Raw genomic sequence first — 57671 nt, 5'->3', positions numbered from 1 at the left:
ATTCAATTTTTCCAGTTGCCAGAAAAATCTGTTTTTCCTGATTAGGTTTTATTAAATAGCCTAAGTCGGTCAAGCGCTTGAAAACCTGTTTAATTTGTCCATCCAGTGACGTGCTGGTCGAGCCAAACAAACGATAGCGGGATATTTTTTCCAGCTGTTCTGCATAGGCTGGTGTATCTTCGATCGTGCTTTGTAACTCGTTTAATCGAATTGCACTGCCCTGCGTCACAGGTACGTCGTTGCCCGCCGCCTGTTGCACCAAAAGCAACCATTCGACCAGCGGCAATAAGTTGCTGGAAATTTCCTGAAATTGGTTTCCCAACACTTTGCGCTCAGCGTCAGCCAACGTCTGATAGGCGGCAAAAAACACGTCGCCGTCAGCGGCGGTGGCCAATGTCCGGTTAAGCACATTTAACTGACTCTCTATTTTGTCGCTGTTTGGAGTAGACTTCAGGTAGCGCCAGGCGTCCTCATCAGTGATTTGACAAATAAACGACCCGGACAATAATAATTCTAATACTCTTCCCTGTTCGGTGATCATGCTTCCACCTCCTGCTGACGCTTCTTAATCAATTCGCTAATGGCGCTAACTCGAGGCTGCACTACCTGTAACTGACGGGTTGCTTTATCGATCAAATAACGGTTGGCGAATAATGATAATACTTCGGATTCAGGGTTAGGGAATGCGCCGACCACAGAGATATTATTTTTCTGACAGGCATCGAAAATTTTCTTCACGTTATTTTGATGCAATGTGCCTAATTCATCTATCGGCCAGTGGATAATAGCATCAGCCTTACCTCTTAACAGCCGTGTAAAGGCGAGCAGGAACTTACATAAAATCAGGTAAGCCATCCCATGACTGGACGACTCATTTAACTGCCGATCGGTGCGGATAATTAAATCGGAATTACCTTCTTTTATGTGTAATTCAATATCCAGCAGGTTACTTATGCCTCCGGAAAGTGCTGCTCGACCTAAAATGTCTAACACCCTGCGCATGCTCATGGCGTAATCATCGTCAGGTAGCGCTACGCTCCCTGAGGCAATCCATTCTTCATACAAATGGTTGAACTGGGTCAGTTCTGGCCAGAACTCTAATTCTGAGATGCGAGATCGGATCTTAACCGCAGAATTTGATACCCCATCTAAGAACAATTCTTCATCAACTTCTTTACTGATGCGTTTACTCTGACTGACGATACGGGTGTCAATATCTTTTAACACATCGTAAAACGAGGTTAAATCTGCACCGAATATGCGTCCCTGCTCACGTAATCCCTGGAGTTTTTGCGGCACAATAACGTTTAGTAACTGCGCGAGATGACTAACTAATCGGCGATGGTCCACGCTTTTATGACCCTGCGGCGTCATTACTGCGCATTCTTCCCGCGAGCGCTCCCACGTATCCGATAGTCCCGTTCCCGCTTGCGCTGCGATCAACTGGTCAAAATGTTCAACGTGCGCTTTGATGTCATCGAGTAATCGCTGGCGTTCCTGTAACAGTGATTGCCCTTCTGATATTCGTTGACCAATCTGGCTTGATGTGTTGCCTGATTCATTCGCCAGTTCTTGCTCAGGCAGACTCATTTTGCTTAATTGTCTGGTGATTTGTTGAACATCGTGTTCGTTTTCTTTGGCAGTTTTTAATTGATGTTCAAGCTCAGTCTGCTTATCTTTAAGCTGCTGACGGGTCGTCTTGTACTCTGCGCCTCTTTGTTCCAGCTCTCGTAGTGCCTGCGCCGCTTCTTTTTTGGCCTTTGCCAGACCTTTTTGCCACACCACTTTGTGTCCGGTGAAAACCGTTTTGTACCAGTGCTCAAACTCACTCACCTTATGACGATTACGTTCGGTAACGTCTATATCATGCTTAATCTGCTTGAGCTGTTTTTGCAGTGTCCCTATTTCATCCACGTCTACGCCACGGTTTGCCAACTCGTCCGCCAGCCACTGCTCGCACTTAAGCTTATCTGCTTTCGCCGCTTCTTTTGAACGCACTATATGCTGTTCAATCTGCCGGATCGTATCTTGCGTATCCGCGATTAACTGTTGCCAATGAAACTGCTGTTCTGTTTCCGCTTCACGCTGCTGGTCCTTAATTTCGTTAACCGCTTCATTATGTTGTGCAATACAAGCTTTTTGTGTTGTTTCGTTGGCAGCAAGACGTTTTTTACCCTCTTGTTTGCGCTCTGCTAATGCCTGCACGTATTCCTGATGAACCTGATCGCGATCAGCTTGCGCACGCTTGCGGTTAGCTTCGCTGGTGCGGGTTTCACTCTCGCATTTACTTAGGGCGAGTTCCTTGTTGCGAACATTTTCACTGGCGGTAGAAAGCTGAGTTTCGGCTTCATTCTGCTCAGCCAGCTTTTCGGCTAATTGGTTTTGTGCTGCCGATAGTTTTGCCTGCAACGCTTGTTCACTTTCAGCGTATTCGGGTGTGTCTACCGAAGTTAAATCTAAGCCGACACCAAATATACCCTCGTGACTATCGAGCAGTTGCGGCTTTAAATCATTCCGGGATAGCAGTTGGGGGTGAATCACCTTCCCTAAACTCTGCTCCCAGCCTGATTTTTCGTGGCGTAAAAACTCCAGTAAACTGTTATTTCCCGGATACAGAAGCGCTTCAACCTTATTCACCTGGGTTTGCTGTTGTTGAAACGCAACGCGGGCCTTTTCCAGTGTACCGTTTGCCGCCTCGCGCGCTTTCACAGCCGCCTGGTATTCAGATTGGGCGCGACGTTGGGTCTCACGACTACCATCTTCACGCACACTCGCTTCTTTAATGGCTGCATCCAGCAAATCCAGCTGACTTTGTTCAAATTCACTAAAACCTGCATTTTTGAGACCGGCAGAAATTTCTGCCTGTGTGACTTTAAGGTCGTTCAAACGGCTCTGGTGTGCTGCTGCTTCGACTTGCAGTTGCTGCTGATATTCCTCTCTAATACTTTGCAATTGCGCCTGTTGCTCAGCTTTTTGCTGATCCAATTTATCTCGTGCCGCTTCACGCTCTTCACTAAACGCTTCAAGTTCGCTAGCGTGTTTCTCATTAAGTTCTACCAGGCGTTTGTTGAATGCAGACTGCACATCCTGGTGCTTTTCGGTCAACAACTGGTACCGACTGTTAAGCGTCTCTCTTTCACTGAGCCACTGAGGCAGTTTACTGACGTTTTGCTTTAGTGTGTCAATATCCTGCTCTTGCCAGGCCTCGAACTCTTGTTCAACTGAGTCCAGATCTTTTTCATATTTACTGGCATCCGCTTTTGCACTGGAAAGCAATTGGTTCAACGTATCTCGCTGCGTACCCCACTCAGTTTCAATAGTTTTTAAACTATGTAACGTATCTTCAAGCTGTTGCTCGCTTTGTTGGATATGGCTGGCAAGATAAGACAAATCGAAATTGAATTGCTGCTTTAACTGTGCCAGGCGTTTTTCACTGTGTAGTAGAGCATGGTCAGCCTGCTCTAGCTTGGCGAACTCTGGACGAATGGCGTCGAATTCTTTTATCAGATGACACTCACGGATCCAGTCTTCGACCCGATTACGGCTGAGGTTGGAACTAGGGGGCTGAACGCCGTCTTCTTCCAAAATAGCAGCAATCATGGCTTTGATCGTTTCCATTTTGCCTTCTTTTGAATGCACTGCTTTAGCCAGTTTCTCAATGTGACGAAGGTGCACGCCGGATTCAGCCAGACTAAAAATGCTCGCGTAGCCTAGCAGTTCGCGGCTGTTAGCTACCGAATTCAGCGTTGCTCGGTCATTTTGCAGTATGGCTCGGTAATCTCGAGTATTGAGCAGATTGGTAACCAGAACATTATTGCGCTTCAAATTTCTGGCAAGTTCGTTCATGCCGATAGAGGCGTGCTCACCCGATTGGTTTTTATACAGGTAGTCAGTTAATTCAAAAGGTTTACTAATATATCGATAATTGACGCCCGAGCCTGATGAAGCCAAAACCGCCTGACATAAATCCCCCTGACTACGCTCAAATTCATAAATTATGTAACTTGATTGGCGTGGCAAATACCACTTTTCAAAACTATCCCGGGTAGCAGGGACAACCCGGCTCGGGTATTCCCCATAAAACACTGGGACAAGACGTTGCAGGGTTGTTTTGCCTGATGCGTTGGTACCGCAGATATTGGTATGTCCATCAAGCTTAAGTTCCACCACTCCAGGTAAGTGGGTGTCGATTAATATAATACGTTTTAAACCGGCCATAGCGTTCCTGATTTATTGATCGCTGATCTGTTGATTCATCTGGCGTTTTCCAAATTCGCAATGTGTGAAGCGCGAAATTTAAGTGAACTGAAAAAGCAAAATACTATTAAGAAAAGTTGCGCTTCTGGCAGTGCGTTCTCTGCTATTTAATAACCATCACGCTTTGCCGATGAACTCAATTTTATTTTTTGGAAGCGCAGTTTAGTATGAATTGATGCGTTTGCACAGGTTCAAATAGTGATATTAAAGGGCAGCTCTAATGAAGTTAACTGCCGCCATCTACAACGCCTGGCGCAAGATGTGCATTTTCAATCTGTTGTAGCACATCAAGATTTGCTAATGCGAGTTGACACCCCTGTCCGCGTATTCGATATTTTGCTGAACAGTCCACTTGCCAGTAGCGTAGCAAGTACGCGGCCAGTGCTGCGCGAATGGTCACTACCTTTTTACCGTTTTGCATAGCGTAATCCATATAAATTGCTTCTGGCCGCGCAATTTCAGGATGCGGAGCGAGTTCCAAACTGACCAGTTGTTGCCATCCTGAATCGCTGATAACCGATTCTCTTTCCATAATATCGCGTTTGGCAGGTTGAATTGATTTGAAGCGAGTGCAAACAAAGTCTCTGAAGGTACCGTGTTCACAGTCAAACGCCCGTACGTGCCAGCGATGACCATTATTAACGATGGCATGGGGCACCATAGTGCGTGATTTTGCACCTGAAGCCACACTGACATAATTAACGTCAATTGGGTATCGATTGATGATGGCCCGCATTAACTGGCCAATTATTGCCGAGTCAGGATGAATGAGTTGCATCGCATGTAAACATTGTTCGCTTGCCCTAAATTGTGAACTTAAGCCATTTCCAAAGCCACGACTCAGGCTGGTTAAAATGACATCAGGATCATGGGGAAAAAGCGGTTTGAAGGCCTCACATCGCAAATAGCGTTTGGATGGGTGGTTCAAGATCAAGTTTTCGGGAGCAAGTTCACGATACAACGTAAAATCGCGTGTGCATGCCGCGAGCCCAGTAGCAAACTGACTAATTAAATCTTGTCGACTTATCGCGCCAAAATATTGCAAGCTAAAATCAATAAACGCTAAACGTTCTCGTTGTGAGTGGCTTAATTCCTGTAATTTATCATGTGTGGTCATGGCATCTTTGTCCCATTTAATTCCTCAGTCATTGTGGTGTCATCATATTGATGATGTCAATTAACTTCGAAAATTGTCGTGTTCAGTTAAATTCGGACAAGTGTATTGGCCCACCACGACAAATTCGCCGGAAAGCCGTCATAAAAGCGACATTTTTTTGACACGCCTACTCTTCCTTGCGTGAATTGATGTGCGTTTCAAAGGGATTTTGCCTACAAACAAGCACTTAATGGGCGTTCTTAATTTAAACCAGTTTTTTTACACTTTTTTCTCAAGGAATTTTTTCCTTCGACGATACAGTATCTGAGCAAGGCAGGGTGACAGAAACACGACAAACAGTGTGCTTACCCTCTTACTTTTTACTTTAAAAGTTTTATCCCAGTAGTACTGGTTGTTAAGTTTAGGAGAGAGTCCATGAGTATGTTTGTTAACACTAACGTTTCAGCATTAAACGCCCAACGTCAAATGTTCGATACCAACAATGCGTTAAACACGTCATTTGAGCGTTTGTCATCAGGTTTCCGCATCAACAGCGCTGCTGACGATGCAGCAGGTCTGCAAATTTCTGACCGTATGACGACCCAGGTACAAGGTCTGAACATGGCCGTGCGTAATGCCAACGACGCGATTTCATTGTCACAAACGGCCGAAGGTGCGTTAGACGAAACCACCAATACATTACAGCGTATCCGTCAGCTTGCGATTCAGTCGCAAAATGGTATTAACTCCGATGCTGACCGTGGCGCACTGCAAAAAGAAGTGGCAGCTTTAAAGACAGAAATGTCACGAATTGCGTCTGATACGCAGTTCAACGGCGTAAACATCTTAAATGGCAGCTATTCAGCTGACTTTCAGGTGGGCGCAAATAGCGGCCAGACCATCAAGGTAGAGCTAACGCAAACGGGTGGTTTTGGTGCCTCTGGCTTAAACGTTGGCGGTTTGGATATCAGTACTTCAGCCGGTGCGGCTGCCGCATTGACCTCTATTGATGCAGCGATTTCTACCATTGGTGGCGCGCGTGCCGACTTAGGTGCTTTGCAGAACCGTTTCCAGTCCACCATTCGTAACTTGAGCAACGTTGCTGAAAATATCTCAGCGGCCCGTTCACGAATCAAAGATACCGATTTTGCATCGGAAACGGCAGAACTGACCCGTAACCAGATTTTACAGCAAGCCAGTACCACGATTTTGTCACAGGCGAAACAGCGTCCACAGGCAGCCCTGTCCCTGTTAGGTTAATAACTGACAGATAACAAGAACATTAAATAAATATATGTGGGAGCGTGCCAGGAACTAGTGAGCCTGGCGTATCGGAAACTCCCACTCCTTTTTGCTCATTCTCTCCTAACACTGAGCAGTTGCCGGACCTTCCAGTCCGGCTTTTTACATTTTAAGGGGCGTCAGTACAGCACGCACATATTGCGGATTGATGTAAGGCTGATATTTAAACTATCGTACTTGCCAGAATTGCTGAATAGCCAAGTAGTCAGGATGATTAACCACATCTTTCAATGCAGCGTTAATTTTTTTAACCGCTTCCTTTCCCCACGCATTTTTAGTACAACCAATCGCACCAGGTATCGCTCTATTTCCATACTCTTGAGTTGGAATAAATACAAGTTCGTTCTTCCCCTGAGTAAGGGAGAAATATCTTAGCGCTGTAGGATACTCAAGGGTATAGCCCAACCGTCCTAATGAAATTTGGCGCAAGATGCGCGTTGCTGCATCACCTCCGGTAACAGGAAAAAAATGCCTGGACGTGGCCACACTTTCAACAATTTCCTGTAAGGGCGTTGGATATTTGCGCGCTACGGGTTTGCCAAAAAAATATTGGTCATCTTTAATTAATGAACGCAATGCGACTCTGCCTTTTTTAAGCATCCCCGCCGCTTTGAACGCATTTCTATTTTTACGCGTGGTGATCACACCCAAAGGAGGATGTACTACTGTGAGATCGCTATAATAGTACCATGGACTGACATCGCGCTTTATTAGGCACGGGAAGCATATATTAGCATTTTTTTCTATTTCCCTTCGTATCCGCGTATGTGGCATCACCACCGTAGAATGTTGAACTTGCGTGAGCGTTCGGGTGAGTTGATCGACCAAAACGTCACACATGCCAAGACGGTAAAAAGAACCAGAAAGTATATGAAAGGGGGGCGCAGGGCTGACAGCCCACTGAATGGAAAAAGGCGGCGCTTCTAACTCTTCGGCAACAATGTTTAGTGAGGGTAGGAGACATAGAAATAACAGAAATTTAACCAGCTTAACTTTGCTAATTTCAGTCACCCTGCCCTCGAAAAAAAAGCCTACATTTTACCTAAGTCTAATCAAGAGACAGCGGAACCGCAAAATAATAAAATTACCTTGGTGGGAACATCCCCCCTCCCATACCTCCGGGAGGCATCATCCCTTTCATCTGCCGCATCATCTTTTTCATGCCGCCGCCTGACATTTTCTTCATCATCTTCTGCATTTGCATAAACTGTTTGAGCAACCGATTGACATCCTGGATTTGGGTACCAGAACCCGCTGCAATCCGACGTTTACGCGATCCCTTGATCATATCGGGACGAGCTCGTTCAGCGGGAGTCATAGAATTGATAATAGCTTCCATTTGATTGAATTGCTTATCACCCGCCTGCTCTTTAATTTTATCTCCCATCGCACCCATGCCCGGCAGCTTGTCCATTAAGCCCATCATGCCGCCCATATTTTTCATTTGCTCTAATTGCTCTTTAAAATCTTGCAAGTCGAAGCCTTTTCCTTTCTGAACTTTTTTCGCTAATTTCTGCGCTTTTTCCTTATCAACTTTACGTTCAACTTCTTCGATTAGGCTTAATACGTCTCCCATACCCAAAATGCGCGAAGCAATACGCTCAGGATGAAAAGGCTCCAGTGCATCGACTTTCTCCCCCATACCAATAAATTTTATTGGCTTACCGGTTATTTTTCGCACAGAAAGGGCGGCACCACCACGAGCGTCACCGTCAGCCTTGGTCAAAATTACACCGGTCAGAGGCAATGCATCATTAAATGCTTTGGCAGTATTAGCTGCATCCTGACCCGTCATCGCATCGACGACGAATAATGTTTCAATGGGCTTTACGGAGGCATGAAGTGCTTTAATTTCATCCATCATGTCGGTATCGACATGCAAACGTCCTGCTGTATCCACCAGCAGTACGTCATAAAATTGCTTACGTGCAGCAGCAATGGCACCTTCTACGATGTCGACTGGCTTTTGTTCAGTGGTAGAAGGATGGAAAGCTACCCCCACTTCATCAGCCAGGGTTTCCAATTGTTTAATGGCCGCGGGACGATAGATGTCGGCGCTCACCACCATGACTTTTTTCTTTTCTCTTTCAGTAAGATATTTTGCTAACTTACCGACACTGGTGGTTTTACCTGCCCCTTGCAAACCAGCCATGAGGACTACTGCCGGCGGCTGGGTGGCGAGATTGAGCTTTTCGTTTGCCGCGCCCATGACCGCTTCAAGTTCAGACTGAACAATTTTAATGAAGACTTGTCCAGGTTTAAGGCTCTTAGTAACTTCTGTACCTACTGCCCTTTCTTTTACCTGGCCGACAAACTCTTTTACCACGGGTAACGCCACATCGGCTTCAAGCAGCGCCATGCGTACTTCGCGTAGCGTATCTTTAATATTATCTTCGGTAAGGCGCCCTCGGCCACTGACATTGCGTAGCGTTTGACCGAGACGTTCTGATAGATTCTCAAACATAAATCAATATATCTTTTGCTGGTTTGTTGCGCATTATACCGATATTTAACTCAGAATCTCACCCTGAACTGAAATCTTCATAATTGCGAGGCAATGGAGCTAAATTTATCGATCCTGTTGGTGGGCATAGATGAGGGCACATCCCCCTACTATCAAGGTTGTAATTTGTGATAACTTACAGTAACAATATGTCCTGCTGGGTAAGATCTCCAAAAGTCGGAGCATAAAAAACAGCAACAAAGGAGTGACATGACCACACTATTTGCGCTTATCAGTATTGCCTTGTATTTAATGGCGATGTTTGTACTGGTGGGAAGACTTTTTCATAAAAATGGCCCCAATAAAACATTTGCCCTTAGTTTAGCGGCACTGGGAAGTCTCACACATCTTCTGTACCTTGCTGAAGCGATAATGGGCGTACCCGGACAGAATATGAGTATCACCAACGTATTGTCGCTGGTTGCATGGCTTATTACAGTCTCGATGTTAATTAGTATTACGGTACTTCCGAATGTCATGTTATTACCCGGGGTGCTCGGGTTCGCAGCACTGAGTGTGGCTGCGGTGTTATTCATTCCTGCCGAACATATTATGCATATAGAATTACAGCCTGGGCTGCTGGTACATATTTCGCTTTCTCTATTCGCCTACGGCACCTTGGTCATTGCCTTCCTATACGCATTACAAATGTCCTATATCACTCATCGGCTCAAACAAAAAGAGGCCACGTTTATTCATTCTTCCATGCCGCCATTGATGTTAGTTGAAGGCATTTTGTTCAAATTACTTTTGGTAGGAACATGCCTATTAATTGTCGCACAAATTACCGGGTTTATTTTTCTTGAAAATATGTTTAGTAAATTATATGCGCACAAAACAGTCCTATCTCTTGCGGCGACGGCGATTTATATCCTCTTATTAGTGGGTCAGAAAATTTGGGGCTGGCGCGGAAAGCAGGTCATTGGCCTTACTGTACTCGGACTTGCTCTATTGTCTCTGGCGTATTTCGGCAGTCGGCTGGTCAGAGAAATATTACTCTAAAAATAAAATAACTAAAATTTTCCCTTGAAAGCCTTGCACCGAATAACTACAGTTGAATGTCCATTAGGTAAAGGAACCCATTAGTTGGACGCTATATCAACAGGCACCCTCTTTATAATATTGGCAGTGCTACTTTTATTCTCTGCTTTTTTTTCCAGTTCAGAAACAGGCATGATGTCGATAAACCGTTATCGACTCAAGCACTTACAAGGTGAAGGTAACCTTTCAGCGCAACGTGTTCAAAAATTACTCGACCGCCCTGACAGGTTAATTGGGCTTATATTAATTGGCAATAATTTGGTTAATATAGCCGCCTCCTCCGTTGCGACCATTATTGGGATTCGACTTTTTGGTGATGTGGGCATCGCGATCGCCACCTTTGGTCTTACACTAGTGGTGCTCGTGTTTGCAGAAGTTACCCCGAAAACGCTTGCAGCTTTGTATCCTGAAAAAATTGCTTTTCCTGCTTCAATGTTACTTCTTCCGCTTTTAACGCTTCTTTACCCGGTGGTGTACTGTGTGAATGGCATCACCAACGGCATACTCGCCCTGTTGAGAATTAGCCCGTTGGGTAATAGTGATGATTCGTTAAGCCGGGAAGAATTGCGAACGGTGGTGTATGAAGCAGGCACCCTGATCCCTAAAAAACACCAGGATATGCTCGTAAGTATTCTGGACTTGGAGAGCGTGACTGCCGAAGATATCATGGTTCCAAGGGCAGAAATATTTGCCATTGATATCAATGACGACTGGAACAAAATTCAAAAATTGCTAACCGGTTCCCAACATACCCGAATTTTGCTTTATCGCGATAGCGTAGATGATGCTGTAGGCTTTGTGCATGTGAGGGATGCTTTACGTTTGTTGTCGAAGGATCAGTTTACCAAATCCAGTTTGCTGCGCGCGGTGAAGGAAATTTATTACACTCCTGAGTCAACACCACTGCACACACTAATGTTCAAATTTCAGACAGAAAAAGAACGTATCGCACTAGTGGTAGACGAGTATGGCGACATCATGGGATTGGTTACAATGGAAGACATTCTGGAAGAGATTGTAGGTGATTTCACCACCAGTATGGTTCCGGATCACAGTAAAGAGGCACATATCCAGCAAGATGGGAGTGTCCTCGTTGATGGTAGCGTCAACATTCGTGATTTAAACAAGGAAATGGACTGGCAGCTTCCAACTGAAGGTCCCAAAACATTAAATGGATTAATACTGGAATATCTCGAAGAAATCCCTGAGAACAGGGTGAGCTTACGTCTCGCTGGGTATCCGATCGAAATAGTGGATATTAGCGAAAACAAAATTAAGACGGTGAGGATAATCCCAGAGTACTATCTTCCCGCTTCTCATAACTCATCAGAATAGTCATTTATTTATTTTTCGCAGAGCGTTGCGCTAACGCGCGCGCTTTTGTCTCTGCAACTTTACTGGATAGTTTATTGAGTTTATCCATTATATTACGCAACTCTTGGTCATCCTGCAGATCAGCTTCAGCCAGATGACTCTGCAAGGTGCTGCGAAGTAAATCAGGTAATGATCGGGTTGCCATAATGTGTTACTACTCTTAAATACGAAACAACATCGTCAATATACTCAGCTCATTTAGGCGGTATTAGCCTGACAATTAAGTCACTCCCCAATCGAAATTAGAGCGTTTTCCTTTTTGCTCTTACCAGCCGCACTAATTGCACGCGTTTTTACACCGATAAATCTTTACCCCATGGCTTTGCCTTCAGGGATAAAGCAGTGTGTTTTGTCCACTCACTTCATTCTATATGAGTATTCTTACTGCCTGTATCGGATATTTTTTAAACTTCTTAAGAGAAACTTAAAAAAAACTCACTAACGTCACGTTTCGACCTGATTTAGATTAGATTTCAGACGTTTGCCTATAGATTTAAATAGCAAAGCTTTGGTAATGGACTTCCAGTATGCCGCAGCGTTTCTCTAACGAATACCTGACCACTGCAATGGACGCAGTGGCAAATAAACTTGCAGTATGAGCACAGCATAAGCTGTCCACCAAATAACTGACTAATGGCATGTGGCTTACTACAAGAACCGACTTTAATGGAGAACTGGTATTTTGGCTGTCGCGCAATCGCACATCCAAAAAATCATGTGTAAGATCTGCATCACCCTCTGGAACGATATCGTGACAGATCTCCATCGTGGTGGGGCGGATATCTAATGAGAGCATATCGTATGTTTGGCGTGCGCGACGGTACGGACTGACTAACGCTAAGTCTACTTTACCATCGACAGTATACTTTTGTTTCAACCACTTAGCCGCATCCATGGCTTGTGTTCGGCCCTGAGGCGTAAGCTGGCGGGATTTATCATCGATGCGAAGTGATTCAGCTTCGCCATGACGCATGACAAATATTAAAATGTCGTCGTTGCTACTTTGACCTGACATAAGATTATGAATATGATGATAGTTCCTGCTAACGATAGCAGACAGGATTATCATCGCATAGCGTTATCGTTAAATTCATTTCATTTTCGAATACGCTATACACGGATGGGGAGAGTTGTTGCGTACTTCCCAAAGAAATGCAGTTTTTTTATTTGATAAGAGAGCATTTTGACAACACCTCCAGACCAAGATAGATACCACTGTTTCACCCTCCATAATGGGTTGAAGGTGATGGTATACCACCAACCAGAACAGGCTGCCAGTTACATATCCATGGCGATTCGTGGGGGACATTTTTACGACCCCGAAAATTGTCAGGGCTTATCGCATCTGTTAGAGCACATGTTATTCATGGGGAGTGTACATCTCCCCAACCCAAACCAAATTAATGAATACATCGAAAATAATGGCGGGCATATGAACGCCTGGACTGGCACTGAATATGCGAACTTTCATTTCAATTGCCGCAGCGAAGCCTTACCTTCTGTTCTACCCGCTTTTGCGGATATGCTATGTTCACCATTGTTAGCATCTTCGTCTATTGAGACGGAAATCAATACGATAGAATCAGAGTTTCAATTCAAGAAAAAAGATGACTTACGCCGTCTTTATCAGATTCATAAAGAAACCTGTAACCCAGCCCACCCGTTTAGTAAATTTTCAGTAGGTAATGCGGATATTTACAATCAATTTGAAACCGCAGAACTTAAGGAAAAGTTGAGACAGTTTCATCAACGTCATTATTGCGGGAGCAATATGGCGCTGTGTATTGTTTCTCCGGTACCGTCGAATGCGCTTAAAGATCTTGTTACGCAAGCGTTTTCCACATTAAAAGCAGGCGAACCTGTACCAACAGATTGGCCTGCGCTTTACACGGAAGACCAGACAGGCGTGCAAATTAATATCGTGCCCTTGCAAGCCGCTACAAGAATGATTGTGACGTTCGCTTTACCGGGTTTACATAATGAGTACGAAACCAAACCACTGGATTACCTCAGTCATTTATTGGGAGATGAAGGTGAAGGCAGCTTGTTGGCGGTTTTAAAATGTAAGAATTGGGTTATCAGCTTAATCGCTGGAAGCGGAATTGAGGGTGATCATTTCAAGGATTTTAATATCAGTTTTCAGTTAACTCCCTCGGGGCTGGAAAATCGCGACGCCATTATCGCTCATTTATTTGCATATTTAGATTTAATTAAAAAATCTTTACATCATTCATGGCGTTATGACGAGAAAGCAAAACTTAATAAATTAGCCAATGAGTTCGATGATAATCCCAAATTATTAAATGCGGCATGTGATTATGCGCAGGCACTATTATTTTTCCCATTCGAAGCTATACCGCAGTTAAAAATCCTGGCTGATAAATTTGCCCCGAAAAAAGTTGAACATGCTTTGTCATTTTTTCGGGTAGATAATATGCGGGTAAAAGTTATCGACCAAAAACTCGATACAAATAGAACGTGTAATTACTATAATGCGAAGTACAGCGTATCTAAAATATCAGCAGACACCCAACGTCTTTACCAAGAGGAAAAAGGAACCGAGGCATTATCGCTTCCCTCACCTAACCCTTACCTGGGTGACAATTATTCACTTATCAAACTGGAAAGTGAGTTTCTTAAGCCAACTCTCATCACAGCAGAACCGAGCAAAAAAATCTGGTTTGCTCAGGATGAACAGTTTGCCACCCCAAAGGGTGATATTTTTATTTCATTTGACGTTCCAGGCTTTACTGAAAGTGTAGAAAGGGTAGCGGCTAAACGAGTATGGTTAGCAGCAATTACTGACCATCTGCAGGCAAAGTATTATCGTGCTGAAATTGCGGGACTCCACTACAGGGTATACGGTCATCAGGCGGGATTTAGCGTAAACACCCGCGGATTTTCGCAAAATCAAATGAAGTTATGCGAACAGATTTTAGCGACAACATTTAATTTCACCCCCTCGGAAGAATCATTTTTAAGGCTGCAGCACAGCCAGCTTCAATCACTTCACAATTCGTTGATGAACAAACCGACCAACCGTCTTTTTTCGCGGTTAAGTGTACTCATTCAAAAGCACACGTACGCTCCGCTAACTCTGTTCGAAGCGATTCAAAATATTTCCTTCGATAAGATGATACAGTTAAAAGATGCGGCAATGTCTTCGTATCACTTAGAGGGGCTCCTATTCGGCAATTGGGAAAGTGAAGAGGCGAAAGGGTTTGCCCAATCCTTAGACAGCCAGTTTTCTAAGGCCAGCGCACTGCCAATACCCCGAGCTGTAACGCAGCTACCCACAGGTGAATCCCACTACCATAAAGTCGTTTGCGAACACGATGATGCAGCCGTGGTATTGTATTTTCAGGCGCCCAGTGATGGGTTAATTGATACGGCTATGTGCATGATCCTTGAACAAATGCTAGCCGCTCCATTTTTCAACGTATTACGCTCCGAAAAGCAATTGGGTTATGTCGTGGGGACAGGGTATGTGCCCCATAACCAACATCCCGGTTTTGCCTTCTATATTCAAAGTCCAGGCTTCGCTCCTGCGCATTTATTGTCGGAGATACGTGAATTTTTAAAACGTCAGTTTGATGAGATTGATTTTTATCGTACTTACTGGCCTATAATTCAGAAAAACTTATTAAAACAACTGAATGAAAAAGATCTTTCACAGTCGATGAAGGCTCAACGATTATGGCTTGCACTGGGAACAGGTGATCGAACGTTTTCACACAACACACGATTAGCCCAAAAAATTCATTCACTAACGTTTGATGATATTAAACACTATGCTGATGAAGCGGCTAATCGGCAAAAGTTCGGTGAACTGGTGTTATACGCGCCAGGCAAATTTCAGGGGTTGGAGGACGACCTACCTCATATTAAAGATATCGCCGAATTTAAACAAAAAACACGCTATTTTGACAAAGGCAGTCAGTGAACCCCTACCAACTGTTCAACTATTGACCAACCTGGTTTATGGAGGTAAAAAATCCTTGTAGAGCACCCTATATTTGGGCATATTGGTACGCAAGGTTGGAGGGATGCAACCGCTAGCAAACTGAAATTATAAAAATAAGGCCAAAAGCCAAAGGTATGTGGGTGCGCGCGACTTTAAACCGTTTAGTGTTAAGTACAATCTGTCTAGTCAGCCTAGTTGCCACGATGGCGGCTCAGGCGATTTCGATTACTGACCTTCATTTCACCGAACTCACCCGTAAAGATGGGCTGTCGAGTGTGACAATAATGGAAATAGTCGAAGACAAGAACGGTTTTTTGTGGTTTGCTACTACGAACGGTTTAAATCGATTTGATGGTTACTCCATCAAGCAATACCATCCTTCAGATTCCAATCCTAAAAGTATCCCAGCCGGATTAATTAAAAAAATATTTGTTTCTTCTTATGGCGACCTATGGGTTGCAACACAAGAAGGATTGGCTCGATTTAATCCTCTTAGCGATGATTTTATCGTATTTGATAGAGATAACTCAGAGCTAACAGATGGCACCATAACCACTATTGCAGAAGAATTAAATGGCAATATTCTATTTGCAGGCTCCCACTCACTTTACGAATACAACCCCGAATCAAAAAAGCTTAAGCGTCGTAAACTTAATGTCAGATTTCCAGCTAATATTAACCTTATTCGGGATGAACCAAACAGAATTTGGATTGGCACTGAAGATAGCGGCCTTTTCATCTTCGATAAAACAAATAAGGTGTTATACCCTTTATATAAAGTAAATCCATGGAATTTTAACGTCAAAAATCTAGAAATAATAGATCTTAAAATTGTTAATGGTGAGTATTGGGTTGCAACTAGTTCTTCAATAATCATGCTTGGTATTGATGGAACCGAGCTAGGCCGGATTGATCATAGCAAAAGTTCTAGCCTCAAGGAATCAGAGATATTTTCGTTTGAACAGGTGGGTGAAAACATTTGGGTAGGGACGCAAAGAGGTCTCTTGATATATCCAATTTCCGGTGTAGATTCAGTGACACTCACGGCCGAAAACCGTGAAATGACAGGGCTATCCAATCCTATTGCACATTCCATTTATACAGATTCAACAGGATCAACTTGGCTTGGCACATTGGCAGGGTTATTTCGACACAATCCAGTGTCCGGTTTTCAACGATTTTATACCAACAAGAAAGATAATTCTCAAGGAAATACCGTGTGGGGTCTTGCTGAAGATTCTATGGGGCAGGTTTGGTTTGCCACCCAGGAAAATGGAATTGCAAAGTTTAACGATAAGACAGGAGTTTACGAGTATTTTTTGACCGATAAAAAGGAATCATTTTGGGACTTAGTAATCGACAGACACAATCAGTTTTGGGTAGCTACTTCTAATGGAATACACCAGTATAGATTAATTGAAAACGACCTCCACCACGAAAGCACACTACTCCGCGATCATTTTATAAGCACGTTCTATTTTGATGGGGAGCGAATATGGTTGTGGTTGGACGAACAAGGGTTACTCGCAGTTGAAACGAACCCGCTAATAAAACATAAAGATAAAATTAAAAGTTTTCCACTAAAAGATACAAATACCCCAGCGCTTCCAATTTTTTTAGATGAAAACAACCTTTTATGGTTAGTGTCAGGAAAGAACGTTTCATATTTAGATGTTAGAAAAGGAAAAATAGTCCATTACTTGTCAGAAAAGGATGGACTGGAATCACAACCCTTCTCTGTTTACAACTGGGGCGGATATTACTGGGTAACTACCACCTCTAACGGTGTTATTCAGATAGACAAATCGAGTTACAAAATTTTAGCTACGGAAAAAGATAATATTGATGGAGGAGTTATTATCTCTTCAATAGGTAAAGGCAACTCTATCTGGTATGCTAATGCTAGGGGTATAAAACAAATTCTACTGCCGGAACTAGTAACAGGTGAGATAATAAGCCTTGAACAATTAGGTTATAATGCCCTTAACGAAGAAGCTGTATTAAAGACAAGTGACAATCGATTATTTTTTGGAGGAGAGCAAGGTTTAACGCAACTTAGCGAATCTGTTGAAATTTATGATGTCAATTCAGATAGTCCGTCTAAAATCCCTAAGCTTTTAGATGTCAAAATATTTGGTATAGAGGATCAACCACGTGGTGAGAAAATCTTATCAAGCTATCTTTTTCAGAGTGACGTGATAGAAATTCCCTATAATTCGTCCATTACTCTTAATTTTGGACAGATTAATCCTATCTTCCCTTCGCTTATTGAATATCGCTGGCGCCTTTCTGGACTAGAAGAAATATGGCACTCTTCCGCGGCAATGCAAAATAAAATTCGTTTTGCTTCATATATAGGACTCGATTTTGGTAGCTACATATTTGAGGTTCAGGCAAAAGAGCCTGGAAAAAATTGGTCACACTCAAAAACGTTAACAATAGAGGTAGGTCGTCCACCCTGGCTCCATAATGCCGCGTTAGTCTTTTATTTTATCGCTTTTGCTTTTTCGATTATTTATGTTGTAAGACAATATCAAATTCGTAAAACCAATCAGAAAGTTATTCAAGAATCTGAGGAACGATTGAAGTTAACCCTTTGGGGCAGTGGCGACGAACTCTGGGACTGGGACATTTTCCGAGGCCAGGTGCACCGTTCCAACACATGGGGAACGCTAGACTTCCCTCAAGATAATATTCGAGCACACAGCGCATATGACGCCAACATCCACCCCAACGATATTCTACGGGTTCAGGAGGCACTACAAGCCCATTTAGACGATAAAACCGATTATTATGAATTGGCTTACCGGGCGAAAACATTCAAAAACAAGTGGATTTGGATATTGGATCGCGGAAAAGTAGTCAAGCGCGATCACAACAATCAGCCTATGCGGATGACTGGTACCCTGAAAGATATCAATCACCTAAAACAAGCGGAAGAGCAGTTAAACCTGTTTAAACGCTCCATTGAAAATATCTCAGAAGGTGTTTTCATTACTGACACCAATTTTAAATTTATATCGGTTAACGCTGCCTATTGCGAAAATACGGGCGAAACCAGAAATCAGGCGCTAGCCAGCTACATGTATTTTCACCAATATCCAGAAGCATTTACAGAGGAAATTAAGAAAACCTTGAAGGCAAAAGGGAATTGGTTTGGTGAAGTGGAATCAGTACGTGTAAATGGTGAAAGGTACGAAATTGAGCTGAATCTGGATGCGGTCCATGATGAAGATGGCAAGATAAGTCACTTTGTGGGCGTCTTCTCAGACATCACCTCGCGGAAAAGTACTGAAAAAGAATTATTAAAGCTGGCAAACACTGACCCTTTAACCGATCTGCCAAACCGCTCATTTTTCCAAGCTAGCCATCATAACTTAGTGCGACGAACTGAGCCTCATGCCCTGCTCTGTCTAGACATGGATAATTTCAAAAAGATTAACGATTCGTTAGGCCACCAAACGGGCGATATATTAATTAAACAAATTGCTAAAAGGCTACAGCGAATCACTGGTAATGACGCAACCTGTTATCGCCTCGGCGGTGATGAGTTTAGCGTATTGATGGAAGACACTTCCGATATCCATACGATTACTCATTATGCCCAAAGTGTGTTGGATTCACTGGCACGTCCATTCATCATCAATAAGCAGGAATTTGTTTTGGGAGCCAGTATTGGTATTGCCTTCTATCCGGACGATGGCAATACTCCGCAAGAGATCCTGAAAAACGCGGATACAGCCATGTATTTTGCAAAGAACAATGGCGGCAACAGTTACCAGTTTTTCAGTGGTGAAATGAACCAGAATGCAGTGCGGCAGCTACAAATTGAGAACCTAATCCGCCAAGGGATTAAAGATGATTTATTTACCGTGTATTATCAACCTAAAGTGGACATTGCCACGGGTAAACTGGTCAGTATGGAAGCCCTGGTTCGCTTCGAACATCCTCACAAAGGCATTGTTAGTCCTGGCCAATTTATTCCACTGGCAGAACAGACTGGTCAAATTATTGACATAGGCGAGATTGTGTTGCGTAAGGCAATTGCCGACACTAAACGCTGGGTCACGGCAGGCATATTCAGTGGACGGGTGGCCGTCAACATCTCAGCAAAACAGTTTGAATTACCCGATCTGGATGACCGCATTAATCGGGTATTGAATGAAATTGGTCTTTCCCCTCTTCATCTTGAGTGCGAAATTACCGAAGGCACGTTAATGGAAAACCCAGAACAAGGGCTTGAAATGATGGAAAGACTTCGTGAACGAGGTATTCATTTAGCACTTGATGATTTTGGAACAGGATATTCTTCGCTAGCCTATTTAAAGCGTTTCCCATTAAATACACTCAAAATTGACAAGGCATTTATCGATGACATAGCCGAGAGTAGTGTCGACCGGCATATGGCTGCCGCTATTATCAACATTGCGCACAATCTTGGCCTCAAAGTCGTTGCTGAAGGGGTGGAAGAAGAGAAACAACTGACAATCCTTCGCCGTTATGAATGCGAAATGATTCAGGGCTATCTATATAGTAAACCTCTTAATGCAGAACGTTTTGAGAAGCTTCTTCGGGAAAATCAGAAGCTGCACCATCTTATCGGCCAACCATCCGTCTAACTTAACCAAGCTGCCTGTTAATGACTCTTCCCCTCGCACTTAATCGCTAAATCAATGGCGAAAAAACTTACTGATAATATCTGAAATATATTTTGGCACAATTCTGGCTACAGTATGTATAACCGACAAATTAATGTCAGTCGGTGTTTGTATTGTTTAAAATAAAAAATCAGAGGATATTAACATGTTGAAAGCTTACGCCGTAGCATTAGCCATCACTACAAGTGCTCCAGTTGCTAGCAATGATGAGGGGTTACAAAATGCTCCGATTAATATGAAAGAAGTTGCTACAGAAACTCAAGCTCATAAAAATACTACAAAGTTAAGAACAACTACAAAGCCTGGTGATACTAGAAGATAGTTACTTTTTAATTGCCAAAAAAGAGACTAATAGTCTCTTTTTTTATGCCCGCAAATAAAGATTATTAAATCCTGTCGCTTTACGCTCGGCAACATGACGACTGATGGTGAATAGGGGAATAAGAAAAGGGCCGACAAAAAAGCCAGCGATAGCCCATGCTTTTGCTTTCATACCCGATTTGAATGCTTCGACATAGAAAAACAAACTACTTAAGATAGGAATCAGTAAAAGCGCAATCATCACAACCTCTTTACTATAACAGACCAAGATGCTTGACCTGTAAAAACATGCTATATCGCTTAAAGGGTGGGGATTGTACACAAATCATGCAAACAATCTAGTATTTATGAAAGGTTGGCATAAAAAAACCGCGCAGAGCGCGGTTTTTTTACATTTTATCAACAAATTAATAAAACTGTTCGTTATTTTCTGCCATTTTTACTAACACATCAGCTGGACTAAACTTACTGTTTACTGTCTCACTATAATGAGATAGACGATCCACCACGTGTCGGATGCCCAGTGTATCCATATATCTGAACGGGCCTCCTAAGAAAGGGGGGAAGCCGATCCCAAAAATTGCGCCTATATCACCATCACGAGGATTCCTAATTACCCCCTCTTCCAGACACCGAGCGGCTTCATTTAGCATCATCAACACGCAACGCTCTGCGACTTCTTTTTGACTTAATGTGGATGAAGGCGATACGTTTAATAACGTATAAATTGACTCGTCAACCTCTTTCCCAGGTGTCTGACCTTCGTAGGAGTAGAATCCTTTACCATTTTTCTTGCCCTTCCGGCCATCCTCAAGCACTTTATCAAATGCATCAGGTGCCACGAACCGGTCACCGAACGCATCAACCAGGATGGGGATGATCTTGGTACCCACGTCTATGCCAACTTCATCGAGCAATTTTACAGGTCCAACCGGGAAGCCAAACTTAACTAAGGCCTTATCAATATGCTCAATAGGTTCGCCCGCTAAAATTAAATTAGCGGCTTCATTCATATAAGGCGCCAGAATACGATTCACGTAGAAACCTGCGCCGTCCTTAACAACTATAGGGGTTTTGCCTTGTTTGCGGGCAAACTCTACAGTGGTAGATATCGTTAGATCCGATGTCTTTTCGTGCGCGATAACCTCAGCCAACGGCATTTTATCAACAGGGGAGAAATAATGGAGTCCAATTACATTTTCTGGACGCTGCGCTTTTGCGGCAATCTGATTAATTGGAATGGAAGAGGTATTAGAAGCAAAAATAGCTTCGGGTTTGCAGTTTGTTTCAACATCCGCCACCATTTGTTGTTTCAGTCCAACATCCTCAAATACTGCTTCAATTACAATATCTGAATCCTGCATACCGCGGTAATCCAATGTACCAGTCAGCAACGACATTTGCTTTTGCATTTCAGAGGGGCGCATAAACTTGCGTTTCACTTTTTTATTAAGCAAGTCGTAACTGTATTTCATTGCGTGGGCGATACCTTCAGCACGAATATCTTTGATTCGTGCGGGCACTTTGGCTTTGGTGGCGGTGACATAGGCAATCCCACCCCCCATTAATCCGCCACCCAGGATACTGACCTTGTTCACTTTTTGTGGCGAAACGCCCTGAACACCTTGTTCCTTTTTCATTTCGGTGGTAGCAAAGAAAATCTGCCGAAGTTGATACGACTCTGGCGTCATGACGAGTTCGCCAAACGCTTTCGCTTCGGCCGCCAACCCTGCACGCATTCCATTTTTCATCCCTTCTTCAATCACATTGATGATTTTTTCAGGGGCAGGATAATTGCCTTTGGTTTTACCGAGGGTTTGCTGACGTGCCTTTTTAAACATAAAGTCCCGTCCAAAACCCGTTTTTTCGAGCGCTTTATTTAAAAGTCCTTTTTGGGGAGCACTTCGCTCAGGCTTGTTCTTACCCGCAAATTTCATTGCCACATCAAGCAAAACGCTATGGGGCACAACCTCGTCAACGATACCGTATTTTTTCGCTTGTTTAGCTCGTGCTGAGGAACCTGTCAGCATCATCTTCATGGCTTGCTGAATACCGATAAGGCGGGGCAAGCGCTGTGTGCCGCCACTACCTGGTAACAATCCCAACTGTACTTCTGGCAACCCTACCTGGGTAGCATCTGAATCGCTACAAACTCGATAATGACATGCCAAAGCCAGTTCTAAGCCTCCACCAAGTGCAGGGCCGTGAATCGCAGCCACCACAGTGGGTCGGAGGCGCTCGATACGGTCAAACACAGCCTGCCCCCCCTCAGCCAAAGCCTGGGCATCTTCCTGTGTTTCACAGGCTGCCAGCATTGAAATGTCGGCTCCCGCAACAAAAGAGTTCTTTTTACCGCTGGTCAATACCACTCCCTTGATTGATGCATCGCCTTCGATTTCATCGAGGACAGCGTTAATCTCTTCGCCAAATTCTTTCTTCAGCGTATTCATCGACTCGCCTGGTACATCCATTGTCAAGATGGCGATACCATTATCCTGCCGGGTGAGGGTAAAGGCACTCTGCTTGTCAGTTAGTTCACTACTCATGGTTGTTGTTTCCTGCTCGCCCATTATTCTGTCTCCACAATCATTGCTGCGCCTAAACCACCTGCTGCACATGCAGTTACAAGGCCTGTGCCACCGCCTCGGCGAGTTAACTCATTTAACATCTGGGTAATCATCCGCGTCCCCGTTGCGGCAAAAGGGTGACCGTAAGCAATTGAACTGCCCATCACATTGAATTTATCCATATCGATCTCGCCCGTCGCTTTGCTGCGACCTAGTTTGTCCTGAGCAAATTTGTCACTGGCGAACATTTTCACATTCGCTAATGTTTGTGCAGCGAATGCCTCGTGCATTTCGATGAGTGTCAAATCGTTTAATGACATCCCTGCTCTATCGAGTGCGATAGGCGTTGCATAAGAGGGCCCCATCAACATATCTTCCCAGACATCGATGGCAGAAAATGCGTAACTTTTGATAAAGCCAAGTGGCTTATAACCTAAAGCTTTGGCTTTACTTTCTGTCATCATCAGCACCGCTGATGCACCATCAGTTAACGGTGTTGCGTTGGCGGCCGTCACTGAACCATATTTTTTGTCGAATACAGGTCGTAATTTTGCGTACCCTTCCAGGGTGGAATCAAAGCGAACATTGTTATCACGCTCAAACGCGGATTTAAAAGGTTCCGCATAGGCAGTCATCACTTCTTCTTTAAGCTTGCCTTCTTCCCAGCTTTGCGCCGCGAGGGTATGCGAACGATGCGCTAATTTATCTTGCTCTTCACGGCTGATGTTATGGCTTTTTGCCATTTGTTCCGCTGTCTGGCCCATCGACAAGCCTGTCGAATATTCCGCTACGGCTGGCGGCACAGGGAGCAAATCCTTAAAGCCAAGTTTTTTGAATATGTTCCATTTCTGCCCCATCGTTTTAGCTTTTTGCAAATCCACTAGTGCTCTTGCTAGTTTCTTAGACACACCAATGGGTGAAACTGAGGTTGAATCGGCGCCACCAGCTACCCCTACCTCAATATTACCAGCCATCATACTTTCAGCAATATTAACCGTGGACTGGAAACTGGTCGCACATGCGCGAGAAACACTATAGGCATCGGTACGCACGTTCATACCGGTTCCGAGCACAATTTCGCGCGCAATATTCGGCGCTTCAGGCATTTGTACTACCTGACCATACACCACCTGATCGACTAAATCTGGGCCGACTCCATGACGAATTAATAACTCATTCACCACCATCTTGCCTAAATCGACCGCTGGCACACCGTGAAAGTAAGTAGCCATTTTCGCAAATGGCGTCCGTAAGCCTGCTACGATCGCGATTCGATCGCCTGAACGAGTTGTAACGACTTGTTTTGTTGACATATTGCACCTGAATTAATGCCACATTAAGTGGTCTGACCTGTAATAAGCAAGATTTTTACAAACATTGAAGAAAATAGCAAATATCTGCTCAAATGCCCGATTAATTGGTATGAAAGAAATATTCATTATATTTTCTGCTAAAAGGATTGCCTTTTATCTACGGAATTCGACCAGTTCTCGATTTTTGAATTTCCTTATTGTTTATCTCTTATAGAATCAAATTCACTAAAGCCTTGAAGTTAATTTTTCAGGCCTCATATGATTAACCATTAGAAAAACAACTGGATGTGACTTCGCTATGTCAGCAGAGCAGTTTAAGCAATTACATGCTTATTTAGACACGCAAATCATTGGACAAAGTCAGCTAACCCGCAGTTTGCTGATCGCGTTACTGGCAGATGGCCACCTTTTGGTGGAAGGTCCGCCAGGTTTAGCGAAAACCCGTGCGGTTAATGCTCTGGCCAATGGGATGGATGGAGATTTTCATCGTGTTCAGTTTACCCCGGATTTGTTGCCGGCAGACTTAACTGGCACGGATATTTATCGCCCGGAAACGGGTGAGTTTGTATTCCAGCAGGGACCGTTATTTCATAACCTGGTGCTGGCAGACGAAATAAACCGGGCTCCCGCTAAAGTGCAGTCGGCATTACTGGAAGCTATGGCTGAAAGGCAAATAACGGTAGGCAATAAAACCTATCCTTTATCGCCCTTATTTCTGGTGATGGCTACCCAGAACCCTTTAGAGCAAGAAGGGACTTACCCTCTCCCGGAAGCACAACTTGACCGCTTTTTGATGCACGTGGAAATTGAATATCCCGACGCAGAAACCGAACTTAGCATATTACAGTTAACTCGTCAGGAAGAGTTGCATACGCCAACTCCCCCCCCTGCGACATTGTCCCAAGACGCCATTTTTGCAGCGCGAAAAGCATCACTGGCACTGCACATGGCGCCTGAGCTGGAAAAATACATTGTTCAACTGATAATGGCGACACGCACACCAGAAAAATACGACAGCAAAATGGCCGCCTGGATAGAATTTGGCGCAAGCCCACGGGCGACAATCGCCCTGGATCGTTGCGCTAGAGCGCATGCGTGGCTTGCAGGACGCGAATTTGTAGGCCCCGATGATATTCAGGTGGTCATGCATAACGTATTAAGACACCGCATCATTATGTCTTACCAAGCAGAAGCGGAAGGCATTACGGTTAAAGCTGTTCTGGATAATATTCTCAAGCTAGTTCCTGTACCCTGAATCTTCTTATGCAACAGGTAGCATCGTTATTATCCCAATTACACGCTGACGGCATACATTTGAGCGTTGGCGAGTTGTTGCGTTATCAGCAACTTACCCGGCTGGTGGATTTAAGTCCAAGGAGAACGTTGCAAGCCAGGCTTTCCGGGCAATATCTTTCCCGTGATAAGGGACGGGGAATGGAATTTGATGAAGCAAGACACTATTTACCTGGCGATGATATCAGAGCAATAGACTGGCGCGTTACAGCCCGTACTGGTAAAACTCATACCAAAGTCTATCGCGAGGAAAGAGAGCGGCCCGTTTTTTTATGTTGTGATTTTTCTTTTTCAATGCAATTTGGCACCCAATTGATGCTTAAAGCGGTACAAGCCGCTCATTTAGCTTCCTTACTTGCCTGGTCTGCCGTAGCACGTGGAGACAAGGTCGGGGCACTATTATTTGACGATACAGCACATCGTGAATGTAAACCTTTGTCACGCAAACGCGCAGTACTATCAGTTTGTCATGAGTTAATTTCAATGCAAAAAAATGCGCTTGAAAATAAAGTTAACGCGCCTGCAGCAGATACTCTGGAGCAAGCATGCTTACGCGTCAGGCGGTTGGTAAAGCCCGGTAGTTTAATTTACTTTATTTCTGATTTCGCTAACTTAACTGAGATGGCTCAGGCACACTTGATTTCCGCAGCGCGACATTGTGAAATTCATGCGGTGAAGATCTACGACCCCATCGAACTAAGCCTTCCACAAATAAAGGGAAAGCAACTTGTTAAGGTCACAGATGGGATACAAGAACAAAACTGGATGTTAGGTGATAGTCAGGTCAACCAACAATACCAGAGCTGGCGTTCTATCGAAAATGAACGCTTACAAAATTTCTTCAAACAAAGCAAAATTCGCTATCATACCGTGAGCGCGGGGACTGAATTAGATAAACAGCTGCTTCAATTCAGCATGAGGTCGGTGTAATGCAAATGCAAACCTCTTCAGATCCCTTAGCACAACTTCAAGATATCCATGTTCCCGAATCTGTAAGCGCCTGGCCGTTAGCATGGGGATGGTGGGTGCTAATATTACTCGCCCTTGTGGGGATGGCGGTCACGATATATTGGTTATATAAGCGACACCAGTTTTTTCAGGCAAAACGGCAAGCCATTAGAGAAATTCAAGCGCTGCAAGCTAACCAGCCCGACTGGGCACAACAGCAAAACGCTATCTTGAAACGTACTGCCAGTTATTATTACGATACGCAAAATGTGGCAGCCCTGTATGGTCAGCGTTGGCAACAATTCTTGCTTGAATGTTTGGCCCAAAACGCTAAAAAAAGCAAAACAGTGTCAGGACTCAATCAACTTCAACAAGCACTTTATCAACCACAACCGCTCAATGCTGATCATTTTGAAAGTTGTCAGCGAGCGTGTCTTACCTGGCTAAAACGTGCTCGTTTCAGTAAACCGGCCCCTGATATCAAAACGGAGGTCCCCTATGCTTGATTTCGCTTGGTGGTGGGCCTTCTTCATACTGCCCCTACCGCTGCTTATTCGCTGGTTTTTCCCTGCGCAGAATCAAGTCGATATGGCTGCACTTAAAGTTCCCCGCTTGATGCCGCAACATGCTGCGCCGGAAAAGTTAACCCAAAATAATCGGGTTGTGTTCATCATAAACTCTCTCGCGTGGCTAGCGCTGATCATTGCGGCAGCCCAACCCAGATGGCTGGGCGAACCCGTTAGTATCCCCTCTGAAGGCCGCGAACTGATGCTGGCAGTGGATCTATCAGGCAGCATGAAAATCGACGACATGCAAATAAACGGACAACAGGTGAATCGCTTAACCATGATCAAAAGCGTGCTCGATGACTTTATTCAACGCCGTATTGGCGATCGCCTTGGTCTCATATTATTTGCCGATACTGCCTACGTGCAGGCCCCCCTTACTTACGACAGAGAAACCGTATCAACCTTATTGAACGAAGCGGTTATCGGGTTAATAGGAGAACAGACAGCCATTGGTGATGCGATCGGTTTAGCTGTGAAACGTTTTGATCAGAAAGAGGACACCAATCGAGTCATTGTGCTACTAACAGATGGTCAAAATACCGCTGGCAACATTACCCCAGCCCAAGCAAAGGAATTGGCGGTTGCAAGCAATACCACGGTGTATACCATCGGGGTTGGTGCTGATGAGATGCTTATTCAAAATTTCTTTGGCAGTAGACGAGTTAATCCCTCTCAAGATTTGGATGAAGCAATGTTAAGTGACTTGGCCGAATCCACCGGGGGGAAATATTTTCGTGCTCGAGATGCAAATGAACTTAATGAAATCTACGCCATTTTGGATGAACTGGAACCTGTGGAAGGCAATGAGCAAAAAATGCGTCCACTTACGGCTTTGTACTATTATCCGTTAGCCCTCGCCTTATTGTTTAGTACGCTTCCTGCCCTGCTCCTTTTGAGTAGGAATGCCTGGCAGTCACGCCCGGGTGCAGCTGTTAAGATGTCAGAAGGTTAAAACATGGCGATTATCGAGCAATTCCATTTTTTACGTCCTCTCTGGTTTATGACGCTTATCCCCCTTGGCTTACTCTACTGGCTCATTAAACAACATGTCAGTCGAAGATCTGGTTGGCAAAGCATTGTGTCTAACCACCTGTATCGATTTATGGTAATTAACCAGGGTAACGCATTAAGCCGTCCCCCCTTCTGGCTACTAGCATCAGGCTGGATAATCGCCGTAGTAGCACTGGCAGGGCCGACCTGGGAGCGGCTGCCTCAACCGGTATTTCAGGTAAAGGCAGGACATGTGATTGTGATGGATATGTCGCTCTCAATGCGCGCTACCGATTTAACTCCAGACAGGCTGACCCGCGCTAAATATAAAGCAATTGACTTGGTTAATGCGATTGGTGAAGGAGAAATGGGATTAGTCGCGTACGCGGGGGATGCATTTACCATCAGCCCACTTACGACGGATGCAGCCAATTTGACCGCGCTTATTCCCAGCTTGAGACCCGAAATTATGCCTGTCCCGGGAAGCGATCCTTTTCTTGGTATTCAAACTGCGTCTGAATTGCTAGCTAATGCAGGCTATCAACGCGGAAATATTTATTGGTTTACCGATGAAATTGAACTTTCACAGGCAAAAGAATTGCAAGACTATATCGATAAACGCCCCTATGTGATAAATGTGGTAGGAACTGGTACCCCAGCGGGAGCCCCAATTAAACAGATAAGTGGAGAACTACTAAAAGCTGCAGATGGCAGTATAGTGATTGCAAAATTGAATGAGTCACCGCTTCGTTCGATAGCCCATGCCGGCAATGGGGTATACACCACTTTGTCGACCACCGATAGCGACATTAAAAAACTACTTAGCGCGGTTAAAAGACCGCAGAAAAAAATGACTGAAGAAGGTAATACTGCAAGTGATAAGTGGCGCGAGGCAGGCCCATATCTGGTGCTTCTGCTACTTCCCTTGGCAGCTTATGCATTCAGAAGAGGTTTAATTGCTTGCTTTGTCTTAGTATCGGCATTGTCTTCGCCCGACCCTGTTTTCGCGCAGCCACGAAACGCACAGGAACCCGTTAATACCCCTTGGTATTCTTCACCCTTTTCTAATCGCGACCAACGCGGTCTAGAAGCATTTAAGCAGGAGGCCTATGACCAAGCAGCGAGCGAGTTTATCTCTCCTGCATGGAAAGGCGCTGCGCATTACAAAGCAGGAAACTATCAAGCGGCACTTGAGGCCTATTCGCAGCTAAATACAGCCGATGGATTCTATAACCAGGGAAATAGCTTGGCGCGACTAGGGAAACTTGATGAGGCCATTGAAAAGTATGCGCAAGCCCTCGCTCAGCAACCCGATCACGCGGACGCGGCCCACAATAAAGCCCTGCTAGAAGAGCTAAAGCAACAGCAAGAACAACAACAGCAACAACAACAACAACAAAATGAGAATGCTGAAGGTCAGCAAGACCAACCAAATCAGCAAGGTCAACAAAACGCACAAAATCAGCAAAATCAGCAAAATCAGCAGTCTGAGGAAACCAATTCTGCATCATCCTCGCAGCAACAAGATAACGCCGCACAATCATCACAAAGTGACGATCAGCAACAAAGCAAATCTCAGCAAGCGCAGTCACCTCAGCCGCAGGACAATCAGCAACGCCAGGAATCGGAAACAACTCAGCCGCAGTCGGCAGAGTCAGATGGGGAGTCAGACAATCCTGAAGAGATGTCCGACTCAGTTGCCACCGAGTACAGTGATAGCTTAAGTGATGAAGAACTGCAGCGCCTTGAAAATATTAAACGACGTATCCCAGATGATCCCGCTTATCTATTGAAGCGCAAAATGCAACTGGAAGCGCAAAGAAGGCAACGGGATCGCTTGCCAGCTAATCGGAGAGAATGGTAATGAAATGCTTGTACGCAGCACTTTTGTGCTTAATTTTCTCTTTCACTGCTTTTGCTGAAGTGAGTAAAGTGGAAGCCTCAGTAGATAAAAATCCGGTGATGATGGATGAGGCCTTCGTTCTTTCTATTACTGCATATGGAGATGCTAAACGCGAAGCGTTCGACAGTTCTCCATTGTTAAAAGACTTTGTGGTGGGGAGAACCTCGGTTAGTAGCAAAACATCTATTATCAATTTTGACACCACCAGGACAACTACCTGGTCCACTACCCTTTTCCCCCGCGCGAAAGGCACCTTTACGATCCCTTCATTTACCATAGAAGGCAAACAATCCAACCCCATAGATATTGAGGTGGTGGCGGTCAAACAAAATGATAAACAACCCGCCCGAGATTACTATGTCACCACTGAAGTAGACGCCAATTCCGTTTATTTGCAACAGCAAATTCGCTATACAGTTAAGCTGTTCTTTGCTACCAATATCGAACGTGGCAGTCTCGACGCGCCTCAATTAGCCAAAGCGCAAATCAAGCAACTCGGAGAGGACAAGCAGTATACTGACATTATTAACGGGCGTCGCTACCAGATAATAGAACGCACCTTTGCTGTTATTCCACAACAGTCTGGTGACTTTACTATTCGAGGGCCAGTATTTAGTGGGGAAGTGCTTGCGTCAAGCTCAAGTCAACGCTTTGGCTTCTTTAATCGAACGCAGGAAGTTAATCGAATTGGACCTGATATTGATATCTCGGTTAAAGCGAAACCGGAAGGCATTGATTATCATTGGTTGCCCAGCGAGTTTGTCAGACTAGATGAAGAATGGCAGTCTGAAAAGTTTGTGGTCGGTGAGCCCATAACTCGAACTGTAAGCTTAACCGCTATCGGGGTTGTTGAAGAGCAATTACCCGAACTGCCCCAGCTTTATCCCCCCCATTTTAAACGCTACCCTGATCAAGCGGTTACTGCAACGGTAGACAAAAATGAAACATTGATTGCCCAACGCAAGGAGTCTTTGGCTGTGATCCCAACTCAAGCCGGAGATTTTGTATTACCTGAAATAACGGTGCCATGGTTTAATGTGCTAACCGAGAAGACGGAATATGCCACACTTCCAGCTCGCACAATCACCGTCCAACCGGCCTCTGACATCGCATTGGCAAATACCCCCACCGCGACCAGTACCGATACGGTAACAGATCTGAATTCAATACCAGAGCACAGTCCGGCTGCCCGGCCTTTGAGTGACTTCAATTTTCGAATCATGCTGTTTATTAGTGCATTACTGTGTGTGACGCTTTGTGGCTGGGTAGTGACAGGATGGAAGTATCGCCAGCTGAAATCAACACTGGCCCACAAACGGGATGATTCCCTTGTTCAACCATTCCTAGATAGTGAGCATGCATATAAGCAATTGTTAACCCATATCAAATCGGGCCAGCCCTCAACAATTTACAGGTCTTTAATGATATGGATAAACGCAATTGCTCCCGCGCACGTAGAAGTTCCGTCTGACTGGGCTGCAACGCAAGTATTGCAACCCTACATCGATAACCTTTTTGCCAGTAAATATGGTAACGAACACCAGCCGTGGGATAGCAAGGGTTTTGCGAAGCAAGTTGCTACACTACGTAAACAATTTAAAAAGAAGAAGACGACGGATAAAGCCGCCTTACCGGCCCTTTACCCACAATAACGTCGTATACCACCGAAGCGATTGAAAACAACAGTTTAAACTGGAGAGAAAATGAATAAGCACATGTGGAAAATCACACCATTAGCGATACTAATCTCAGGGGTAATAGCCTGTTCGCCTGCACCAGAAACCCAAACAAAAACCAGCACTGCAGAAGCCACCAAGCCTGCTCAAAAATCTGAATCGGAACGTTTAAATGCTTTTTTTGAACGCACATTCCAGGAAGATCTCGATCGCTCTCCACTCTTTCAAAGTTATTTAGGGATTAAGGGTGACCAATACGGTGAATGGGATGATGTAAGCGAAGAGCGTCAGGATGAGCACATTGCTATTGCTAAAAACCGTCTGGAAGAGCTCGATAATTTTGATACCGACCAATTGTCAGAACAGGAAAAGTTAAGCCTTCGTTTGTATCGTCATCAAATAGAAAAACAATTAGAAAATGACCAGTTCCGTCATCACTACTATGTAGTTCATCAATTCAGGGCGGCCCATACCATGGTGCCAAGCTTTTTGATCAACATTCACCGGGTGGCTGATAAATCCGACGCCCAGGCTTACATCAGCCGGCTTGATAAAGTAGACACATTTTTCGATCAAGTCATTGAGCAAATGAAGTTACGTGAAAACAAGAAAGTATTTCCTCCAAAATGGTCTTATGACCAAATGATTCAGGCGTCCGAAAATGTCATTTCAGGTGCCCCATTTGATCCTTCCGCAGAGCCTTCTTCAATTTGGGAAGACTTCCAGAACAAAGTGAACGCGCTGGATATTGAAGAAACAGACAAACAGGCTTTGCTGGAAGAGGGCAAGGCAGCCCTTCTCACTTCTGTACGGCCCGCCTACGAAAAATTCATTTCCGAATTAAAGCATCAGCGTGAATTAACCCCAGAAGGGGACGGTGTTTGGCGTCTACCTGAAGGCGATAAATGGTATGAAAATCGTTTGGCTCATTTTACGTCTACTGATTTGTCCGCCGATGAAGTACATAATATTGGTCTTGAAAACGTGCAGCGAATTCATACGGCCATGAAAGACATCATGCAGCAGGTTGAGTTCGATGGCACGTTGCAAGAGTTCTTTGAATTTATGCGAAATGACGATCAGTTTTACTATGCAAACACTGATGAAGGTCGTCAAAAATACATGGATGAGGCCAAGAAAGCAGTGGATGAAATGCGTAAAGCGATCCCAGAGTACTTTGGTCTAATACCGAAGGCAGATATGATCGTTAAGCGGGTTGAAGCGTTCCGTGAAGAATCAGCAGGAAAGGCCTTTTACCAAAGCCCCGCCCAGGATGGTAGCCGACCAGGTATCTACTATGCGAATCTATATGACATGAAGTCCATGCCAATTTATCAGTTGGAAGCCCTTGCTTATCACGAAGGTATTCCTGGCCACCACATGCAGCGCGCCATTGCCCAAGAGTTAGATAGCGTACCGCAATTCCAGAAGTTCCTTAGTGAAACCGCTTATACCGAAGGTTGGGGACTTTACAGTGAAGAACTAGCAAAAGATATGGGATTTTATAAAGACCCCTACTCCGACTTTGGCCGACTGGCGATGGAACTATGGCGTGCTTGCCGGCTAGTGGTGGATACGGGTATTCACGCTAAACAATGGTCTCGAGAAAAAGCCATTGATTATCTAATTAAAAACACACCGAACCCCGAACTGGATGCAGTCAAGGCGATTGAACGATATATTGCGATGCCAGGCCAGGCCACGGCATATATGATAGGAAAGCTTAAAATCATGGAGTTGCGCCAAAAAGCCATGGATGAATTAGGAGACAAGTTCGATTACAAGGGCTTCCATGACGAAATTCTCAAGGATGGTCCTGTTCCACTTTCAATCCTTGAAGAAAAAATTAATGGCTGGATAAAAAAAGTTAAACAAGCCTAAGCAATGCCTTAGCCCGACTTAATGTCGGGCTTTTTTTTGTCACGTTGAAATAAAAACCCTTCACCTCAGGTCTTATCATGCATGAAGACAAAACAACAACGATATGAAGCGCTGGTTCACGCATTTCATGCAGACATATACCGATATGCTGTATGGCTGGTGAAGGATAAGTCTGTGGCGGAAGATATTGTGCAGGAAACTTTTTTACGCGCATGGAAGTCGTTGGACGCGTTACAAGATGAACACGCTGCCAAGTCGTGGCTTATCACTATTTTAAAACGAGAGAATGCACGACGCTTCGAGCGCAAGCAGCTTCCCATGGTGGAGGTAGATGAAGAATTTTTGTTTGATGAAATTGAACCCACTCAAGTGTCCATGCAGCAACGCGATATTCAACGACTGTTAGCAGGTTTAAGTATTGAATACAGAGAGCCGCTGGTTTTACAGTTAATTTTTGGAATGAGCGGCGATGAAATTGCGCAGCAACTTGATTTGAACAAAAACACCGTGATGACACGTTTGTTCAGAGCAAGAAACCAGATCCGTGAAGCACTTGTCACGCAATCAAACCTTAGAGGGGCCAAAAATGGATGAGTTAGAATTCAGACGTCGTGTCTATGCTGATCCACAGACCACTGACGAAGCGGTTATTGCGGCAGCAAAGGCTGACGCCAGCAAGCAAGCGTTTTGGAACGACGTGAAATCGTTAGACAAAAAGCTCGAAAAAGCTACCCATATAGCGGTACCAACTGATTTAGCACATCGCTTGATATGGCAACAAAGTACTAAGCTGTATACGCGCAAAAAACAAAAAACACGTGGTTTGTTCGCGGTGGCGGCCTCGATTGCCTTGGTGGTGGGAGTGAGTTTCACTTTATGGAGCCAATGGCTAAATGCAGATTTACAATCACAGCTGTTAACCCATGTTGCTCATGTAGAGGAAGAGATTTCGCATGCTCAAAAGCCAGCTGATTTAACGCATATCAATGCAAGACTTGCCAGCTTCGGAGGGTACCTCGAACAGGGTATTGATGAGATAGAAGTCGCTAACTATTGCTATCTTGGCGCAGCGAAGACTCTACATTTGATTTTGAAAACAGCTCAAGGCTCATTGTCTGTCTTCGTGTTACCCGAACACGAAAACCGAGTGCTGCCCGACCAATTTTCCAACGCGCAATTTAAAGGGTCTTTGCTTAACCTGAGTAACCGCAACGTAGTTTTGGTAGGCGGTCAAAACGCAGACTTATCATGGTTAGAAGATAAGATAGAGCAACGCCTTAAGTTTTCCGCGTAAAACTATCCTGATCTCCCCATAGAGACTTGCTTAACTTCCTGTTAGCATTAAAAGAAAAAAGGATAACTCTATGGCAACAGGCACGATTATTTCGTTAGGTCTCTATTTTGCGGCGATGCTTGGCATCGGCCTTTTCGCTTATCGACAAACTGATACGAATGTCGAAGGCTATATGTTAGGCGGACGCCAACTTGGCCCCGCTGTCACTGCTCTTTCCGCAGGCGCGTCTGATATGAGTGGCTGGATGTTAATGGGCCTGCCCGGCGCCATGTATGTATCAGGTTTATCTGCTGGATGGATAGCTGTAGGTCTTACATTAGGGGCGCTAGCCAATTATTTGTTAGTGGCCCCGCGTCTAAGGGTCTATACAGAAGTAGCAAACAACTCCATTACCTTACCCGATTACTTTGAGAATCGATTTGCTGATAATTCACGCATTCTTCGCGTGATCGCCTCAATTGTGATCGTGGTTTTCTTCACCCTTTATACCTCTTCTGGCGTTGTGGCGGGCGGTAAATTATTCGAATCTTCGTTTAATTTAAGTTATGAGATTGGGTTGTATGTCACCGCCGGGGTCGTTGTAGCCTATACGCTCGTGGGCGGATTCATGGCGGTTAGCATGACGGACTTTGTACAAGGTTGCATCATGTTCGTCTCGCTTGTGATGGTCCCTGTGGTTGTCGTGATGGAACTGGGCGGTCTCAGTGGTGCAGTTACCGCTATTGAAAATATCAATCCGGATTTATTAAAACCCTTCGTAGATGCGATAGATGGGGAGCATCTTACGATCATTGGCATTATTTCATTGATGGCATGGGGGCTGGGCTATTTCGGGCAACCCCACATTATTGTTCGGTTTATGGCGATCCGATCTGTTAAAGATATTCCTACTGCTCGAAATATTGGCATGAGTTGGATGATCGTCTCAATTACAGGTGCGCTCATGACAGGATTGTTTGGCTTAGCCTATGTCACCTCTGTGCAACAAACACAAATTGATCCTGAAACAGTATTTATCCACCTTTCGCAAATTCTCTTCCATCCCCTGATTGGGGGCTTTTTGCTAGCGGCGATACTGGCAGCGATAATGAGTACTATTTCCTCCCAGCTATTAGTTACCTCCAGCTCTCTTACCAGCGATTTCTATCAGGCGTTTTTACGTAAAGAGGCATCAGATATGGAATTAGTTATTGCAGGACGAGTATCGGTGGTGGCAGTGGCATTGGTTTCTATTTACCTAGCTTATGATCGCGACTCAACTATTTTAAACTTGGTGAGTAATGCCTGGGCTGGGTTTGGCGCAGCCTTTGGCCCTCTTGTTTTATTTAGCTTATTCCGTCGCGATATGACTCGTAGAGCCGCCCTAGGGGGTATGATAGTCGGGGCAGTTACTGTGCTACTCTGGATCTATCTTCCAGTCGAAATTAACGGTCAGTCACTGAGTAGCTGGATATATGAAATTGTTCCCGGTTTCGTGTTATCGAGCTTGACCATCATTATACTAAGTAAGTTCGGTAAACCCAGAGAAGGGGTCACCGAAACCTTCGATAAATTTCAAGCTGAGCTTAAGTCTCATCTATAAAAAATAGGCCGCGATGTATCGCGGCTTTCTTTTGCGAGGAGTATACTACTCGTGCACTTGTTTGTTTCACCCTGCGTCTAAAGGCATAAAAGTGCTATTTCAAATAGCGAAATCGCATAGCAAAAATGATCTTAAATATGTTAGGGTTCTATATATATAATTCTTTCGTATATAACTTTCTTATTCGGATTCGACAATGACTGCAAATATTCCATCGATTACGCATCTTAAACAACTCGAAGCCGAGAGTATCCATATCTTTCGCGAAGTGGCCGCTGAGTTTGATAACCCAGTTATGCTGTACTCTGTAGGTAAGGACTCTTCGGTACTACTGCATCTTGCACGCAAAGCGTTTGCACCAGGTAAAATTCCATTCCCGTTGTTGCACGTGGATACCACATGGAAATTCCACGAGATGATTGAGTTCCGTGACAGACAAGCGGAGAAATATGGATTTGATCTACTTGTGCATATCAATCAAGAAGGTGTAGATGCAGGGATTGGGCCGTTCACCCATGGTAGTGCAAAGCATACAGACATTATGAAAACCGCTTCATTGAAGCAGGCCCTAAATAAATATCAATTTGATGCCGCCTTTGGGGGCGCGCGCCGTGACGAAGAAAAATCACGCGCGAAAGAACGTGTTTATTCCTTCCGTGATAGTAACCACCGTTGGGATCCAAAAAATCAAAGACCTGAGCTGTGGAATATTTATAACTCGCAGGTCAATAAGGGTGAAAGCATCCGTGTATTCCCCATGTCAAATTGGACCGAGCTGGACATTTGGCAGTATATCTATCTTGAAAATATCGACATTCCTTCACTTTATTTGGCTAAGCCTCGTCCCGTTGTAGAGCGTGATGGAGTATTAATTATGGTCGATGATGACCGTATGCCGTTAAAAGAAGGTGAGCAACCTCAAATGAAATCGGTGCGCTTCCGTACCTTAGGTTGCTACCCGCTGACAGGCGCGGTGGAGTCTACCGCCTCTACCCTACCTGAAGTCATTCAGGAAATGTTATTGACCAAAACTTCAGAACGCCAGGGTCGCGTCATTGACCACGACAGTGCTGGCTCAATGGAGAAGAAGAAAATGGAAGGATACTTCTAATGAAAACCGATATCGTGTGGCATCAGCACGAAGTATCCAAGAAAACGCGAAGTGAAGCACTTCAGCAGACTCCGCGTGTCATTTGGTTAACGGGTTTAAGTGGCTCTGGTAAATCAACGCTGGCGAATCTGCTTGAGAAAAAACTTCACGAGCAAAATAAACATACTTATCTGCTTGATGGCGATAATATCAGACACGGATTGTGCGGAGATTTAGGTTTTGATGACAAAGACCGGGTAGAAAATATACGTCGAATCAGCGAAGTGGCAAAGCTTTTCGTTGATTCTGGCACTATCGTTCTGACCGCATTTATTTCCCCATTCCAGGCTGACCGCGACTTTTGTCGGAATTTGCTGGAAAAGGGTGAATTTGTAGAAGTGTTTGTTGATACACCCTTAGAAGTGTGTGAACAACGTGATCCAAAGGGCCTCTATAAAAAGGCGCGTAGCGGTGATATCAAGCATTTTACTGGCATAGATTCAGCCTACGAGGCCCCCACTTCTGCTGAAGTCCATTTAACTTATAAAGAAGAAAGCGCTGAAGACACGGCTGAGCGCTTGTATTCACTATTGACTGAAAGAGGCTTTGTGTAATGACATTACCCGACCCTCTCGCCCAGCAAATCTTACGCATTGCAAAACTGGCAGGCGATGAAATTATGGGCATTTATGAGAAGGATTTTGACATTTATGAAAAACAGGATACCAGCCCCCTTACGGAAGCTGACTTAGCGGCACATAAATGCATTGTCAAAGAATTAAAAGAACTCTCAGATCTGCCCATTCTCTCAGAAGAGTCGGCAGACATTGAGTGGGAAGAGCGTCAAACCTGGCAGCAATACTGGTTGGTTGACCCGCTTGATGGTACCAAAGAGTTCATCAAGAAAAATGGCGAATTCACGGTTAATATCGCACTGATCGATAATGGCAAACCCACCCTTGGCGTTGTTTATGCGCCTGCCCGTCAAGAAGCTTACGTAGGCATCGTTGGCAAAGGTGCATGGATAGAAAATGATGAAGGCACAAAAACAATTGAAGCTCGTCAACATCAAACTGGTGAAGTGTGGAAAGTAGTAGGCAGCCGATCGCATCAGAGTCCCGAAATCAAGAACCTGTTAGAGCAGCTTGAAGGCGAAACAGAGTTGGTCGCGATGGGAAGTTCGTTAAAGCTTTGCCTGGTAGCCTGCGGTGAAGCGCATCTGTATCCACGACTTGGTCCGACATCCGAGTGGGACACGGGCGCTGCGCATGCGGTGGCCCTTGCAGCCGGTGCTAAGGTTACCGTACTGGATCCCGATAATCCATTGGATCCGAACGCTGAACCTTTAACCTATAACCAGAAATCGTCCGTATTAAACCCCTTTTTCTTAGTGAGCGCATAAGCATGAATAGTGAAAATAGTTTGTTGCAAGAAGACATTCTTGCTTATTTGGAACAACATGAACAAAAAGATCTTCTGCGGTTTTTAACTTGCGGTAGTGTCGATGACGGTAAAAGTACCTTAATTGGTCGCTTGTTACACGATTCAAAAATGATTTACGAAGACCAACTGGCCGCCATTACCAAAGACAGTAAAAAGGTTGGTACTACAGGCGATAAAGTTGATTTGGCGTTGCTCGTTGACGGGCTTCAGTCAGAGCGTGAACAAGGCATCACCATTGATGTGGCGTATCGCTACTTCTCTACTGATAAACGTAAGTTCATCATTGCTGATACACCAGGACACGAGCAGTACACCCGCAACATGGTTACAGGGGCTTCTACCTGTGATCTTGCAATTATTCTAGTTGATGCGCGTGGTGGCGTGAAGACACAAACCAGACGTCACTCATTTCTGGTAAATCTTCTGGGCATTAAGCACGTTATTGTTGCAATTAACAAAATGGACTTAATGGATTACAGCGAAAAAACCTATAATCAAATTCGTGAAGACTACCTGGAATTTGCGAAGAATTTAGATATTCCAGATATTCGTTTTGTTCCGATTTCCGCTCTGGAAGGGGACAATGTCGTTAATAAAAGCGAACACACTCCATGGTTTGAAGGCGAACCATTGATGGCCTTGCTTGAAAGTATCGAAATTGGTGAAGATAACAATCACGAAGATTTCCGTTTCCCAGTCCAGTATGTAAATCGCCCTAATCTGGATTTTCGCGGGTTCGCAGGCACCGTTGTGTCTGGTGAAATTGCTCCGGGTGATGAGGTTATGGCGCTACCGTCGGGTAAAAAATCGAAAGTGAAAGCTATCGTTAACTTTGAGGGTGAACAGGAACGCGCCTATGTTCCCCAGGCAACAACGCTAACGCTTGAGGACGAGATTGATATTTCTCGTGGCGATATGATCGTCAAATCTGACAATCTGCCGTTGTCTGCCACGCAGTTTAAATCTCATCTGGTATGGATGGCTGATGAGCCATTAATGCCTAATAAGCAATACGCTTTTAAATTTGCTACGAAAATGACCTCTGGGGCTGTCTCGCATATTGATTATCAGATTGACGTGAATACCTTAGAGAAAAAAGATGCTATGCATCTTAACCTCAATGAAATAGCAGTTGTTGATGTCAAATTCACGCAAACTGTCGCGTGTGATCCCTATACGAAAAACAGGGCTACCGGTGCGTTTATCGTAATAGACCGCCTCACCAACGGTACGGTGGGTGCAGGTATGATTATTGATGAACTGTCCAAAGATCAACAGCACGCTTCAACTCACTACTCTGAGTTCGAGCTTGAGTTTAATGCGTTAGTTCGTAAACACTTCCCGCATTGGAATGCTATCGATATTAGCAAGTAGTTACCACTAAGGAAGTATACAACTATGGATCTGAGCCAGTTAGTGGTGCTGAGTGTTTTTCTCGGCACCATTCTGGCGCTGATTTTCTCTAACCAGCGCCCTTCAACCATATTTGCCGCAGCCATGCTCGGCTTAGTTCTTGCCCAACAACTCAAATTTGAAGACATTCTTTCTAACCTGACCAACAAAGGGTTAATTACTTTGGTGCTACTGCTATTAGTGAGCAGTGCGATAGATAAGACAGCATTAATTAAGAGGTTAGGACGTAAACTTATTACGCAAAGCTTTGGGGCATCCTACTGGCGTTTATTTGGCCTAACTTTTTTCTCGTCTGCTCTGCTGAATAACACCGCCATTGTAGCCAGCTTGATTGGCCCAGTTAAACAGAACCAATACCACCCTGCTTCTCGCTTCTTAATACCACTCTCTTATGCCGCTATTTTGGGCGGGACGGTGACGTTAATAGGAACCTCTACCAATCTCATCGTAGATAGTTTTTTACAGGAACATGGACATCCGGGTTTTGCCTTTTGGGATTTCACACTATATGGATTAATAGGAGGTTTAAGCTGTGGTGTGTTAATGTTTTTTCTTACACCACTTTTGCCCAACATCGAAAATAAACAACGGAACTTTAGAGAGTACTTTTTAGAAGCTGAAGTTGAGCCACATTCAGAGTTGGTGGGTAAATCTGTTGAACAAAATCATCTCCGCAATTTGCCTGAATTGTTTCTTGCCGAAATCATCCGTGATGGAAAACTCATTTCCCCCGTTACACCTGATCTGCTTATCCAGGAAGGAGATAAGCTCATTTTTTCTGGAAATGTCCAAAAAATTGATAATTTAAGCCATATCAGAGGCTTGACCACATTTGCTGAGGCCGATGGCATTATGCGCGATAACCTCACGGAAGTGTTAGTCGCAAATCGTGCCCAAATTGTTGGGCAAACGATCAAAGCTTTAGGTTTTAGGGCCTTATTTGACGCAGCGGTTGTCGCTATTCGACGGGATGGCGAACAACTTTCAGGGAAACTGGGCGACATAAAACTAAAAGCTGGTGACTTTTTACTTTTGGCGACGGGGCCAGACTTTCATTCACGTCATAATTTGACCAAAAATTTCTTTGTTTTAAGCAATCAGAAAATTGCTCGCCCATTAAATTTAAATCAGGAAGTGATTGCGCTCGGCGGCTTTTTGATCACAGTAGGTTTGTCTGCGATTAATCTGGTTCCACTGGGTATTGGGTTAATGTTTTTCGCCGCTGTGTTAGTTGCTTTTAAAGTAGTGACAAATACTGAACTCAAACGTAACTTACCGTTAAATTTAATGGTAGTTATTGTGGGCGCACTTAGCTTAGCCACGGCTTTAGAGAATTCTGGCGTTATCGCCACCAGCACACATTTTCTGTTGCCTTACCTTTCCGATACGAATTGGCTGGTCGCTTTGGCCGTAATTTATGTCACCACTTTACTGCTAACCGAATTTGTCACCAATAACGCGGCAGCGGCCCTGATGTTTCCGTTCGCTTACGGCGTAGTAGAAATAATTGGCGCACCTATTCTGCCTTTTGCGCTAGCGGTGGCGTTTGCGGCAAGTGCGAGTTTCATATCACCTTATGGGTATCAAACAAATTTGTTAGCTTTTAATGCAGCAGATTATAAATTTACCCACTTCACTAAAATAGGCCTGCCGATATCGATTGTATACAGCACAATTGTGATCAGCCTGCTCAATTATGTGTATTTCTAGAAGGGATAAAAAAACCTGCCAATTCGGCAGGTTTTTTATCACTTTTAATGTTAGACCACCGCACTGAGTGAGTAAGTATCAGTGCCGATTGCTGTTACCTAAACAACACTTTCTCTTGATTAAACCAGTACACGCAGAAGGCCAATAATAAGCCCGCTATGATTGCCGTAGAGCCAAAAATAGCAACTAACTGCATGTAATCCATGGTCCCTTTAATTAATTCGCGAATAGCCAATGCAACATTTGTTAGGGGTACCCAGGCCCACACACCTTTTAATTCAACCCCTGGTAACATTGAAAGTACAACCGGGACGATAACAATCATCACCAATGGGGTCATGTACCCTTGCGCCTCTTTAAAGGTTCGTGCATAGATAGAAAGACTCAGTAAAACGGCAGCAAAAATCGCCACTACTGGCACTAACATTAAAAACATTAATATAAAGTCGATAATGCTAATCGAGCCCATGAAATCAGCGACTAACTCAATTGCCATTCCCTGACTTAGTACTATGCCCCATACCGCCATGCTGACGACCGTTACGAGCGCAGAGACTACTCCCGCAAAACCGATGGTAATGAACTTCCCAAGCACTAGTTTATGCCGTTCTATGGGTGAGATAAGTAAGGTTTCTAAGGTGCCACGCTCTTTTTCCCCAGCACCCAAATCGGTAGCTGGGATCATGGCGCCTTGCAGACACAGGATAAAAATAAAGTAAGGAATAAAGCCGCCAATTTTCTGACCGATGCTCTCCCTTTTATCTGCGATATCGACTTTTTCCAAGACAATAGGGTGTATCAATGCCTGTTGTTGAGCCTCGTTAAGCCCTAGCTCATCAAATGCAAATTGCTGGTTTTGGTCAGCAATCTTTCCGACGATGGCATTGAGACGGTCCTCTACCATGTTCAAGTTAGCATCGTTTAAATAAACCTGTATTTTAATTTGTCCGGTTTCTAATGGATTAGCACCATAATTGTCGGGTATGACGATCACGAAATCTGCTTTCTCAGCTTTTATCCATTCTTTAAAATTGCTTTCAGCGGGCATGGAGACCAGCTCAAATCCATTTTCACTATCCAGGTGTTGGGTGACTTCAGGCGCCAGTTGCCCACCGACGATGGAATAGGAAAGCGTTTTCGTTTGCGCCTCCTGCAAAGCTTTGCCAGAAAACCATGCCACGCCGCCGATAATTAAGGGAAATACGATCATGGGGAGCGCAATCATGAAGAAAAGAGTTTTCTTATCTCGAACCAATTCTTTAATTTCTTTTAAAAATACTAACCACATAATTAAACGTCCTGTTTAAGCGTATGTAAAAACGCCTGATGCATTGATTGAGGAGCTAAATCACGAAAAGCGCTAATGGTATCGTCGAATTCAGTTAAACCATGGTTTATCACCGTTACGCGGTCACACAACTCATCCACCTCTGCCAGGTGATGGGTAGAGAAGATAACAGGCACACCGCTGTTTTTTAACCCACGGATAAAATTCAAAACGGTTTGCGTCGCCATAATATCCAACCCGGTTGTAGGCTCATCCAATATAACCACGTTCGGTTCATGAACTACTGTTCTGGCAATGGCAATCCTTTGCTTCATTCCGGTTGAATAATTTGCACAGCGACGGTCTAAAAAACTATGTAAATCGAGTGTGTCAGCCAACTCATTAATTTTTTGTTTAATTATGTCAGGACGCATACCGTGAAGTTGACCAAAGTAGGTGATATTTTCGCGGCCCGTGAGTTTGGCGTATAACCCCGTTGAACCTGAAAGGAAACCGATCTTTTTTCGCGCGAGCAATGGATCGCTGACGACGTTTACCCCCTCAAGCACGATGTCACCCCCATCTGGTTTCAGGGCGGTGGATAACATTCTTAAAGTGGTCGTTTTGCCCGCACCATTAGGTCCCAGCAACCCTAGAACCTCCCCTTTTTCGCACGAAAAAGAGACATCTTTTACAGAATGGAAGTACCGTCCCTTTAAGCGCGGATCCTTTTTTTCCTGCTCACTTAGCTTCTTAGGATTTTCCACAGCGAATTTTTTCGCCAGGTGCGATATCGATATCATGCGATTTCCCTTACCTCTATGACTATGTTTTGTAATTATTCTTAAGTATTCTTTTTATAAATGCTGTTTCCTACTCGTCCAGCATAAAGTGATTTCACCACGTTTGACAAAAAAAAATGCTACAAACTATGATCTGAGAGTGTTGGAGTGTACTAATTGTAGAGAAATCAGTATGCTTGCGGTATTAACTTCTTATAAGGAGCAATGGATGCATAAAGTAAGTAACCCCATTCAGGCATGTAACGACATTTTTTTTCGACCTAATGGGGTTTTTCACGCCCTCGCTGAAAAAAACAACTGGTCATGGCTACCATTTTTTATTGTTATCATCGTGACTATTTTACCGCAATATGTCTATTTTAATTTTGTCGACTTTAATTGGTATACCGAATTATTGGTTGATGCTCAATTCGCTGATCGCACGCCTGCCGAACAAGAACAATTTCGCAACCAGCTGTCACCTACAGCAGCACTTAGTTTTGCATCTGTAGCGGTATTTTTCGGCTATATCGCCATTAACGCCATCGTTGCACTTTACTTAAACCTGGCAACTCGATCTGATGAAGAAAACCTACATGGATTTACTGACTGGTATGGCATGACTTGGTGGATTGGCATGCCTGTGGTGGTTAGTAGTTTAGTGGCATTAATTTTGATTCTCATTGCGGGCGATCATCAGATACCACCCACCGTATTAGCGCCATTGTCGATTGCCTATGTGTTTAGTATCGATATGGGGTCGCCATGGTTTGCCTTTGCCCAGTCACTTAAAGTCGACGCCATTTGGTCAATCTACCTGATGTCAGTAGGTATTAGTCAGTGGACCAGTTTCTCTACCAAAAAATCTACCATAATTGCGGTGGCGCCCTATGCGATTATCTGGGCTGTCTGGTTTATCATCCTCTTGTTTTAAAGCAAAATATATTCAGGCCATTCATTTGTTCGAGATGATGGTCTGAAGTACGCTTTATTTAAATAAAATTGGTGGGATTGATGTTGATACCAGCCGGGCACGCCTAGAACAGGCAATGGTTTCAGAGGATGCGAAATGTCGAAATGACCTAACGCTTGGACTCTCTGCATCAAGGCCTGATCCAACAAATGATTGCGTTGCCCAAATGACAACTCGGCAAATTCATCGCTCACTTCCACAGCTAACCATTTAGCCGTCAGGCCAATAAAGGGTTGCAACATCATCTCTAACATTGCATGACCAAACACAATGGGAAAAAGGACACGATGCCAACAATCCTTAAAAGATTGAAATACGCGCTCCCAGTCATGATTAGCCAGTAACGTAAGTAATGCATTTCCTTCCGTCATCATACTGCTTGGAATGGCAATGATGACACCGCATTCATCAAAATGGGTAATATGATTGCGTCTGCGGGTTCGGGGATTAAGACCAAACTCGGCGATATCTTGTTGGTGCAACTCACTAAATAACCGCTTCGTTTTTGGAAACTGCATCCAAATTAAGGCATTAAAGAAGTCATGCCAGTTGTTTTCGCGCGTAGGAACTACCTGACTCTGGCAGATGATTTCCTCATAATATCGTTTGTCCTCTGCAAAATAACGATTGGCTTTAAAGGCAGGCACCGCCTTTTCACACGGTAATACACGTGTTGCCAGTTGGTTCAGTTGCTCAACATTCGGGAAATGCTGAAAATTAAATAGACCATAATGCGAGTTGTACGTGTGCAATGGACGATCCATCATGCTAGTTTTCAGCGCCATTCGCCAACTTATCTTATTCTCATTTAAATTCATCGGTACTGGTTGGTTATAAAAAAGCTTTTCTCTATACTGGTCACGATTGTAGAGCAAACAGAGATAAATAATGAAAAAAATTCTTTTGCCATTTTTAGTCACAACCAGTCTTGGACTAACGGCATGCGTCGACACAGACGAGTCTGTGACACCCCCTAACAACCCGAATACTGCTTCGTCTAACTTTAGCGAAGTGTATAACAGTATTGATGCTGAACTATTTCACCCACCAATTAAAACACTTGCTTCGGATGAATTCGAAGGACGTCTGCCCACCACCATTGGGGAGAAAAAAACACTGGATTATTTAACCAGTGAGTTTAAAAAAGCGGGTTTTCAGCCGGGCAATGGCGATAGCTTTCTCCAAGAAGTCGCCTTGATGGAAATCACCGCTGATCCAGATATGTACCTTAAGATAGGTGATAATCAATTTGCTTATAAAAAAGATATGGTCGCTTCATCAAAGCGCGAACAAGCAGAGGTGAGCGTTAATAACTCTGAATTAGTCTTTGTCGGGTATGGCGTAAACGCGCCAGAATATGATTGGAATGATTATGAAGGGTTAGATGTCAAAGGTAAAACAGTAGTTATTCTGGTCAATGACCCCGGATTTGAAAACCCAGACAGCGGGAAATTTCAGGGCACAACCATGACGTATTACGGCCGCTGGAGCTACAAGTATGAGGAAGCCAGCCGTCAGGGTGCTACCGCTGCGCTCATTGTGCATGAGACCGCCCCAGCCTCTTACGGCTGGTCAGTGGTGGCCAATAGCTGGAGTGGACCTCAATATGGATTAGTGAGTAAAGATGGCGGAGCCAGCAGAGTGTCGATGGAAGGATGGTTGACGTTAGACGCAGCGAAAAAAGTGTTTACCGATGCTGGCCTTGATTTCGAAGAAGAAAAAGCGAAAGCCATGCAAGGACCTTATTCTAAGGAAATGGATATTAACGCATCCATTACCGTGAAGAATAAATTTAAAAAGTCGAAAAGCTACAACTTTATTGCGACCTTGCCTGGCTCCGAACTGCCCAACGAACATGTTATCTATACAGCTCACTGGGATCACCTGGGTAAGGACGAGTCATTGGATGGCGACCAGATTTACAACGGCGCCCATGACAATGCAACTGGAACAGCTGCGGCGATTGTCATGGCCAATGCGTTTGGTGACCTTAACAGCGCGCCTAAGCGCTCGGTAACGTTTTTAATTGTTACCGCTGAAGAGCAAGGATTATTAGGTTCCAAATATTATGCTGACAACCCTGTTATTCCAATCGAGCAAACCGTTGCCAACATTAATATGGACGCAATGAACGTATTGGGTAAGACCAAAGATGTTGCGGTGGTGGGAATGGGTAAATCCGAGATGGAAACCTATCTTGAGAAAGCGGCAACGCGACAAGGTCGTCACCTGACTCAGGAAGATCGTCCAGAAGCAGGCTATTATTATCGCTCAGATCACTTCAGCTTCGCCAAACAAGGTGTGCCAGCACTCTATGCAAAAGGGGGTACTGAACCTTTTGATGAAGCCACAGCGAAATATCGTAAACGCATGAAAGTGATCGTGACGGGTTGTTACCATCAGGTGTGTGACCAGTATCGCGATAACTGGGATTTGTCTGGCATAGCGCAAGATACCCAGATGTTATTTGAAGTAGGTTACGATGTGGCAAACGCTGAAGAGTGGCCTGGTTGGAAAGAGGAAAGCGAGTTCCAACGTAAATAACGTGTTGCCTTTTAGTCATTAAAGCCAGGCTGATGAAGTCTGGCTTTTTTATTTTTACTACTCACCCTATTTTCGCTTGCTTTTTTTCCTCACGATGGCACAGTCGAGGGAGGAGAATTGAACAATGTTCAATTAATAAAAATAGATTGCCGATAACATACAACAGGCAAAGCAATAACAACCTCTCCTCTTACCCGACAGAAACGACAAACCTTCATTTAATTGCTGATAAGAGAGATCCCTTATTATGTGTGGTATTTTCGCTATTCTGGATATAAAAACCGATGTATCTGAACTACGTACTCAGGCATTAGATTTAGCCAAGTTGCTGCGTCATCGCGGCCCTGACTGGTCAGGTATCTGGAATAATAATAATACCATCTTATGTCATGAACGACTGGCGGTAGTCGACGTAGATAATGGTGCACAACCTTTAGTCAGCCAGGATGGTAAAAAGATATTAGCTGTCAATGGTGAAATTTATAACCACAAGGTGTTGGAAGCCAAACTCCACCAGCCTTATTCCTTTAAAACAAAATCTGATTGTGAAGTCATCCTTCCACTGTTTCAGGAGAATGGGGCATCTTTCATCGATTCCCTTGAAGGCATGTTCGCATTTGTTCTCTACGATGAAAGTCAGAATGCGTATCTCATCGCGCGTGATCACATGGGAATAATCCCACTTTATACAGGATACGATGAGCACGGAAATTTCTATGTCGCTTCAGAAATGAAGGCCCTTGCTCCTATATGTAAGACTATAAGCGAATTTCCTCCAGGGCACTATTTGTGGAGTAAAGAGGGCCATCTCAAACGTTATTACACACGCGATTGGATGCAATATGACGCCGTAAAAAATAACCAGACCGATTTAACAGCATTAAAGCAGGCATTTGAAAAAGCAGTCAAGACCCATTTGATGTCAGATGTTCCTTACGGTGTACTATTATCTGGTGGACTGGACTCTTCGCTTGTTTCTGCCATTGCCGCTCAATATGCAGCTAAGCGGGTGGAAGATGAAGACCAATCACAAGCGTGGTGGCCACGCTTGCACAGTTTCGCGGTGGGTCTTAAAGATGCCCCAGACTTACTGGCTGCGCGTAAGGTGGCGGATAAAATCGGTACAGTTCATCACGAAATACACTTCACGGTGCAGGAAGGTTTAGATGCCATCAGAGACGTAATTTATCACTTGGAAACCTACGATACCACGACCATTCGGGCGGCCACACCGATGTACCTGATGAGCCGAAAAATCAAAGCGATGGGCATCAAAATGGTGCTATCCGGTGAAGGTTCAGATGAGATTTTCGGAGGTTATTTGTATTTCCATAAAGCCCCAAATGCAAAAGAATTTCATGAAGAAACAGTACGTAAATTAGCGCGTTTACACCTGTTTGACTGTGCCAGAGCGAATAAAGCGACTTCGGCCTGGGGTGTAGAAGCACGCGTCCCCTTTTTAGACAAAAATTTTATCGACGTTGCTATGCGATTGAATCCTCAAGATAAAATGTGTTCTTCGGAAAAAATGGAAAAGTGGATATTACGCAAAGCATTTGATAGCCAGGAGATTTTGCCCGATGAAGTGTTATGGCGGCAGAAAGAGCAGTTCGGCGATGGTGTAGGCTATTCCTGGATCGACTCTATCCGTGATTTTGTTGCCACAGAAGTGTCCGACCAGCAGTTGGCTGCTGCAGCCTTCAGGTTCCCAATTAATACTCCTGACACCAAAGAAGGGTATTACTACCGTACTATCTTTGAAAGTTATTTTCCCCAGGAAAGTGCCGCGAAATGTGTTCCCGGCGGAAAATCTATTGCTTGTAGCACAGTGGAAGCGCTGGAATGGGATGAGAGCTTTAAGGCGAACGCCGATCCCTCAGGGCGTTCAATGAAAGATGTTCACGGCACGACAATCTAAAGTTCCAAAATTTGCAGGCAGACCTTAACAGGCTGCCTTTGTGTTCCTTTTTTTACTTTTTACTTTTTACTTTTTACTTTTTACTTTTTACTTTCAATTAACTTCTGCTCCTTTACTAGTTTCAGGGTAGTACCACAACTTTTTATCGTCTATCGGAGTCAGCTCTGGCAATAGGGGATTGTCCAGATGAAATACACGACGACTATCAAGATCAAGTTGTCTTAATGTTTCCTCATAAGACGATAAGAACAACGCATCAAAAGAGCCATCCTCAATAGCGAGTTGCAATCCTGTTTCGATTAATCGCGCCAGGGTGGTATTTCCTTTATTAACAAAAAAGTAGAATGCGGTGGGATAGTGGATCGCTAATTTTTCTTCTACCGCCAGCTCTTTAGCAATAGCGGGCGTCTTAAGTTCTTGCAGTACTTCAATAACTGAGCGGGGGAAAAAGTCAGCGCGATTAGTTGTCACGGCAGTGAATGCGCGCTTATGGTCTTTTACCGTCACTACGTTGAAACCGTTTGCTTGTAAAATCTTGGTGTCTGGCCAATCCTCCCCTTGCACCGGGTCAAGTGAAATTAAATCCTGAACAGTAGCAACGTCATTAAAGCGTGCCTGTGCCGTTTTGCTAATTAAAAAGACTCGCCAGCCAATCAGCCCTTTACCAATGGGAATTCTAATTGGCAATAAGTCCTTTTCACGCTGTGTGTCGGTCATACTCCACATCACGTTTATTTCACGATTTTCTTTTAACTGCCGCAACGCCTTACCTTGCAATAAAATTCGCTCTGAGGGCAATAAACTGTACTTAACTCCCGTTTTCTCCAAGGCCAACGTGAGCAGAGCAAGTGGATATTCATCGCGCAGATCACCTTCCTCAATTGGCCGAGGATAGGTCAAAGACCAAGTTGCCGATAAGGCGGTTATTGGCAACAAACATAAAATAATACAACTTATAAACTTGTTTATGTTAGGTCTCATATCATTCCTGAGTGCCATCATTGATTATTCAATTCCAATATACTTGTGCGTTTGTAACGATAAACGCCAGTTCCGCTGGATACAAGTTTTGATTGCCAAGTCAGTTGCTCGCTGTTGCTGACTGATGGGTTGCAGACAAATATGCTCAGGTTTACTGTCACCTAATCGTTGCAGCAATTTATCCAATTCATCGATATGCTTTTGCATGGCGACAGGATGTTTAATTTCATTGGCTCGCATCATAGCCGAATCAAGAATTGGCAGGCCTCCTTTCATGTCGACCTTAGGCGAAACTGTCACCCAGGTAGCCTCATGGCACTTCACTTCGTAGGTACCACTCGTTTCGATTTGCGTAGTAAAACCTTGTTCGTGCAGCAGCGTGGTCAACGGTAACAAGTCATACATACAGGGTTCACCACCGGTAATGACCACATGCCTTGCCTGATAACCTCGATGGGAAAATAATGAAAGCAACTCATGTTCATCTGCATTAAAAAAATGTTCTGACTCCTGCTGTTTTTGCAACACAGCACTCGCGGAAGTTAAAAAGGCATCATCCAGTGTCCACGTGTGTTTAGTATCGCACCAGGGGCATCCAACGGGACAACCCTGCAACCTCACGAAGATTGAAGGCACACCGGTATGCACCCCCTCCCCTTGTATGGTTTCAAACATTTCATTTATTTTTAACTGCGTGGCTGACAAGTTCTACGCTCCTACGATGATTCTATAACTACTAATGTGTTTTCTACAGTTGGGATTTTAGCAAGAATCACCTAAAATTCGGCTACAATTTCTCACAATTAAATAATATGACCGAAAAAGTTATAGTCATTTACTCTGGCGGTATGGATTCTTTTACCGTGTTAAATAAAGCGATCCTGGATGGTAAGCAACCTGTTGCGCTGTCATTTAACTACGGCCAGCGACATAAAAAGGAACTGGATTATGCTAAACGCGCCTGTGAAATGCTCGCAGTACCCCATAAAATTGTCGACATCAGCGCGATAAACAGCCTTGTAGGTGGTTCTGCACTGACAGATGACATAGACGTACCTGAAGGGCATTATGAAGAGCCCAGTATGCAGCAAACTGTTGTGCCTAACCGCAATATGATACTGATTTCCCTCGCGGTAGGCTATGCGGTAAGTCAAAAGGCAAACGCAGTGTATTACGGTGCCCATTCAGGGGATCATGCCATTTATCCTGATTGCCGTCCTGAATTTGTGCAAAAGATGAAAGAGGTGTGTGCCATAGCAAACTATGAAAAGGTAGACGTGGTTACCCCATACCTGCATCACAGCAAAACGGACATATTGACTGATGGCCTACGAATGGGTTTGGATTACCAGTACACCTGGACGTGCTATAACGGGCGGGAAAAAGCCTGTGGCAAGTGTGGTGCATGCCAAGAAAGACTGGAAGCGTTTAAAGAAAACGAGGCTGTGGATCCACTGGAATATGAATAATTAACAGGGGCACTCTGACGTGCCCCTGTCTGGTTCAACTATTTCTGGCTTTCAGCGATAAAGTAAGCTAATTCTTTTATGCAGTGTCGTAATACCGGATTAAGGCGCGTATTTTTACCGTTCATCACGAACAGTTCATGAGAAAAGTTAAATAGACTCCCCCGCGCAATGGGCACCAAACCTAAGCTGGCTCCCTGCTCTTTAGCCATGTAATCGGGCAGTAAACCTACATATTCCCCTGTCATAATGGCAGACATTACCGCGTCGTAGGAATCAGAGAAAGTCTGAATAGCCAGGCGGCGTTCATCCTCGATATAGTTAGCTGAAGACAAGCCGGAAATCCCGATGGCCGGATAATCTTCAATTTTCACTTTCTCTGGTAACGATTCAATGTCACGATATTTGGCTAACTCATGAGTGGGCGCACAATAAAGTCTGCCCTGGCACTCTACCCCTATCGGATGGAAAGTGACCGACTCAGGTTTCACCATATCATAGGTAGACACGACTAAGTGACATTCACCCGACAAGGCCACATGTTCGACTTCATTGTATAATCGCGTTTGAATATTCACATGAATGTCATCAAACTTTTTCATGGTACTTTTGACGGCTTTACTGACGGCCAAATGCATTGATAAGGGCAATCCAGCCATCAGCACTAATGTAATATGACCAGAATAGTCATCATGAAGCGATTTAAGGTTGAAAACGAAATTATCAAACGCATTAAAGATACGTTTGGTTTCTTGAAATACGACCTCGCCTTCTTTGGTCATCTGGAAACCACCGCGACCACGATGACAGAGAACCAGGTCCAGACGTTCCTCTAACTTTTTGATTGCCGCACTGATGTTAGGACGCTGCATACGTAATACAGGCTCAGCCGCTGTAAATCCGTTACAACTGGCAACCGCATAAAACACACGCAGTAGCTTAATGTCTGACTCTTGTAATCGATTTAACATGAATGCACCATTTTTATAGGTATAGTTATGGATACTTATAACACCATATTAGGCGACTGTTTATCGGATTACAATGCTAATTTTTTAAGACAACGCAACAACTTGCTTCCTTAGCGCTTCAATGTCGTCTCTCAACGAAGCGGCTTTTTCAAACTCAAGTTCTCTTGCACATTCAAACATCTGTTTTTCCAGCGCGCTTATTTGCGCCATTATCTCTGTCGCACTGGCATAAGATTGAGCTTTTCGCTTTTCTGCAACTTTACGTAATTTTACTTTACCCGCGGCCGGATGGGCCGAGTCGCCCACATCCATTATATCGGTGATGGGCTTGTTCAATCGCTGTGGCGTCAAGTTGTGTTTTTGATTGTAAGCGCGTTGTTTTTCGCGGCGACGATCGGTTTCGTCCATGGCCCTCTTCATCGAGTCGGTAATTCTGTCAGCGTACATAATGGCTTTACCATTGATATGACGTGCCGCTCTACCGATCGTTTGAATTAATGAACGCTCTGCTCTTAAGAATCCTTCTTTGTCAGCATCTAAGATGGCCACCAGCGACACCTCCGGCATATCCAAACCTTCGCGTAATAGGTTAATGCCTACCAGCACATCAAATTTTCCTAACCGCAAATCCCGAATGATCTCAATACGCTCAACGGTATCAATATCAGAATGCAGGTAACGCACACGTACCCCGTGCTCATTTAAATATTCACTCAGGTCTTCCGCCATGCGTTTTGTCAGCGTAGTAATAAGTACTCTTTCATCTACCTTGACGCGCTGCTGAATTTCAGAGAGAACATCATCCACCTGTGTGGCGACCGGGCGAATTTCAATTTCAGGATCCAATAAGCCTGTGGGTCGCACTACCTGCTCTACCACATCTCCACCACATTTTTCCAACTCATACTTACCTGGGGTGGCGGATACATAGATAGTTTGCGGAGATATATGTTCAAACTCTTCGAATTTTAAGGGTCTGTTGTCCAATGCAGAGGGTAGCCTGAAACCGTATTCCACTAAAGTTTCTTTACGTGAGCGATCCCCTTTGTACATGGCGCCAATCTGGGAAACGGTAACGTGAGATTCATCGATAAATAACAACCCGTCTGCAGGAAAATAGTCGATTAAAGTGGGTGGCGGCTCGCCTGGTGCCCTGCCCGAAAGATAGCGAGAATAATTTTCGATCCCTGAGCAATACCCCAGCTCTAACATCATTTCTATATCAAATTGAGTGCGTTGGGAGATCCTTTGTTCCTCAAGCAGCTTATTGACTGACTTGAGCTGTTCCTTGCGATCTTTTAACTCTTCCTTGATGCGGTCAATTGCACTAAGAATTTTGTCTCGCGGGGTAACGTAGTGTGTTTTAGGGAAAACGGTGGTTCTCACAACAGACTTCTCAACGGCGCCTGTCAGCGGATCAAACAGACTGATTTTTTCAATTTCTTCATCGAACAGCTCAACCCGAACAGCTTGTTTTTCTGAATCTGCAGGGAAGATATCGATGACATCTCCCCTCACCCTGAACGAGCCTCGTTCGAAGGCCAAATCATTCCGTTTATATTGTAATTCTGCCAACCGGCGCAAAATATCCCGCTGGTTAACAATATCCCCCTGGCGCAAATGTAATAACATTTTCATATAGGATTCAGGATCGCCTAAACCATATATGGCGGAGACACTGGCGACAATTACTACATCGCGTCGTTCCATCAGTGCTTTAGTGGCGGATAAACGCATTTGCTCAATGTGGTCATTTATTGAGGCATCTTTTTCAATAAAGGTATCGGTGCTAGGGACATAAGCTTCTGGCTGATAATAATCGTAATACGAAACGAAATATTCAACCGCATTATTAGGGAAAAACTCTTTCATTTCGCCGTAAAGCTGTGCCGCCAACGTTTTATTGTGGGCAAGTATAAGAGTGGGACGCTGAACCTGTTGGATCACGTTGGCCATGGTAAATGTTTTCCCTGAGCCGGTCACCCCTAGAAGAGTCTGGCTAGCCAGCCCACTCTCAAGTCCGTCGACCAATTCGCCGATCGCTTTTGGCTGATCCCCCGCTGGTTTGTATTGTGATACTAGCTCGAAACCTTTACTCATAGCGGTTTTAATTCCTCGAATTCCTCACGAAACTGCTGTATTTCTCTTGTAAACCAGTAATAAGATAATGCTCCCATCAATAAATTTGCCACTACCGTTCCCCAGAATAGTCCTTCCAATCCATATAAAATACTTCCTAAATAGGAGATGGGTACGAAGAAGACAAACAGACGGATGACACTAAGCACGAGTGCAGTCATTGGCTGATGCATTGCATTAAAAGAGGAGTTGGTCAAAATGATTACGCCTTGCAAGCCATAGCCTAATGGCACAATCGCTAAAAATAGTTTTATTAAATCTGCGACTTCCGCTTCTTTGGCAAAGACTTCTGCAATCAGTCCAGACATCGCCCAAAGCATAATAAAAATGAATAACTGCCAAAGCATAATAAACTTTAAAGTAAGTTTATAAGCCTGCTCAACCCGATTGAATTTATCTGCGCCTACATTCTGACTTATAAACGGGGGTAACGTCATGGATAATGATAGGATAATAATGCTGGCAATAGATTCAAGCCTATGTCCTACGCCCCAGGCAGCCACAGCCTCTGCACCATAAGTTGCCACCACTGCAGTCATCACGCCCCCTGCTATGGGAGTAAGCATATTTGCCCCAGCTGCTGGGAAACCGATACGCAGCACATCGCGACTGTTTTCGATGAGCTCGGGTAGGGTAAGTAGGCGCGGCAGCATCAGATTACGTTTAATTGCCAGCAAGTAAATAATCCACGCAGCCCCCACTGACCAGGCAATTAAAGTGGCCACAGCCGCCCCTTGTATCCCCATTGCGGGGATAGGGCCCCAGCCAAAAATAAGCAAGGGATCCAATGCAGCATTTAAAAAACCGCCGGCCGCCATAATAATGCTGGGCGTGCGTGTGTCACCACACGCTCTTAGCACGCTATTGCCTACCATAGGTAAGGCAAGAAACAAGCTCGATAGATACCAGATAGACATGTATTCAGAAATATAGGGCAGCAATTCAGAGGATGCATTTAATAAACTGAAGACCGGGGTAATAGTAAACATACCTATTAAAGCGAGTATTCCAACCAGCAATACAGATAACATCATTGCCCCAGTCGCTCGGAAACGGGCAGTTTCAGGATCTCCCCTTCCCTGTAACTTACCTATTACTGCTGATGTACCAATGCCCAGGCCAATATTCAAACTGATTACGGTAAACGTGACGGGGAAGGTGAAGCTAATTGCTGCAAGTTGCTCAGTGCCTAACAAACTGACAAAGAACGTATCTATTAAGCTGAAACTCATCATCATGATCATACCGATTATCATCGGCACAGTCATACGATATAAGGTGGTTTGAATTTTACCTTCGGTAAGGTTGGTAGAACTTGATGCTGTAGCTGTCACGGTCAACTCGTTTTCTCGTCTGAATTGTACTATGAGGATGAAGGCGCGGCCTCGCTAGGTTGATCTTTGATCACGGCGGATTGTTGGGATCAGTCTACGGACAAACTAAGACAACTGCTAACATTTTTATTAAATATAAATAAGATGTACAAAAACCCCCTACTCAGCCGATTTATCCCAGAATCGTTTTTTTGGTTATCAGAGATGCCTGTATGTCCTTTATTAAACAGCCCCGATCAAATACTTTAAAGAGTGGCGCTAATTGGTAACACCCCCGTGAACCAGGTTAATAATAACTTAGAAAATTTAAGGTTATAGGGTGTTTACAAATCAACCTTTAATGTTAAAAAAATGTAATGTTAGCCTGTAATATTTACACACTTGCTAAAAATCAGGCTATCGGAGATCAACCAGTTTGGCAAATAACACACAAGTTGTCAGCTGTAAAACATTAAATTATGTGAGTTTCAGAAACAAGCCATAAATACAACATAAATAATTGATTTAAATGACTTTAAAGAATTACTTCTTTGTAATGCAAAGGGATCCAGGCGCTAGATCGTCCATAATTTCGCAACGATATATTTGTTTATTAACATAGTTATCCACAGAAATAGTGGATAACTACGCAAACCCCAATGGTGGCGGCATTTTTTACAGGATCCTAATGAGATCGTGTAAGTAAAGACTAACCTTGTGTACTGGCAATTTGGGCGACACTATTTCGAAAAACTGGACATATAGACAGTAGTCAATAACGTTTTTATAGCTTAAACGAATTTTTTAAGCGTTTTTTGTTATAAAAAAAAACTTGCATAAGATCTGACTTTCGCACTCTGCGAATTATTATTTTTCCTCCACTCATTTGGTCTCTCACGAATGAGCAAACATATATTTTTGAGGGGTTATTGGCGCTTTGTGCAATAAACCATCAAAAATAGACTTTTTGAAAAATAGATAAGAAAATATGTTGAATGTTATTGACAGCAGCATGTGACGTCATTAATATTCGCCTCCGTTGAAAAGCCGGTCCCCCTTAGCTCAGTTGGTTAGAGCGACGGACTGTTAATCCGCAGGTCCCCCGTTCGAGTCGGGGAGGGGGAGCCAA

43 protein-coding genes and 1 tRNA gene (1 of these 44 running past the window's edge) are annotated in these 57671 nt (G+C 44.2%); 26 read left to right on the top strand and 18 right to left on the bottom strand.

Going from position 1 to position 57671, the window contains the following annotated elements; genetic code table 11:
- The 3 genes from OPS25_RS04710 to OPS25_RS04700 form a co-directional block, all read right to left on the bottom strand.
- On the bottom strand, window positions 1-541 hold the 5' portion of the coding sequence (locus OPS25_RS04710) for a condensin complex protein MksE (protein ID WP_265616491.1). It extends 95 nt beyond the left edge of the window; 541 of the gene's 636 nt are visible here — the first part of the coding sequence; its start codon is at window positions 539-541; its stop codon lies beyond the left edge, outside the window.
- On the bottom strand, window positions 538-4218 hold the full coding sequence (locus OPS25_RS04705; protein WP_265616490.1) for an ATP-binding protein: 3681 nt from the start codon (window positions 4216-4218) through the stop codon (window positions 538-540). Before OPS25_RS04705 ends, OPS25_RS04710 begins: the two co-directional genes overlap by 4 nt.
- A gap of 265 nt (window positions 4219-4483) precedes the next feature.
- Window positions 4484-5374, bottom strand: coding sequence for a WYL domain-containing protein (locus OPS25_RS04700; protein ID WP_265616489.1), 891 nt, complete (start codon window positions 5372-5374; stop codon window positions 4484-4486).
- A gap of 414 nt (window positions 5375-5788) precedes the next feature.
- Between OPS25_RS04700 and OPS25_RS04695 the strand changes: the two genes are divergently transcribed.
- The gene (locus OPS25_RS04695; RefSeq protein ID WP_265616294.1) at window positions 5789-6613 is read left to right on the top strand and encodes a flagellin N-terminal helical domain-containing protein; all 825 of its coding nucleotides are present in this window, start codon (window positions 5789-5791) and stop codon (window positions 6611-6613) included.
- Between the two features lie 210 nt (window positions 6614-6823).
- Here OPS25_RS04695 and OPS25_RS04690 read toward each other — a convergent pair whose 3' ends face one another.
- Both OPS25_RS04690 and ffh read right to left on the bottom strand, forming a co-directional pair.
- Entirely contained in the window at window positions 6824-7666 is an 843-nt protein-coding gene (locus OPS25_RS04690; RefSeq protein WP_265616488.1) for a hypothetical protein, read from the bottom strand.
- A gap of 73 nt (window positions 7667-7739) precedes the next feature.
- On the bottom strand, window positions 7740-9119 hold the full coding sequence (gene ffh / locus OPS25_RS04685; protein WP_265616487.1) for a signal recognition particle protein: 1380 nt from the start codon (window positions 9117-9119) through the stop codon (window positions 7740-7742).
- A gap of 249 nt (window positions 9120-9368) precedes the next feature.
- Between ffh and OPS25_RS04680 the strand changes: the two genes are divergently transcribed.
- Window positions 9369-10160: a cytochrome C assembly family protein gene (locus OPS25_RS04680; RefSeq protein ID WP_265616486.1), complete on the top strand. Its 792-nt coding sequence runs from the start codon at window positions 9369-9371 to the stop codon at window positions 10158-10160.
- Window positions 10161-10244: 84 nt separating this feature from the next.
- Window positions 10245-11534, top strand: coding sequence for an HlyC/CorC family transporter (locus tag OPS25_RS04675; protein ID WP_265616485.1), 1290 nt, complete (start codon window positions 10245-10247; stop codon window positions 11532-11534).
- Window positions 11535-11538: 4 nt separating this feature from the next.
- Here OPS25_RS04675 and OPS25_RS04670 read toward each other — a convergent pair whose 3' ends face one another.
- Window positions 11539-11718 (bottom strand): hypothetical protein, encoded by a 180-nt coding sequence (locus tag OPS25_RS04670; protein ID WP_265616484.1) that lies wholly within the window; start codon window positions 11716-11718, stop codon window positions 11539-11541.
- Window positions 11719-12066: 348 nt separating this feature from the next.
- On the bottom strand, window positions 12067-12588 hold the full coding sequence (gene sixA / locus OPS25_RS04665) for a phosphohistidine phosphatase SixA (protein WP_265616483.1): 522 nt from the start codon (window positions 12586-12588) through the stop codon (window positions 12067-12069).
- Between the two features lie 168 nt (window positions 12589-12756).
- On the opposite strand from sixA, the gene OPS25_RS04660 reads away from it, so the two are divergent.
- From OPS25_RS04660 to OPS25_RS04650, 3 genes are all read left to right on the top strand, one after another.
- Window positions 12757-15516, top strand: a complete 2760-nt coding sequence (locus OPS25_RS04660; RefSeq protein WP_265616482.1) for an insulinase family protein — start codon at window positions 12757-12759, stop codon at window positions 15514-15516.
- A 161-nt stretch (window positions 15517-15677) separates the two neighbouring features.
- Window positions 15678-20156: an EAL domain-containing protein gene (locus OPS25_RS04655; RefSeq protein WP_320411949.1), complete on the top strand. Its 4479-nt coding sequence runs from the start codon at window positions 15678-15680 to the stop codon at window positions 20154-20156.
- 184 nt (window positions 20157-20340) lie between these two features.
- A complete protein-coding gene (locus OPS25_RS04650) occupies window positions 20341-20517 on the top strand; it encodes a hypothetical protein (RefSeq protein ID WP_265616481.1) in 177 nt (58 codons plus the stop codon).
- Window positions 20518-20559: 42 nt separating this feature from the next.
- On the opposite strand, the gene OPS25_RS04645 is transcribed toward OPS25_RS04650, so the two are convergent.
- From OPS25_RS04645 to fadI, 3 genes are all read right to left on the bottom strand, one after another.
- Window positions 20560-20757 carry a hypothetical protein gene (locus OPS25_RS04645; protein WP_265616480.1) on the bottom strand — a complete coding sequence of 66 codons (198 nt, stop codon included), beginning with the start codon at window positions 20755-20757 and terminating at the stop codon, window positions 20560-20562.
- A 166-nt stretch (window positions 20758-20923) separates the two neighbouring features.
- Window positions 20924-23062, bottom strand: coding sequence for a fatty acid oxidation complex subunit alpha FadJ (gene fadJ / locus OPS25_RS04640; protein WP_265616479.1), 2139 nt, complete (start codon window positions 23060-23062; stop codon window positions 20924-20926).
- Window positions 23063-23085: 23 nt separating this feature from the next.
- Window positions 23086-24396, bottom strand: coding sequence for an acetyl-CoA C-acyltransferase FadI (gene fadI / locus OPS25_RS04635; protein ID WP_265616478.1), 1311 nt, complete (start codon window positions 24394-24396; stop codon window positions 23086-23088).
- A gap of 298 nt (window positions 24397-24694) precedes the next feature.
- Here fadI and OPS25_RS04630 point away from each other — a divergent pair, with 298 nt between their 5' ends.
- The 15 genes from OPS25_RS04630 to OPS25_RS04560 all read left to right on the top strand — a co-directional run bounded on the left by OPS25_RS04630 (window position 24695) and on the right by OPS25_RS04560 (window position 42188).
- On the top strand, window positions 24695-25651 hold the full coding sequence (locus OPS25_RS04630; RefSeq protein ID WP_265616477.1) for an AAA family ATPase: 957 nt from the start codon (window positions 24695-24697) through the stop codon (window positions 25649-25651).
- Between the two features lie 8 nt (window positions 25652-25659).
- Window positions 25660-26619: a DUF58 domain-containing protein gene (locus OPS25_RS04625; protein ID WP_265616476.1), complete on the top strand. Its 960-nt coding sequence runs from the start codon at window positions 25660-25662 to the stop codon at window positions 26617-26619.
- On the top strand, window positions 26619-27143 hold the full coding sequence (locus tag OPS25_RS04620) for a DUF4381 domain-containing protein (protein WP_265616475.1): 525 nt from the start codon (window positions 26619-26621) through the stop codon (window positions 27141-27143). The genes OPS25_RS04625 and OPS25_RS04620 overlap by 1 nt, the downstream gene beginning before the upstream one ends.
- A complete protein-coding gene (locus OPS25_RS04615; protein WP_265616474.1) occupies window positions 27136-28158 on the top strand; it encodes a vWA domain-containing protein in 1023 nt (340 codons plus the stop codon). Before OPS25_RS04620 ends, OPS25_RS04615 begins: the two co-directional genes overlap by 8 nt.
- A 3-nt stretch (window positions 28159-28161) precedes the next feature.
- The gene (locus OPS25_RS04610; protein ID WP_265616473.1) at window positions 28162-30060 is read left to right on the top strand and encodes a vWA domain-containing protein; all 1899 of its coding nucleotides are present in this window, start codon (window positions 28162-28164) and stop codon (window positions 30058-30060) included.
- Window positions 30060-31751 (top strand): BatD family protein, encoded by a 1692-nt coding sequence (locus tag OPS25_RS04605; protein WP_265616472.1) that lies wholly within the window; start codon window positions 30060-30062, stop codon window positions 31749-31751. Before OPS25_RS04610 ends, OPS25_RS04605 begins: the two co-directional genes overlap by 1 nt.
- Before the next feature lie 51 nt (window positions 31752-31802).
- Window positions 31803-33656 carry a DUF885 domain-containing protein gene (locus OPS25_RS04600; protein ID WP_265616471.1) on the top strand — a complete coding sequence of 618 codons (1854 nt, stop codon included), beginning with the start codon at window positions 31803-31805 and terminating at the stop codon, window positions 33654-33656.
- Window positions 33657-33737: 81 nt separating this feature from the next.
- Complete coding sequence (locus OPS25_RS04595) at window positions 33738-34250, top strand: sigma-70 family RNA polymerase sigma factor (protein WP_265616470.1); 513 nt, start codon at window positions 33738-33740, stop codon at window positions 34248-34250.
- The gene (locus tag OPS25_RS04590; protein WP_265616469.1) at window positions 34243-34950 is read left to right on the top strand and encodes a DUF3379 family protein; all 708 of its coding nucleotides are present in this window, start codon (window positions 34243-34245) and stop codon (window positions 34948-34950) included. Before OPS25_RS04595 ends, OPS25_RS04590 begins: the two co-directional genes overlap by 8 nt.
- 70 nt (window positions 34951-35020) lie before the next feature.
- Complete coding sequence (putP, locus tag OPS25_RS04585) at window positions 35021-36532, top strand: sodium/proline symporter PutP (RefSeq protein WP_265616468.1); 1512 nt, start codon at window positions 35021-35023, stop codon at window positions 36530-36532.
- 196 nt (window positions 36533-36728) lie between these two features.
- Complete coding sequence (gene cysD, locus OPS25_RS04580) at window positions 36729-37643, top strand: sulfate adenylyltransferase subunit CysD (protein ID WP_265616467.1); 915 nt, start codon at window positions 36729-36731, stop codon at window positions 37641-37643.
- Complete coding sequence (gene cysC, locus OPS25_RS04575) at window positions 37643-38236, top strand: adenylyl-sulfate kinase (protein WP_265616466.1); 594 nt, start codon at window positions 37643-37645, stop codon at window positions 38234-38236. The genes cysD and cysC overlap by 1 nt, the downstream gene beginning before the upstream one ends.
- The gene (cysQ, locus tag OPS25_RS04570) at window positions 38236-39024 is read left to right on the top strand and encodes a 3'(2'),5'-bisphosphate nucleotidase CysQ (protein ID WP_265616465.1); all 789 of its coding nucleotides are present in this window, start codon (window positions 38236-38238) and stop codon (window positions 39022-39024) included. Before cysC ends, cysQ begins: the two co-directional genes overlap by 1 nt.
- A gap of 2 nt (window positions 39025-39026) precedes the next feature.
- Window positions 39027-40439: a sulfate adenylyltransferase subunit CysN gene (cysN, locus tag OPS25_RS04565; RefSeq protein ID WP_265616464.1), complete on the top strand. Its 1413-nt coding sequence runs from the start codon at window positions 39027-39029 to the stop codon at window positions 40437-40439.
- Between the two features lie 24 nt (window positions 40440-40463).
- Entirely contained in the window at window positions 40464-42188 is a 1725-nt protein-coding gene (locus OPS25_RS04560; RefSeq protein WP_265616463.1) for an SLC13 family permease, read from the top strand.
- Between the two features lie 94 nt (window positions 42189-42282).
- Here the strand turns inward: OPS25_RS04560 and OPS25_RS04555 are convergent, their stop codons facing one another.
- Entirely contained in the window at window positions 42283-43476 is a 1194-nt protein-coding gene (locus tag OPS25_RS04555; protein WP_265616462.1) for an ABC transporter permease, read from the bottom strand.
- Window positions 43477-43478: 2 nt separating this feature from the next.
- Entirely contained in the window at window positions 43479-44258 is a 780-nt protein-coding gene (locus OPS25_RS04550) for an ABC transporter ATP-binding protein (protein WP_265616461.1), read from the bottom strand.
- 208 nt (window positions 44259-44466) lie between these two features.
- Here OPS25_RS04550 and OPS25_RS04545 point away from each other — a divergent pair, with 208 nt between their 5' ends.
- Entirely contained in the window at window positions 44467-45171 is a 705-nt protein-coding gene (locus tag OPS25_RS04545) for a YIP1 family protein (RefSeq protein ID WP_265616460.1), read from the top strand.
- Here the strand turns inward: OPS25_RS04545 and OPS25_RS04540 are convergent.
- Window positions 45168-45995, bottom strand: a complete 828-nt coding sequence (locus tag OPS25_RS04540; RefSeq protein ID WP_265616459.1) for a DUF3025 domain-containing protein — start codon at window positions 45993-45995, stop codon at window positions 45168-45170. The genes OPS25_RS04545 and OPS25_RS04540 overlap by 4 nt on opposite strands.
- A 103-nt stretch (window positions 45996-46098) precedes the next feature.
- Between OPS25_RS04540 and OPS25_RS04535 the strand changes: the two genes are divergently transcribed.
- Window positions 46099-47754, top strand: a complete 1656-nt coding sequence (locus OPS25_RS04535) for a M28 family metallopeptidase (protein WP_265616458.1) — start codon at window positions 46099-46101, stop codon at window positions 47752-47754.
- Window positions 47755-48001: 247 nt separating this feature from the next.
- Complete coding sequence (gene asnB / locus OPS25_RS04530) at window positions 48002-49672, top strand: asparagine synthase B (RefSeq protein ID WP_265616457.1); 1671 nt, start codon at window positions 48002-48004, stop codon at window positions 49670-49672.
- Window positions 49673-49765: 93 nt separating this feature from the next.
- On the opposite strand, the gene OPS25_RS04525 is transcribed toward asnB, so the two are convergent.
- The gene (locus OPS25_RS04525) at window positions 49766-50653 is read right to left on the bottom strand and encodes a type 2 periplasmic-binding domain-containing protein (RefSeq protein ID WP_265616456.1); all 888 of its coding nucleotides are present in this window, start codon (window positions 50651-50653) and stop codon (window positions 49766-49768) included.
- 24 nt (window positions 50654-50677) lie between these two features.
- Complete coding sequence (queE, locus tag OPS25_RS04520) at window positions 50678-51328, bottom strand: 7-carboxy-7-deazaguanine synthase QueE (RefSeq protein WP_265616664.1); 651 nt, start codon at window positions 51326-51328, stop codon at window positions 50678-50680.
- Window positions 51329-51465: 137 nt separating this feature from the next.
- Between queE and queC the strand changes: the two genes are divergently transcribed.
- Window positions 51466-52122, top strand: a complete 657-nt coding sequence (gene queC / locus OPS25_RS04515) for a 7-cyano-7-deazaguanine synthase QueC (RefSeq protein WP_265616455.1) — start codon at window positions 51466-51468, stop codon at window positions 52120-52122.
- Between the two features lie 38 nt (window positions 52123-52160).
- Here queC and OPS25_RS04510 read toward each other — a convergent pair whose 3' ends face one another.
- The 3 genes from OPS25_RS04510 to OPS25_RS04500 form a co-directional block, all read right to left on the bottom strand.
- A complete protein-coding gene (locus tag OPS25_RS04510) occupies window positions 52161-53090 on the bottom strand; it encodes a LysR family transcriptional regulator (protein ID WP_265616454.1) in 930 nt (309 codons plus the stop codon).
- Between the two features lie 84 nt (window positions 53091-53174).
- Entirely contained in the window at window positions 53175-55190 is a 2016-nt protein-coding gene (gene uvrB / locus OPS25_RS04505) for an excinuclease ABC subunit UvrB (protein ID WP_265616453.1), read from the bottom strand.
- On the bottom strand, window positions 55187-56485 hold the full coding sequence (locus OPS25_RS04500) for an MATE family efflux transporter (RefSeq protein WP_320411950.1): 1299 nt from the start codon (window positions 56483-56485) through the stop codon (window positions 55187-55189). Before OPS25_RS04500 ends, uvrB begins: the two co-directional genes overlap by 4 nt.
- A gap of 1108 nt (window positions 56486-57593) precedes the next feature.
- On the opposite strand from OPS25_RS04500, the gene OPS25_RS04495 reads away from it, so the two are divergent.
- A tRNA-Asn gene (locus OPS25_RS04495) sits at window positions 57594-57670 on the top strand.
- Window position 57671: the final 1 nt, after the last annotated feature.

This window comes from Alteromonas aquimaris (genome assembly GCF_026183695.1).
In the GTDB taxonomy this organism is placed as follows: domain Bacteria; phylum Pseudomonadota; class Gammaproteobacteria; order Enterobacterales; family Alteromonadaceae; genus Alteromonas; species Alteromonas aquimaris.
The sequence above is the reverse complement of the archived record's forward strand: the minus strand, read 5'-3'. Positions and strand labels throughout refer to the sequence as shown.

Excerpts from the sequence above, each read along its gene's own strand:
- OPS25_RS04695 (WP_265616294.1), top strand. The coding sequence starts at position 5,789 with ATGAGTATGTTTGTTAACACTAACGTTTCAGCATTAAACGCCCAACGT.
- OPS25_RS04615 (WP_265616474.1), top strand. The coding sequence starts at position 27,136 with ATGCTTGATTTCGCTTGGTGGTGGGCCTTCTTCATACTGCCCCTACCG.
- fadJ (WP_265616479.1), bottom strand. The coding sequence starts at position 23,062 with ATGAGTAGTGAACTAACTGACAAGCAGAGTGCCTTTACCCTCACCCGG.
- cysC (WP_265616466.1), top strand. The coding sequence starts at position 37,643 with ATGAAAACCGATATCGTGTGGCATCAGCACGAAGTATCCAAGAAAACG.
- sixA (WP_265616483.1), bottom strand. The coding sequence starts at position 12,588 with ATGTCAGGTCAAAGTAGCAACGACGACATTTTAATATTTGTCATGCGT.
- OPS25_RS04700 (WP_265616489.1), bottom strand. The coding sequence starts at position 5,374 with ATGACCACACATGATAAATTACAGGAATTAAGCCACTCACAACGAGAA.
- cysD (WP_265616467.1), top strand. The coding sequence starts at position 36,729 with ATGACTGCAAATATTCCATCGATTACGCATCTTAAACAACTCGAAGCC.
- OPS25_RS04670 (WP_265616484.1), bottom strand. The coding sequence starts at position 11,718 with ATGGCAACCCGATCATTACCTGATTTACTTCGCAGCACCTTGCAGAGT.
- fadI (WP_265616478.1), bottom strand. The coding sequence starts at position 24,396 with ATGTCAACAAAACAAGTCGTTACAACTCGTTCAGGCGATCGAATCGCG.
- OPS25_RS04510 (WP_265616454.1), bottom strand. The coding sequence starts at position 53,090 with ATGTTAAATCGATTACAAGAGTCAGACATTAAGCTACTGCGTGTGTTT.
- OPS25_RS04605 (WP_265616472.1), top strand. The coding sequence starts at position 30,060 with ATGAAATGCTTGTACGCAGCACTTTTGTGCTTAATTTTCTCTTTCACT.
- OPS25_RS04650 (WP_265616481.1), top strand. The coding sequence starts at position 20,341 with ATGTTGAAAGCTTACGCCGTAGCATTAGCCATCACTACAAGTGCTCCA.
- cysN (WP_265616464.1), top strand. The coding sequence starts at position 39,027 with ATGAATAGTGAAAATAGTTTGTTGCAAGAAGACATTCTTGCTTATTTG.
- OPS25_RS04540 (WP_265616459.1), bottom strand. The coding sequence starts at position 45,995 with ATGGCGCTGAAAACTAGCATGATGGATCGTCCATTGCACACGTACAAC.
- OPS25_RS04500 (WP_320411950.1), bottom strand. The coding sequence starts at position 56,485 with ATGATAATCGGTATGATCATGATGATGAGTTTCAGCTTAATAGATACG.
- uvrB (WP_265616453.1), bottom strand. The coding sequence starts at position 55,190 with ATGAGTAAAGGTTTCGAGCTAGTATCACAATACAAACCAGCGGGGGAT.
- OPS25_RS04625 (WP_265616476.1), top strand. The coding sequence starts at position 25,660 with ATGCAACAGGTAGCATCGTTATTATCCCAATTACACGCTGACGGCATA.
- asnB (WP_265616457.1), top strand. The coding sequence starts at position 48,002 with ATGTGTGGTATTTTCGCTATTCTGGATATAAAAACCGATGTATCTGAA.
- cysQ (WP_265616465.1), top strand. The coding sequence starts at position 38,236 with ATGACATTACCCGACCCTCTCGCCCAGCAAATCTTACGCATTGCAAAA.
- OPS25_RS04705 (WP_265616490.1), bottom strand. The coding sequence starts at position 4,218 with ATGGCCGGTTTAAAACGTATTATATTAATCGACACCCACTTACCTGGA.
- OPS25_RS04595 (WP_265616470.1), top strand. The coding sequence starts at position 33,738 with ATGAAGACAAAACAACAACGATATGAAGCGCTGGTTCACGCATTTCAT.
- OPS25_RS04590 (WP_265616469.1), top strand. The coding sequence starts at position 34,243 with ATGGATGAGTTAGAATTCAGACGTCGTGTCTATGCTGATCCACAGACC.
- queE (WP_265616664.1), bottom strand. The coding sequence starts at position 51,328 with ATGTTTGAAACCATACAAGGGGAGGGGGTGCATACCGGTGTGCCTTCA.
- OPS25_RS04560 (WP_265616463.1), top strand. The coding sequence starts at position 40,464 with ATGGATCTGAGCCAGTTAGTGGTGCTGAGTGTTTTTCTCGGCACCATT.
- OPS25_RS04600 (WP_265616471.1), top strand. The coding sequence starts at position 31,803 with ATGAATAAGCACATGTGGAAAATCACACCATTAGCGATACTAATCTCA.
- OPS25_RS04610 (WP_265616473.1), top strand. The coding sequence starts at position 28,162 with ATGGCGATTATCGAGCAATTCCATTTTTTACGTCCTCTCTGGTTTATG.
- OPS25_RS04555 (WP_265616462.1), bottom strand. The coding sequence starts at position 43,476 with ATGTGGTTAGTATTTTTAAAAGAAATTAAAGAATTGGTTCGAGATAAG.
- OPS25_RS04645 (WP_265616480.1), bottom strand. The coding sequence starts at position 20,757 with ATGATTGCGCTTTTACTGATTCCTATCTTAAGTAGTTTGTTTTTCTAT.
- OPS25_RS04630 (WP_265616477.1), top strand. The coding sequence starts at position 24,695 with ATGTCAGCAGAGCAGTTTAAGCAATTACATGCTTATTTAGACACGCAA.
- OPS25_RS04525 (WP_265616456.1), bottom strand. The coding sequence starts at position 50,653 with ATGAGACCTAACATAAACAAGTTTATAAGTTGTATTATTTTATGTTTG.
- queC (WP_265616455.1), top strand. The coding sequence starts at position 51,466 with ATGACCGAAAAAGTTATAGTCATTTACTCTGGCGGTATGGATTCTTTT.
- putP (WP_265616468.1), top strand. The coding sequence starts at position 35,021 with ATGGCAACAGGCACGATTATTTCGTTAGGTCTCTATTTTGCGGCGATG.
- OPS25_RS04550 (WP_265616461.1), bottom strand. The coding sequence starts at position 44,258 with ATGATATCGATATCGCACCTGGCGAAAAAATTCGCTGTGGAAAATCCT.
- OPS25_RS04680 (WP_265616486.1), top strand. The coding sequence starts at position 9,369 with ATGACCACACTATTTGCGCTTATCAGTATTGCCTTGTATTTAATGGCG.
- ffh (WP_265616487.1), bottom strand. The coding sequence starts at position 9,119 with ATGTTTGAGAATCTATCAGAACGTCTCGGTCAAACGCTACGCAATGTC.
- OPS25_RS04535 (WP_265616458.1), top strand. The coding sequence starts at position 46,099 with ATGAAAAAAATTCTTTTGCCATTTTTAGTCACAACCAGTCTTGGACTA.
- OPS25_RS04620 (WP_265616475.1), top strand. The coding sequence starts at position 26,619 with ATGCAAATGCAAACCTCTTCAGATCCCTTAGCACAACTTCAAGATATC.
- OPS25_RS04545 (WP_265616460.1), top strand. The coding sequence starts at position 44,467 with ATGCATAAAGTAAGTAACCCCATTCAGGCATGTAACGACATTTTTTTT.